Annotated in this window: 41 protein-coding genes; 22 read left to right on the top strand and 19 right to left on the bottom strand. The window is 73.0% G+C overall.

The features are described 5' to 3' along the window. Positions 1 to 91 precede the first annotated feature (91 nt). From ABTZ03_RS35655 to ABTZ03_RS35645, 3 genes are all read right to left on the bottom strand, one after another. A complete protein-coding gene (locus ABTZ03_RS35655) occupies positions 92 to 391 on the bottom strand; it encodes a hypothetical protein (RefSeq protein WP_350517327.1) in 300 nt (99 codons plus the stop codon). A gap of 239 nt (positions 392 to 630) precedes the next feature. Further along, entirely contained in the window at positions 631 to 744 is a 114-nt protein-coding gene (locus ABTZ03_RS35650; RefSeq protein WP_350517326.1) for an RICIN domain-containing protein, read from the bottom strand. A 5-nt stretch (positions 745 to 749) separates the two neighbouring features. Beyond that, on the bottom strand, positions 750 to 1,166 hold the full coding sequence (locus ABTZ03_RS35645; RefSeq protein WP_350517325.1) for a hypothetical protein: 417 nt from the start codon (positions 1,164 to 1,166) through the stop codon (positions 750 to 752). 381 nt (positions 1,167 to 1,547) lie between these two features. Between ABTZ03_RS35645 and ABTZ03_RS35640 the strand changes: the two genes are divergently transcribed. Together ABTZ03_RS35640 and ABTZ03_RS35635 are read left to right on the top strand one after the other, a co-directional pair. Then, positions 1,548 to 2,345 carry an AAA family ATPase gene (locus ABTZ03_RS35640; RefSeq protein WP_350517324.1) on the top strand — a complete coding sequence of 266 codons (798 nt, stop codon included), beginning with the start codon at positions 1,548 to 1,550 and terminating at the stop codon, positions 2,343 to 2,345. Between the two features lie 171 nt (positions 2,346 to 2,516). Then, a complete protein-coding gene (locus ABTZ03_RS35635; RefSeq protein ID WP_350517323.1) occupies positions 2,517 to 3,995 on the top strand; it encodes a hypothetical protein in 1,479 nt (492 codons plus the stop codon). Between the two features lie 206 nt (positions 3,996 to 4,201). Here ABTZ03_RS35635 and ABTZ03_RS35630 read toward each other — a convergent pair whose 3' ends face one another. After that, on the bottom strand, positions 4,202 to 5,566 hold the full coding sequence (locus ABTZ03_RS35630) for a TIM44-like domain-containing protein (RefSeq protein ID WP_350517322.1): 1,365 nt from the start codon (positions 5,564 to 5,566) through the stop codon (positions 4,202 to 4,204). 322 nt (positions 5,567 to 5,888) lie between these two features. Between ABTZ03_RS35630 and ABTZ03_RS35625 the strand changes: the two genes are divergently transcribed. The 3 genes from ABTZ03_RS35625 (at position 5,889) to ABTZ03_RS35615 (ending at position 7,384) form a co-directional block, all read left to right on the top strand. Continuing rightward, positions 5,889 to 6,347 (top strand): hypothetical protein, encoded by a 459-nt coding sequence (locus ABTZ03_RS35625; RefSeq protein WP_350517321.1) that lies wholly within the window; start codon positions 5,889 to 5,891, stop codon positions 6,345 to 6,347. 90 nt (positions 6,348 to 6,437) lie between these two features. Further along, the gene (locus tag ABTZ03_RS35620; RefSeq protein ID WP_350517320.1) at positions 6,438 to 6,854 is read left to right on the top strand and encodes an FHA domain-containing protein; all 417 of its coding nucleotides are present in this window, start codon (positions 6,438 to 6,440) and stop codon (positions 6,852 to 6,854) included. Positions 6,855 to 6,973: 119 nt separating this feature from the next. After that, positions 6,974 to 7,384, top strand: coding sequence for a hypothetical protein (locus ABTZ03_RS35615; protein ID WP_350517319.1), 411 nt, complete (start codon positions 6,974 to 6,976; stop codon positions 7,382 to 7,384). Between the two features lie 32 nt (positions 7,385 to 7,416). On the opposite strand, the gene ABTZ03_RS35610 is transcribed toward ABTZ03_RS35615, so the two are convergent. From ABTZ03_RS35610 to ABTZ03_RS35600, 3 genes are all read right to left on the bottom strand, one after another. Further along, positions 7,417 to 8,160, bottom strand: coding sequence for a carbonic anhydrase (locus ABTZ03_RS35610; protein ID WP_350517318.1), 744 nt, complete (start codon positions 8,158 to 8,160; stop codon positions 7,417 to 7,419). Positions 8,161 to 8,418: 258 nt separating this feature from the next. Continuing rightward, positions 8,419 to 12,015: a carboxylic acid reductase gene (gene car / locus ABTZ03_RS35605; protein WP_350517317.1), complete on the bottom strand. Its 3,597-nt coding sequence runs from the start codon at positions 12,013 to 12,015 to the stop codon at positions 8,419 to 8,421. Positions 12,016 to 12,127: 112 nt separating this feature from the next. Continuing rightward, positions 12,128 to 12,892 (bottom strand): FadR/GntR family transcriptional regulator, encoded by a 765-nt coding sequence (locus tag ABTZ03_RS35600; RefSeq protein WP_350517316.1) that lies wholly within the window; start codon positions 12,890 to 12,892, stop codon positions 12,128 to 12,130. A gap of 100 nt (positions 12,893 to 12,992) precedes the next feature. Here ABTZ03_RS35600 and ABTZ03_RS35595 point away from each other — a divergent pair, with 100 nt between their 5' ends. Continuing rightward, a complete protein-coding gene (locus ABTZ03_RS35595; RefSeq protein WP_350517315.1) occupies positions 12,993 to 13,748 on the top strand; it encodes an alpha/beta fold hydrolase in 756 nt (251 codons plus the stop codon). After that, positions 13,741 to 14,199: a MarR family winged helix-turn-helix transcriptional regulator gene (locus ABTZ03_RS35590; protein ID WP_350517314.1), complete on the top strand. Its 459-nt coding sequence runs from the start codon at positions 13,741 to 13,743 to the stop codon at positions 14,197 to 14,199. The genes ABTZ03_RS35595 and ABTZ03_RS35590 overlap by 8 nt, the downstream gene beginning before the upstream one ends. 48 nt (positions 14,200 to 14,247) lie before the next feature. Here the strand turns inward: ABTZ03_RS35590 and ABTZ03_RS35585 are convergent, their stop codons facing one another. Continuing rightward, complete coding sequence (locus ABTZ03_RS35585) at positions 14,248 to 15,276, bottom strand: hypothetical protein (protein ID WP_350517313.1); 1,029 nt, start codon at positions 15,274 to 15,276, stop codon at positions 14,248 to 14,250. Between the two features lie 144 nt (positions 15,277 to 15,420). After that, a complete protein-coding gene (locus ABTZ03_RS35580; protein ID WP_350517312.1) occupies positions 15,421 to 18,165 on the bottom strand; it encodes a M4 family metallopeptidase in 2,745 nt (914 codons plus the stop codon). A gap of 306 nt (positions 18,166 to 18,471) precedes the next feature. Here ABTZ03_RS35580 and ABTZ03_RS35575 point away from each other — a divergent pair, with 306 nt between their 5' ends. Further along, complete coding sequence (locus ABTZ03_RS35575) at positions 18,472 to 19,065, top strand: DUF4291 domain-containing protein (protein ID WP_350517311.1); 594 nt, start codon at positions 18,472 to 18,474, stop codon at positions 19,063 to 19,065. Positions 19,066 to 19,138: 73 nt separating this feature from the next. Here ABTZ03_RS35575 and ABTZ03_RS35570 read toward each other — a convergent pair whose 3' ends face one another. Continuing rightward, positions 19,139 to 20,119, bottom strand: a complete 981-nt coding sequence (locus tag ABTZ03_RS35570; protein ID WP_350517310.1) for a CehA/McbA family metallohydrolase — start codon at positions 20,117 to 20,119, stop codon at positions 19,139 to 19,141. 207 nt (positions 20,120 to 20,326) lie between these two features. Here ABTZ03_RS35570 and ABTZ03_RS35565 point away from each other — a divergent pair, with 207 nt between their 5' ends. Continuing rightward, a complete protein-coding gene (locus ABTZ03_RS35565; RefSeq protein WP_350517309.1) occupies positions 20,327 to 21,031 on the top strand; it encodes a hypothetical protein in 705 nt (234 codons plus the stop codon). A gap of 166 nt (positions 21,032 to 21,197) precedes the next feature. Next, positions 21,198 to 21,677: a DUF6193 family natural product biosynthesis protein gene (locus ABTZ03_RS35560; protein ID WP_350517308.1), complete on the top strand. Its 480-nt coding sequence runs from the start codon at positions 21,198 to 21,200 to the stop codon at positions 21,675 to 21,677. A gap of 76 nt (positions 21,678 to 21,753) precedes the next feature. On the opposite strand, the gene ABTZ03_RS35555 is transcribed toward ABTZ03_RS35560, so the two are convergent. Next, complete coding sequence (locus ABTZ03_RS35555) at positions 21,754 to 22,440, bottom strand: alpha/beta fold hydrolase (protein WP_350517307.1); 687 nt, start codon at positions 22,438 to 22,440, stop codon at positions 21,754 to 21,756. Positions 22,441 to 22,456: 16 nt separating this feature from the next. Between ABTZ03_RS35555 and ABTZ03_RS35550 the strand changes: the two genes are divergently transcribed. Further along, complete coding sequence (locus ABTZ03_RS35550; RefSeq protein ID WP_350517306.1) at positions 22,457 to 22,750, top strand: hypothetical protein; 294 nt, start codon at positions 22,457 to 22,459, stop codon at positions 22,748 to 22,750. Between the two features lie 72 nt (positions 22,751 to 22,822). Further along, positions 22,823 to 23,554 (top strand): hypothetical protein, encoded by a 732-nt coding sequence (locus ABTZ03_RS35545; RefSeq protein ID WP_350517305.1) that lies wholly within the window; start codon positions 22,823 to 22,825, stop codon positions 23,552 to 23,554. A gap of 135 nt (positions 23,555 to 23,689) precedes the next feature. Here ABTZ03_RS35545 and ABTZ03_RS35540 read toward each other — a convergent pair whose 3' ends face one another. Continuing rightward, positions 23,690 to 24,088, bottom strand: a complete 399-nt coding sequence (locus tag ABTZ03_RS35540) for a hypothetical protein (protein ID WP_350517304.1) — start codon at positions 24,086 to 24,088, stop codon at positions 23,690 to 23,692. Between the two features lie 319 nt (positions 24,089 to 24,407). On the opposite strand from ABTZ03_RS35540, the gene ABTZ03_RS35535 reads away from it, so the two are divergent. After that, a complete protein-coding gene (locus tag ABTZ03_RS35535; RefSeq protein WP_350517303.1) occupies positions 24,408 to 24,953 on the top strand; it encodes a DUF6882 domain-containing protein in 546 nt (181 codons plus the stop codon). Between the two features lie 210 nt (positions 24,954 to 25,163). Beyond that, positions 25,164 to 26,036 carry a phosphotransferase gene (locus ABTZ03_RS35530; protein ID WP_350517302.1) on the top strand — a complete coding sequence of 291 codons (873 nt, stop codon included), beginning with the start codon at positions 25,164 to 25,166 and terminating at the stop codon, positions 26,034 to 26,036. A 209-nt stretch (positions 26,037 to 26,245) separates the two neighbouring features. Here ABTZ03_RS35530 and ABTZ03_RS35525 read toward each other — a convergent pair whose 3' ends face one another. Beyond that, on the bottom strand, positions 26,246 to 26,911 hold the full coding sequence (locus ABTZ03_RS35525) for a LysE family translocator (RefSeq protein ID WP_350517301.1): 666 nt from the start codon (positions 26,909 to 26,911) through the stop codon (positions 26,246 to 26,248). After that, on the bottom strand, positions 26,908 to 27,651 hold the full coding sequence (locus ABTZ03_RS35520; RefSeq protein ID WP_350517300.1) for a metallophosphoesterase: 744 nt from the start codon (positions 27,649 to 27,651) through the stop codon (positions 26,908 to 26,910). Before ABTZ03_RS35520 ends, ABTZ03_RS35525 begins: the two co-directional genes overlap by 4 nt. Before the next feature lie 109 nt (positions 27,652 to 27,760). On the opposite strand from ABTZ03_RS35520, the gene ABTZ03_RS35515 reads away from it, so the two are divergent. The 4 genes from ABTZ03_RS35515 to ABTZ03_RS35500 all read left to right on the top strand — a co-directional run bounded on the left by ABTZ03_RS35515 (position 27,761) and on the right by ABTZ03_RS35500 (position 30,899). Next, positions 27,761 to 28,462 (top strand): ABATE domain-containing protein, encoded by a 702-nt coding sequence (locus tag ABTZ03_RS35515; RefSeq protein ID WP_350517299.1) that lies wholly within the window; start codon positions 27,761 to 27,763, stop codon positions 28,460 to 28,462. 446 nt (positions 28,463 to 28,908) lie between these two features. Continuing rightward, on the top strand, positions 28,909 to 29,541 hold the full coding sequence (locus tag ABTZ03_RS35510; RefSeq protein WP_350517298.1) for a TetR/AcrR family transcriptional regulator: 633 nt from the start codon (positions 28,909 to 28,911) through the stop codon (positions 29,539 to 29,541). After that, entirely contained in the window at positions 29,538 to 30,182 is a 645-nt protein-coding gene (locus ABTZ03_RS35505; RefSeq protein ID WP_350517297.1) for a VC0807 family protein, read from the top strand. Before ABTZ03_RS35510 ends, ABTZ03_RS35505 begins: the two co-directional genes overlap by 4 nt. A gap of 72 nt (positions 30,183 to 30,254) precedes the next feature. Further along, positions 30,255 to 30,899 carry an HAD-IA family hydrolase gene (locus ABTZ03_RS35500; RefSeq protein WP_350517296.1) on the top strand — a complete coding sequence of 215 codons (645 nt, stop codon included), beginning with the start codon at positions 30,255 to 30,257 and terminating at the stop codon, positions 30,897 to 30,899. A gap of 93 nt (positions 30,900 to 30,992) precedes the next feature. On the opposite strand, the gene ABTZ03_RS35495 is transcribed toward ABTZ03_RS35500, so the two are convergent. Further along, positions 30,993 to 32,330: an MFS transporter gene (locus ABTZ03_RS35495; protein WP_350517295.1), complete on the bottom strand. Its 1,338-nt coding sequence runs from the start codon at positions 32,328 to 32,330 to the stop codon at positions 30,993 to 30,995. Further along, positions 32,327 to 32,992: an ArsR/SmtB family transcription factor gene (locus tag ABTZ03_RS35490; protein ID WP_350517294.1), complete on the bottom strand. Its 666-nt coding sequence runs from the start codon at positions 32,990 to 32,992 to the stop codon at positions 32,327 to 32,329. Before ABTZ03_RS35490 ends, ABTZ03_RS35495 begins: the two co-directional genes overlap by 4 nt. A 136-nt stretch (positions 32,993 to 33,128) precedes the next feature. Between ABTZ03_RS35490 and ABTZ03_RS35485 the strand changes: the two genes are divergently transcribed. The 3 genes from ABTZ03_RS35485 (at position 33,129) to ABTZ03_RS35475 (ending at position 38,341) form a co-directional block, all read left to right on the top strand. Further along, positions 33,129 to 35,111: an SMI1/KNR4 family protein gene (locus ABTZ03_RS35485; RefSeq protein ID WP_350517293.1), complete on the top strand. Its 1,983-nt coding sequence runs from the start codon at positions 33,129 to 33,131 to the stop codon at positions 35,109 to 35,111. Between the two features lie 146 nt (positions 35,112 to 35,257). Next, positions 35,258 to 37,720, top strand: a complete 2,463-nt coding sequence (locus tag ABTZ03_RS35480; protein WP_350517292.1) for a type II toxin-antitoxin system prevent-host-death family antitoxin — start codon at positions 35,258 to 35,260, stop codon at positions 37,718 to 37,720. Then, positions 37,721 to 38,341 carry a hypothetical protein gene (locus ABTZ03_RS35475; protein WP_350517291.1) on the top strand — a complete coding sequence of 207 codons (621 nt, stop codon included), beginning with the start codon at positions 37,721 to 37,723 and terminating at the stop codon, positions 38,339 to 38,341. A 38-nt stretch (positions 38,342 to 38,379) separates the two neighbouring features. On the opposite strand, the gene ABTZ03_RS35470 is transcribed toward ABTZ03_RS35475, so the two are convergent. The 3 genes from ABTZ03_RS35470 to ABTZ03_RS35460 are packed head-to-tail and all read right to left on the bottom strand — an operon-like array spanning position 38,380 to position 41,259. After that, positions 38,380 to 39,618 carry a cytochrome P450 gene (locus ABTZ03_RS35470; RefSeq protein ID WP_350517290.1) on the bottom strand — a complete coding sequence of 413 codons (1,239 nt, stop codon included), beginning with the start codon at positions 39,616 to 39,618 and terminating at the stop codon, positions 38,380 to 38,382. Positions 39,619 to 39,665: 47 nt separating this feature from the next. Continuing rightward, entirely contained in the window at positions 39,666 to 41,069 is a 1,404-nt protein-coding gene (locus ABTZ03_RS35465; protein WP_502894692.1) for an NAD(P)/FAD-dependent oxidoreductase, read from the bottom strand. Continuing rightward, a complete protein-coding gene (locus tag ABTZ03_RS35460; RefSeq protein ID WP_350517288.1) occupies positions 41,023 to 41,259 on the bottom strand; it encodes a ferredoxin in 237 nt (78 codons plus the stop codon). Before ABTZ03_RS35460 ends, ABTZ03_RS35465 begins: the two co-directional genes overlap by 47 nt. Positions 41,260 to 41,706: 447 nt before the next feature. On the opposite strand from ABTZ03_RS35460, the gene ABTZ03_RS35455 reads away from it, so the two are divergent. Then, positions 41,707 to 42,420: a maleylpyruvate isomerase family mycothiol-dependent enzyme gene (locus ABTZ03_RS35455; RefSeq protein ID WP_350517287.1), complete on the top strand. Its 714-nt coding sequence runs from the start codon at positions 41,707 to 41,709 to the stop codon at positions 42,418 to 42,420. The last annotated feature ends 10 nt before the right edge of the window (positions 42,421 to 42,430 follow it).

Genomic DNA, 42,430 nt, shown 5'->3' with positions numbered 1-42,430 from the left:
TCGAACCGCGCGGCACCATCGAGACCGAAGCAGCACGCCGCCTCGCCGACGACCTCAACAACCAGTAGTCACCAGCTAACCCAACACTTTCTCAGGCGTTACAGGTGACCTGGGCGACGGAGCGCCAGAGGTACGTGCCGATCTTCATGGTCATCGGGCCGAAGGACAGGTGGCACTGGGCGGCGGTGTAACCCGCGTTCACGCCGTTGCGGAAGGCGCCGGCCCGCGCGGCCATGGCGGCCCCGATGTCGGAGGCACCGAAGCCGTAGGCCGTGTACGTGGCCTGCCCGGTGACCGCGCTGTGGGCGCTGGCCGGCAGGGCGCCGACCGTCAGCAGCAGGGTCCCCGAGGCGACGGCGGTCACGAGCGCACGCTTGAGCGGATTGATCATGTGTCAGATCCTTGTCTCGAAGCCGGTGGCAAAGTCCCGCACGGGCGTTGATCCGCCCGCGGCCCCGATGCTCCCACACAGGAGCCACACAGGCACCACGAATTCCAACAAACGTTCGACACTGCTTCCGCGGTGGTCGACGGGGCCAAAACCCCTACCGTGTACGACCGTTGGGCCGCGGCCAGGTGCTCGGGCAGTCAGGCGGTCGGGCGGTCAGGCGGTCGGGCCCGGCCGGTCGGTCACCAGGTCCACTTGTGGTCGGCGTTCTCACCGCAGGGCCACTGGATGACGTTCTCCCCGTTGTTCTTGCCCGCGCCCTGGACGGCCAGGCACTGGCCGGAGCGGAGGTTCACGAGCCTCAGCGGGCCAGTCGGAACGCGCGGCCCGCAGCCAGCAGCAGGGCAGCGAGGGCGAGGAGGCCGGTCGCGAACGGCCAGGCCCCCTGCGCGGCCGTCCAGGCCGAGCCCAGCAGGTGTGCCACCGCGGCGGCGGTGAACAGGTGCGCCGGGCCGGGCGTACCGCTACGGCGGCGGAAGGAGACGACGGCCGCCCACCCGCAGAACCCCGCCCACAGCACGGCCAGGGCGGGCTGGACCGCCACCCGGAGCCGGAAGAGGTCGGTGCCGTCGTCGTCCAGGTAGGACAGGTCGCGCAGCGTCCACAGCATGACGGCGCTCCACAGGCTCACGAGGAGCTCGGCGACCAAGACGACCCGGGTGGCGACGACCACTATGCGGGCGCCGGCCGTGACGGTGGTCGGGTGGGGGACTGGCACGCGCGTCGCGCCTTTCTGTCAGCTAGGTCGGTTTCGCCCCGGTGGCCGCCGTCAGGCCGACCGCCCTTCGACGCGTACGTGCTGAATACATGTTCGTCCCCCCGGACAGGGTCGGTTCGGGTAGGAACCGACGGTTCAACGGCCAGCGGGTCGATCATAAAGGAATCCCAAGTTCTGGCAAAGGAATTACCATTGCCTCGCAATCGTCAAAAAGGCGGAATATCGGATCCAATGGGACACCGAATGGCAGGACAGCGGCCGTCCCGGAGGTCGCTGCCCCAGGTGGAGATGCTGTGGACGAAGAGCGCGGGGGCGGCCGGGCTCCCCGGGGCCCGGCCGCACCACCGGGGGAGTGTCGGTGCCCGGACCTAGGATCGCCCGATGAGCATCTTCGCCCCGGGGTTCCTGCGCCAGCTCCAGGTCGAGGCGGACCCCGAGGCCCGGGGGTACCCCTTCGACCTGCCCGTGGTCACCCGCCTCATGGAGTCGGGTCGGATCGACTTCGACCCCGGGGTGACGTTCCTGGTCGGCGACAACGGCTCGGGCAAGTCCACCCTGATCGAGGCGCTCGCCACGGCCGCCGGATTCAACGCCGAGGGCGGCTCGACGTCGTTCCGCTTCGCCACCCGGTCCAGCGAGTCCAGCCTGGGGGCTCACCTGGTGCTGCGCTGGAACCGGCGCCCGCGCACCGGCTACTTCCTGCGCGCGGAGAGCTTCTACAACGTCGCCACCGAGATCGAACGCCTGGACCGTGAAGGACCGACCCCACTGCTGCCGGCCTACGGCGGCCGGTCCCCGCACGAACGCTCCCACGGCCAGTCGTTCCTGGACCTCGCGATCCACCGCTTCGGGCCGCAGGGCCTCTACGTCCTCGACGAACCGGAGGCGGCGCTCTCCGTGCAGGGCTGCCTGGCGCTGATGGTCAGGATGCGCGAACTCCTGGCCCAGGGAAGCCAGTTCGTGGTCGCGACGCACTCGCCGATCCTGCTCGCCTACCCGGGCGCCCGGATCCTGCAGCTGGAGGCCGACGGCACCATCGAGCACGTGGGGTACGACCGGGCCGAACCCGTGGCGCTGACCCGCGCGTTCGTGAACCGGCCCGACCGCTTCCTGCGTGACCTGTTCGGCGAGGAGGACCCGTTGCCGCCTCCCCCACCGGACGGCCGTCCCCCGGCCTGACAGCGAACCGATCCCCGCGAGGACGGTGCACCGGCCCCACCCCGTAACCGCGGCCCCGACCACCGCACCCGCGCACGGCGCCCACCCACCGACGGCGCCCACCCACCGGACCGGGGCCGAGCCGGGACCCCGGCCCGACGGGTGGTCATGTGTGCCTGGCATCCTGGCCGCATGGACGCCGACACCCCGACCCCGGTCCACCTCGACAACGTGCTGGACGGGCTGGCGAGGAACCCCGCACTGCCGGCCCCCCTGATCCGGCGGATGTTCGCCCGGCAGCAGGGCTGGGGACTGGTCGCCAAGCGCCCGGACCTCACCGAGTCGATGATCGACGAGATCGTCGCGACCGACGATCACTGGCTCCTGCACGCCCTGGCGCTCAACGACCGGCTGCCGGACCGGTTCCGCATCCTCCTGGCCGCCCATCCGGACGAGGGGATCCGGTCCGCGCTCGCCGGCCGCGCCGCGACCGCGCCGCGGCGGATGTTCGAGCTGCTCGTCGACGACCCCGAGTCGAAGGTCCGCGAAAGCCTGGCCCAGAACCGGGGCACGCCGCCGGACCTCCGGGCCCGCCTCGCCGCCGACCCCGACCCCGCGGTCCGCGCGGCACTGGCGAAGCACTGGACCCAGGCGCCGGAAGCGGTGCGCCGGACCCTGCTGACCGACCCCGAGGCGACCGTCCGCGCCGCGGCCTGCGCCACCCACTTCCCGCGCCACCCGCATCCGGTACCGCCCGCGGACCTGCTGCCGGCCCTGCTCGCGGACCCGGTGACCCGGGCGGGCGCGGTGATCCACGCCGCGCTCGACGCGGAGACCCTCCGGCGCCTCGCCGACGACCCGGACAGCGAGGTGCGCGCGGAGCTCGCCCGGCATCCCGACCTGCCGCCGTCGGTCCGTGAGGCCCTCGCCGTCGATCCGGCCCTGAACGTCCGGGTGAAGGTCTTCGCCCGGCCCGACACGCCGGAGCAGACGCGGGCCCGGATCCACGCCTCGGTCCACGAGCTCGCGCCAGCGGCCGACGACCCGGACCTGGACCCCGACGCCGACGAGGAAACCGTCGTGCAGTGCTTCCTGAACGCCTTCGCGCCCACGGAACTACGGAGCCTGCGCCTGCCGTGGGTGACGGCCGACCCGCTGCCGCACGTCGACTCGCCCTACGTCGGCTTCCGCGCCTCGGCGGCCGGCAGCAAGGACCTTCCCGCCGACGTGGTGGCCCGACTGCTGGACGACGAGGAGCAGATGGTCCGCCTCACCATGGCCTCCACCGCCCCGCACCTGGTGGACCACGCGACCGCCGAGTCCATCGAGCGCCGCTACCGCCGACGGGACAAGTTCACCTTCTGGTGGGACAAGGAGCAGGTCCTGACGTTCCCTCAGGAGACCCTGCGCCGCTTCGCCACCGACCCCGAGCCCCGGCTGCGCTCCCTCGCGCCCCGCGACCCGGAACTGCCCCCGGAACTCGCCGAGCAGCTGGCCGCCGACCCCGAGGACCGGGTCCGCCGCGCGGTCGCGCCCCACCCCAACCTTCCGCCGCCGTCCCTGCACCGCCTGCTCGCCGACTCCTCGGAGCACGTCGCGGAGGCCGCGGCCGCCTCGCCGTTCCTGCCCGTCGACAGCATGGAGCGGCTGCTGACCCGGGCAGGCCTGTAGCCGTCAGCCGTCAGCCGTCAGCCGTCACGACTCCCGGGCCGACCCGCCCCGGTACCGCTCAGCCGGCCGGGCCGACGGGGCCCGTGCATTCGTTGTCGAAACTGGTCCTGCGCGTCGGCCTTGTTCTGCCGGTCGTCCGCCAGCTGCCGCACCGCGTCGTCCCGCACCGCGTCGTCCCGTGCCGCAGCGGCGGGGGCTGGGCGCGGCTACTGGGTGTCGGTGGCGACCACGGTCCAGCCGGCCGAGGCGGTGTCCAGCCGCAGGTCGAAGGTGAAGGCGAGCGGCCGGCGCTTGCGCGCGTCGCCGCGCAGCACCTGTTCGGTGCGGCGGTCGACCTCGTAGTAGACGCCCTGCGCGTCGACCGCGACGCGGAAGACGATCGGCTCGCGGGAGACCAGCGAGCGCACCGTGATCGACGTGATGGCGGCCTCGCGCAGGACGGTCCGGCGGGCCGTGCGGACGGGGGTGAAGTCGAGGCTGCCGTCGTTCATCACCCACTCCTCGAGGAAGCGCTCGACGGCGACTTCGAGGACCGCCCGGTCGAAGCGGCCGTCGAGGACGCTCAGATCGCCGGCGGCGGCGTCGGCGTCGGTGCTCCACGAGATGTTGGTGAGGGAGAGGACGTCGCTGGCCCCCGTGACGGTGCTCTTCCGGGCGACTTCGAGCACCGCGTCCCGGGCGACCTCCTTCTGGTCCCAGCCGTCGGTCTCGATGTCGCTGCTCAGGCGGTGCGCTCCCTCGGCGGCCTGCTCGATCGAGGACACGATCCACTCGCCGGACGGGCTCTTGCGCAGCGTCCAGTACTCGACCGGGCGGGTCGAGCCGTCCTTGCGCACGGCCTGTCGGCCGTCGCCGCGGCGTACGTAGTCGCGCAGCGTCGCGGTGATCCGGAAGGTGACGGTGTCGTTCAGCTCGCCCGCCCGGTTGGCGACGTGGACCAGCTCGACCGCCGGCCCGTCGACGATCTCCACGACGTTGACCTCGCCGCGCGACTCGTAGTCGCGCAGCTCCTCGGCCCACTTGCCGTACAGCACCGGGGACAGGATCTGTTGCAGCGTGGTGTGGTCGTGTCCGGTCCAGGCCTGCTGGGCGGTCGTGTACAGCCACACGGCACGGCGCTCCAGCGCCGCGCGCTCGAAGGTCGCGTCGGTGTCGGCGATGGCGTCGACCCGGGCCGAGACCTGGGCGGCGCGTTCGCGGGCCTGCGCGTCGGAGCGGTGCGCGGTGCGGTCCGAGACGGTGTTGAGCTCGCCCGCCAGCGCCGCCTTGCGGCGCCGGGACCTGATCCACAGGATCAGCAGGATCACGGCCACGATCACCAGCAGGGCGACGAGCCCACCGCCACCGCCACCGGTGCCGAAACCCGTCCCGAAGCCGGTGCCGAAGCCGACTCCGCCCCCGCCGCCGCCCCCGTGGAAGCCGGCCCCGTGGCCGCCACCGCCGCCACCACCGCCGTGGCCCCCGCCGCCGCCGAACCCGTGACCGCCGCCGCCACCGCGGGCATAGGCGACCGTCGGGCTGCTCAGCACGACGGCTCCCGCGACCACACCAATCCACCGGCGGACGCGCACGGGGCCCTCCCTCCACGAACCACAGATCTTCCAGATAAGCGTACAAGCCGGGGATATGCGGACGGCTTGGAGGCCGCCGAGACCGTCCCCGCACCTCGCCGCCCCGCGCACCGGAGGCCGTCGAAGCGGCACTGCGCTCCACGACGAACGACCGAACGACGGCCGATCGAATGGCGGGCCCGGCCGTTCACTCCGATGACCGGGCCGTTCCCTCGCGCGGCGGCTGCCGCCGCCACCTGCCGCCTCCGACGATGGGAGGAGCGCGGCAGGCCGCCCGGCGTCCGGCCCGGTGTCCGAGAGAGCGTGACGGAGGAAGGGTCCGATGACACAACCGACGGGTTCCACCGATCCCCAGCCGACGCCGGGTACAGACACGTTGGAGGGGCTGGCCGGTTCGGCGCGCGGCTGGCACACCATCCAGGTCGGCGTCCTGGGCTTCGTCGGCATCTGCGGCGTTCTGCGCCCCACCGGCGGTGCGGCACCCGCCTCGGTCCAGTGGCTCTCCGCGTCACTGGCCGTGATCGCGCTCGTCATCGCGTGCCTGGCGATCCTCACCGTCGGCCGAGTCGCCTATCCGATCAGCGGTGGCGGTGCCGGCGTCAGCCCGCTCGCGCTCGCCCAAGCCCGCGGACGGCTGCACAGCGGCATCCGGCTCACGATCGTCGCCCTCATCCTGATCGTGACCGCCGCGCTGTCGGGCTGGTGGCCGCAACACGCCGCCGCCCCGGCCGCCCCGGCCCGCGCCGCAGCGGCCGCCCGCCCGCACGGCGGCTCCGCCTGACCCTCGACGGCCGTTCCGCCGCAACCGAGCGGCGGGTCGTGCGCGTCTCCGGCGGAGATCGAGCGATCGGGGCCGGGAGGGAGCACGCCGATGCGGGAGGAGAGGTGGGTCGTGGAGGTCCACGCCGACCACGCGTACTACCGCAGGAACCTCGCGTCGTACGGGGCGGAGTACCGGATTCCCGACTTTCCCGCGGACCGGTCGGTGCGGCGCATCCCGATCACGGGCGAGGGCCGGTTCTCGATCGGCAGGAGCCTGCCGGGACGCCACCGGGTGCCGCCGGAGATCGACCTCGCCCTCGATCCGGGGGTGGGCAGCCACCACGGGCACCTGCAGCAGCAGGACGACGGCAGCCTGGTGCTGATCGCGCAGGAGACGGCGAACGGCACGTTCATGAACGACTCCTGCGACGAGGTCGAGCTCAGGCGGCCGATCTGGCTCCAGGACGGCGACCGCATTCACCTGGGCGTGTGGACCACCATCACGGTGCGTACGGTGCCGCGCTGACGAGTGGGTCTCCCGGGCCCGGGTCCAGGGCTCACGGTCCAGGGCTCAGAGGCCTTTTCGTGTACATGTCCGTTTGTTAGCAGCGCGGCTCGCGCGGACGGACGGGGGACCGGGCGAGCATGACCCGCACCGAGGGGGTGCGGAGCACGACCTACCACTCGCAGTGGCACCTGTTCCCGCTCGGCGAGAGCCGGCGGCCGGAGTCCGGGTCCGTCGTCCTCGAAGCACTCTGCGGGGACTGCCGGGCGCCCGTCAGGGTCGTGCTGGAGTCCGAGCCGACCGCCCTGCAGAAGCAGCGGACCCGCGGCACGCTCGGCTGGCTGCTGCTCGCGGCGGGGATCGCCCTGGTGGTCATCGCCTGCCTGATCGGCGGTGGCGGCGCGGTGCCCGGTCTGTCGGGCGTGAGCGGCCTGATGGCCGTGCTCTACAGCTTCGGCGTGCGCAGCTCGGCGAAGGCCTATCCGGGCGTCCACGTGGAGCGCAACCAGTTCGCCGCCACGGACGCCCCGCACCGGATCTTCGTCAGCTGACGCCGCCGGACGGCGCTGCCCGCGCTTGCCCGTCAGGGCGCCCCGGACAGGACCTCCACCACGCCGGTGTCCAGCGAGTAGTAGGCGCCGACGACGGCCAGGGCGCCCTTCGCCACCAGCGGGGCCAGGTCGGAGTTGGTGCGCAGGTCGGCGGCGGTCAGGGTGACCTGGGCGCGGGACATCGTCTCGACCGGGTCGGCGCCGCCCTCCCGGACCGCCTGGTCGTACGCGGGCCGCAGGGCCTGGGCGATCGCCTCCAGGTTGCCGGGCAGCGGCTTGCCGTCACGGAAGGACCCGTACGCCGCCTTGACCGCGCCGCAGCGCTGGTGCCCGAGGACCACGATGAGGGGGGTGCCACTCGTCACGGGCCCGTACTCGACGGACCCGGTGACGACCGGGCCGACCGCCTCACCGCCCGTGCGCATCACGTACAGGTCGCCGAGGCCGGTGTCGAAGAGGAGCTCGGGCGGGACCCGCGAGTCGATGCAGGAGAGGACCGACCCGAACGGCTCCTGCTCCTGGGCCACCAGCTGACGCCGGTCCGGGTCCCGGTCGGGGTGCTGCAGGTTTCCGCTGACCCAGCGCTTGTTGCCGTCCATCAGCCTGCTGAACGCGGCGGCGGGTGTGGTCGGCCGGGCTTGCGGTGTCGACGACGGCGAAGCGGGGGAGGCGGGGGAGTCCGCCCTCGTCGTCGTGCATCCGGTGAGCGCGAACGCGGCGCTCACCAGCCCGCCCGCGAGCAGTGCCCGACGACTCGGGTGACCGGTTCCGTCCATCGCTGCGTTCCCCTCACTGCTCACTGCCGCTCGGAAGCGTCCCTGGGTGCGGACCAGGCCGATTGTTCGGCCCGGGGCGGGTGCCGTGGCGGCAGGCACGAGCGGGTGCGGGGCACATTGCTGCGGACGGCCCACAGGACCCCGGGGCCCCGTCCGGACGGCCCACCGGTGCGTTGCTCCGCCGGACGGGACGCCGGCGGAGCAACGCCCGGCCGGGGCGAGGACGGTGGCGGTGGCAGTGGCGGCCGGGGGTGCGGGTCAGATCAGGTGCTGCGCCCGGAGGTCGGTCACGTACTTCGCGATGAGGGCCGGTGACAGCCGGGGGATGTCGTCCGCCCCGTCCAGGGCGGCGGCCCGCACCGCGGCGCGGAACCGGTCCGCGGGCAGGGCGGAACCGGGCAGTGGCGTCTCCGGTCGGGCGAAGGCGTGCAGCAGCGGGAGCAGCGAGTGCTGCTTCCGGTGGTCGGGCAGGCCGCGCAGGGCGGTCTCGAAACGGGCGAGCCACTGGGTGTGGTCCTGGACCCGGGTCAGCGGGTGTCCGGCCGCCGCCAGCCAGTCGACGAAGGTGTCGAGGGAGATGCCGTCCTCGTGCGGGTTGACCACGTTGAAGGTCCGGTGGCCCGCGCGTGCGGCGTCACCGAGCGCGGTGACGGCCCGCGCGGTGAAGTCCACCGGGAGCCCGTCATAGTGCGCGCCGCGCTCCCCGGTGCCCCGGGTGTAGAAGCTGCCGGGGGCGATGCCCGTCGCCAGCAGGCTCAGCAGGAGGCGGGTGAAGACGTCCGTGGGGTTGAACTGGCCGCGGTAGCGCGGGTGCGCGAGGATCAGGTTCGAGCGGAAGACGGCGACCGGCAGCCCGAACGTGTCGTGCGCCTCGCGCAGCAGCACCTCGCCGGCCCATTTGCTGGCCGCGTACCCGTCGGCGTAGTCGCCTTCGAGGTCGCGGGTCCGGCAGGCGGTGCGGATGTCCGCCGACTCGTCGGCCGCGGCCTCGTTGCCGAAGACGACGGCGACGGTCGACAGGTAGGTGAACTGCTTGATCCGGGAGGTGACCGCGAGCCGGATCAGTTCGGCGGTTCCCCGGACGTTGGGGCCGAACAGCTGGTCGTAGGGCAGGACGTGGTTGACCAGGGCCGCCGGGTGGACGATCAGGTCGACGGTGTCGGCCAGGTGTCGCCAGGTTGCGTCGTCGAGTCCGAGGTTCGGTTCCCCGATGTCGCCGGGGATCACCCGCAGGTGCCGGGCGGCGGACGTGCGGTAGCGCGCCAGGAGTTCCGGGTCGCCGCTGTCGAAGGCGGCGTCGAGCCGGGCCCGGGCCGTCTCGGGGGAGGAGCCGCGGACCACGCACACCAGCGTGCCACCGCGCTCCGCCACGCGGTCCAGCCATTCGAGGCACAGGAAACGGCCCAGGTAGCCGTTGGCGCCGGTCAGCAGCACGGTCCGGGCCTCGGGCAGCGGACCGGCCTGCTGCTCGGCCGTGACCTTCGCGGCCGTGACCTTGGCGGCGGCGACGGTCTGCGCGTCGAGGAACGCGTCCAGCCGCAGGTCGGCCGCGTCGAGTCGGGTCGCGTCCGGGCCGTGGAGGCTGTCGGCGGTGGGGCGGCCGTGGCCCGACGCGAGTGCCCGTTCGACGTGGTCGGCCACCCGCTGCAGTGAGTTGACCGGGTTGATGACCACGTCGACGGGAACGTCGACGCGGTAGATCTCCTTCAGCAGCCGGGAGAACGACAGCGCCGTGAGGCTGTCGCCGCCGAGGTCGAGGAAGCGTGCCCGCGGCTCCACGTCACCGGTGCGCGGCCCGAGCAGCGCCTGTGCGGCACGGAGCACGGTCTCCGGGACGGGCCGGTCGGGGCCGAGCCGGCGCAGCGCCCGCAGTTCGTCGGCCTCGCGGTCGGACAGTTCGGTGTACAGCGCTTCGAGCTGCTCGCCGTAACGTTTCGTCAGGGCGGGCCGCAACGGCTTGCGCACGCCGGAGAGCAGTCCGTTCTCCTGGCTGAACGGCTCGCTCTCGATGAGGAAGTCCCGTGGGATCTCGTAGGAGTTGAGGCCCGCGCCCCCGGCGAGCTGTCGCAGGGACTCCCGCAGGAGCGGCCTGACGCGTTCCGGGTCCCCGTCGGCGCGGTCGAGGGCGTCCCGGGTCGGCACGACGACCGCGAGCAGGTGGGAGCGGGCGCTGTTGCCGTACAGGAAGATCTGCCGGACGACCGGACTGCCGCCGTACAGCGCCTCCAGGCGGGAGAGCGTGACGAACTCGCCCTGCGACAGCTTGAGGACGTTGGAGCGGCGGTCGACGTACCGCAGCGTGTCCGGGCCGACCAGGGCCATGATGTCGCCGGTGCGGTAGAAGCCGTCCTCGTCGAAGGCCTCGGCGGTGGCGTCCGGGCGCCGGAAGTAGCCGGGGACGAGGCGGTCGGACCGGATCAGCAGTTCGCCCCGGGGGTACGGCGAGTCGGTCCCGAAGTATCCCAACTCGGGTACGTCGACCAGCTTGTGGTCGGTCACCGGTGGGCGCAGCAGCCGGCCGTCGAGGGCGACCGTTCCGGCCTCCGTCGAACCGTAGCCGTCGTGCAGCCTGACCTGGAGGCAGTCCTCGACGAACGCCGTCAGTTCGGCGCTCGGCGGAGCGGAGCCGCTGACGGCCCACAGGAGGCGGCCGCCCACGACCTGCTCCCGCAACTCCGCCTTCGCGTGCTCGGCGGCGGCGGTGGCGGCGCCGTCGTCCGGCTCGGTCCGGCGGGACAACTCGGCCCGGTAGTGCTGGAGGAGCAGGTCGCAGATGCGGGGGACCATCACGAACTCGGTGGGCCGGACCAGCGCGAGGTCCGCCAGGAGCGTCGACAGGTCACCGGACGCGGTGAAGCAGGCGAGGCCGCCCCGGGCGAGCGTGTGGAACAGGACGCCCTTGCCCATCATGTGGCTCAGCGGCAGGTAGTTCAGCGCGATGGAGGGCCGAACGCCCTGGCCGGGGACGAAGTCGAGCCAGAACTGGCTGACCAGCCGCTCGGTGTAGATGGCGCCCTTGGGGGTGCCGGAGCTGCCCGAGGTGTGGATCAGGGTGCTGAGCGCGTCGGCCGCCGACCCGTCGGGGACCTCGGGGAGCTCCGGCAGCGCCCTTCCCCGGTCGATGACCGATGCCAGGGTGTCCAGGACGACGACCCGGTGCTGCGCCGTGAGCCGGCCGCGTGCGGAGTCCAGCGCCTCCTGGTGGGCGGTGACCCCGGGGCGGTGGCCGATGACGACGATCCGGCCCAGCGAGGGGGCGCTCTCCGCCAGTTCGACCGCGACCTCCAGGTGGTCGACGTCCACCACGAGCAGGCGCGGGCCGGTCTGTTCGACGACGGGGGCCAGCTGTAACGCCGGGGCTCCGGCCTGGAGGGGGACGGACACCGCGCCGGAGCGTATGCAGGCCAGCTCCACTACGGCGTACTCGGCGCTCGGGGAGCCGAGGACGGCGACGAGGTCACCGGCTCCCACCGGCTGGCCGGGGTGGTGCCGCCACTCGGCGGCCACCGCGCCCACCCGTTCATGGAGTTCGCGGTAGGTGAGCGTGTCGAACCGCTCCAGCAGGCGCGGCGCGGTCCGGCCGGTCCGCGGGTCGGTGACGAGCTCGGTGGCACGCTCGCCCAGGGCGGGCCGGTCCGCGTACCCCTTCATCACCGTGGCCACCAGGGCGGCGAGCGGCAGTCCGGGCCGCCGGATCGCCTCGGTGACGGCGTCCAGGGGTGCGGTGGCACGGAACTGCGCGTCGGTCTCGTACAGGTGGGCGCTCCGCCGGTCGGTCCGGGCGTCGAGGTCGACGGCGGAGGGTCGTTCGAAGGAAACGGGTCGTTCGGGCGCGGAGGGTCGGGCTTGGGACACGAGTGATCTCCTGTACGGCCGTGAAGGCCCCTTCGGGCGAGGGGAGTTGTCGTGGGGGCGGGGGTGTTCGTCTCCGGGGGAGGGCCGGCGGGTGGGGAGGCCGGCCCCGCGTTCACCGGTCTTCCGTGGCTCCTGGCGCGTCGGTCGCGTCTGGCGTGTCGGGCCCGTCGGGCGCGTCGGTCGCGTCGGTCGCGTCGGTCGCGTGCTCGCGGGTGAGGTGGACGATCGCCGCCGCCGTAGTGCGGGCGCCGCCCTCGTCCCGGGCCTCGATCGCGTCGACGAGCCGCCGGTGCAGCCGGGCGTGCTCCTCGACCTGGGCGGCGTCCCAGGCCAGGCCCCCGAGCGAGGAGGTGAGCGCCGTGCCGAGGTGGTCGTACACCTCGACCAGCAGGTCGTTTCCGCTCGCCCGGACCACGGCCCGGTGGAACAGTGCGTCGACGTTCAGGGCCGCGGCCGGGTCGTCACCGGCGCAGGCCGCGTCGGCGTCGGCCAGCAGTTCCCGCAGCTGCCGCAACTGGTCCTCGTCGCGGCGCAGGGCCGCGGCTCCGGAGGCGTACTCCTCCAGGACGGTCCGCAGCTCCAGCACGTTGTCCCGCCGCGCGGAACTCGCCCGTCGTACCAGGACCGACTGGAGCTCGCTCGACGAGCGGACGTAGGTGCCGTCGCCGGCCCGGGGCTCCAGCAGCCCCAGGTGCACCAGTGCGCCGATCGCCTCCCGCAGGGTGCTGCGGCCGACGCCGAGTTCCTCGACGAGGGCCTGCTCCGGCGGGATCCGCGTCCCCACCGGCCAGCCGCCCGACTCGATGTGGGAGCGGAGGCTGTCCACGAGCTGGGCGGAGAGGCTGGCGGTCCGCCGCGGTGCGCTGATGCGTTTCATGGCAGCACCCTATACAAACATCAGACATTTGAACATCATGCAGAAATTCGATTCGGGAAAAATATGTGTCACGACACATGTGTCGTGTAATGTGTCCGATATGAGCACTTCAGCGAAGAATCCCACCCTGGTCTTCATCCCCTGCTTCTCCGGCGCCCCCTGGAGCGCCGAGCAACTCGCCCCCTACGGCGACGCACCCCGGCGCACGCTGCGCCTGCCCGAGGGCGTCGACGACATGGAGCGGTACGCCGACCACGTGGCGGACGCGGTCGCGGACCTGGACGACTGGGTCCTGGTCGGCGACTCCTTCGGCGCGAACATCGCGCTGGCGCTCGCCACCCGCCGCCCGGAGGGCCTGCGCGCCCTCGTCCTGTCCGGCGGCTTCGCGGCCAACCCGGTCACCTCGAAGCCGTGGAAGGCCCTGATGCGGGTGATCGGCAAGGCCCGCGGCCCGCTCTACCGGCAGCTCACGCTGCGGGCCCACGCCCACCGGCTCGCCTCCCCGTTCGACGGCGAGGGACAGGAGCCCTGGAACGAGGCGCGCAGCCGCGAGCTGTTCCTCGTCAACACCCCGGCCGCGTCCTTCGGTGCGCGCGTGCGGGCCAGCCTCACCGCCGACTACGTCGACGCGCTCGGCCGGGTCCAGGTCCCGACCCTCATCCTGTCCCCCGCGCACGACGTGCTGATCGGCGAGGACGCCTCCCGGACCATGCTCGCCGGCATCCCCGACGCCCGCGAGGTCGTCCTGCCGCGCACCGGCCACATGTTCCGCTTCTCCCACCCGGTCAGCTACGCCGCCGCGGTCGACGACTTCCTCGCCGCCCTGCCGGGAACCCGGGCAGGCGCCGGTGCGTAGGGCCGAACACCTGCGGTTCGCGATCCTGGCGGCCCAGCGCGAGGGCAACCGGCTGCTGATCCAGGCCCTCAAACCCCACGGCATCACCCCCTCCCAGGCCGAGGTGCTGCGCCTGCTCCAGCAGCACGGCACCCTCAGCCTGAGCGGGCTCGGCCAGCTCCTGGTCTGCGAGAGCGGCACCAACCCCAGCCGGCTGGTCGAGCGCGTCGTCGCGGCCGGACTGGTCGAGCGCCGCACCGACGCCGAGGACCGCCGCTACCTCCACCTCAGCCTCACCCCCGCGGGCGAACGCCTGGCCACCGAGGTGGCCGGCATCGAGGAATTCCTCTACGCCGGGATGGACGCCGCCTGCGAGGGCCTGGACACCGACGCGATGCTCACGTTCCTGCACCGGTTCATCGACCCCCTGCCCTCGGGCAAGGCCCTCACCAAGCGCCTCGACCTCGACTGACGCCCCGGCCCCGGCCGTTGCGAGCCTCAGGCCCGGCCGTTGCGAGCGTCAGGCCCGGGGCGTCTGCAGCCAGTCCGCCTCGACGGTCCAGAACAGCTGGCGCGCACCGAGGTAGTCGCGGGCGAAGTCCGTGAACCGTCCGCGGGTGTACGGCCTCCCGGTCCGGGGGTCCTTGGCGTTGATGTCCGGTTCCTGGACGGCCATCGCGACGAGGGGGAGCGAACCCTTGTAATCGTGGAGGAACTTGTAGGAGTTCTCCATCTGGTACGGCCGGTCCGGCAGGGTGTCCGGTCCTCCGACGCCGATCCGGTCCTTCCGGGCGAGGTCGAACATCTCCCTCATGCGGGTGTGGTCGTCGTCGTCCGGCAGGAAGTTGATGTACTGGATGAACTGCGTCCTGGTGAAGACGCTCTTGCCGAAGCGCATGTTGTCGATCTCGGCGTCGATGTAGGAACCGGAGGTGTACGCGGTCCGGTCGTTCGCGGTGTCCACCTCGACCGCGGTCTCCGGCAGGTTCACCCCGGCGAGCCTGCCGTCGAACCGCTGGGCCATCGCCTTCAGCATGGCCTGGAAGTCCGCCCGCACCCCGGTGTTCCACTGCGCGACCATGGCCCCGTGGGTGGTGGGGTTGTCGGGGTTCTCGTCGACCGTCGGCGCGACCCCGCCCTCGTCCTTCACGTACTGGGGGACGTTGGCGTCCGCGAGGGACACGTCGAAGAACCGGTCCTGGACCTGCACGTACAGCTTCTTGTGGCGCTCCTGGAGGTACGTCAGGGCGTCGTCCAGGCGCGACCACCGGTACTCCCCCTTCTTCCCCTCCAGGGCCTTCCAGGGGGCCACCACCTGGACGCCGCCGATGTCCGGCCGGTCGATCATGGCCTTGACCTTGGGGTCCGCGCCGGAGGTGGCGTCCTCGAACGCGCCGAGCGACATGTACAGGTTGTCCGTCACCTTGCCGTGGGCCGCCGAGGCGGTGGTCCGGTGGGGGAGGGGATCCGCGGCGGCCACCCCGACGGTGGTGGTCAGGGCGAGGGCCGCGAGGGCGACGGAGCCGACGGCTCCACGATGCATCATCATGCGCGGGACGCTAGAAGGATGTTCTAAGCCGAACATAAGAACATCGGGGGACGTCCGCCCCGGTGCGGGCGGGTGCCGGCACCGGGGCGGACGGGGAGTACGAGCGGGGCCGGACTTCGGTGGCGTCCGGTCAGCAGAGCCCGGTCAGCACGACCCGGCCGGCTTGTCGCGGACCACGAGGTCGTTGCGCCCGACGGTGCCGTCCAGCCAGAGCACCCGGGTGCCCTGGTCGGCCACGGGGTGGTACTGGCCGCCCCGGTTGCAGGAGACCCGTACCGGCGTGCCGCCGGTGAGCGGCAGCTGGTACAGCTTGGGCAGCGCGGCGTTGGACCAGCCGGTGGTGGGCTCCGGGCTGCGGTGGACGTAGCTGACGGCCTGGTCGCTGGCGGTGAACTCCCGCTCGGTCAGGCTGTACCGGGAGTCGGCGGGCAGCAGGTCGGTCACGCCGGAGCCGTCCAGTGCGCCGGAGCGCAGGGCGGTGGGGAGGGTGCGGTCGGCCGGGGCCGCCAGCCAGAGCAGCCGGTCGCCGGCCAGGACCGGGGAGCCGAGGTAGGGCTTGGCGCCGTCCTGGGGGGTGCTGACCGGGTACTGGGCGGTGGCCTTGCCGGTGGCGGTCGAGTAGACCGTGGGCGCCTGGACGGTGGCGCCGTCGGCGCTCCAGGTCTCGATCCAGCCGAGCCGGCCGTCCCGGAAGGCGAGGGAGGAGGAGACGTTGTGGCCCTCGGGCAGCGGCAGTTGCGTCGGCGCGGCGCCGTCGTGGGACAGGTACACCCGGGTCTGGTCGGTGGCGTTGTCGGTCAGTGTGAAGGCGATGTCGCCCCCGGACATCCGCAGGTTGGCGAGCGACCCGTGCAGGCCCTGGAAGAGGGTGCGGAGCGGGCCGCCGGTGAGCGGGGCGGTGACCACCGCTATCCCCCAGGTGCCGGTGGAGTCGGGCCCGACGGCCAGCCAGACGGCGGACTTGCCGTCGGTGGCGGCCCAGCCGTGGGTGCGTCCGTCGTCCGGGCTGAGCCGCACCGGGGTGCCGGTGCCGGTGGTGGAGCCGGTGTACAGGGCGATGCCCTTGTCGTTCGGGAGGACGCTGCCCATCACCCAGTGGCCGCCGCCGGTGACCGGACCGAGGGGGGCGGTTCCGCCGGGCATCAGCGTGCGGCTGTCCGTCCCGACCCGGCTCTGCCAGCCGGCCTTGATGCCGTGCGCGTCGAACGCGGCCGCCACCTTGCGCAGGTCGGCCGCGCTGAGCTTGAGCGACTTCCCGGCGGCCAGCACCGCGTTGCGCCCGGCCACGAAGTCGTCCAGCGGGGTGAGGTACTCGGCCAGCGCGCGGTAGACCAGCCGGTCCGCGGTCAGCGGGTCGAGGGTGCGCCGGATGTCCCACAGCGCGCCGCTGAAGATGGTGGAATTGGCGTGGACGCCGCCGTTGTCGAACTCCTTGCCGGCACCGAGGTAGTCGTTCACGGTGGTGTGGCGGTTGTCCAGGTTGCGGGTCGCGCACTCCTGCGGGGTGCCGGTGCGGCACAGGCTCTCGCCCATCAGCGGGGCGGTCGGGTCGTCCATCTTGACGCCGTGCGCGGTGACCTCGACGGCGTTGCCGAAGTAGTCGGCGATGCCCTCGTTCATCGCGCCGGACTGGCCGATGTTGACCAGGTTGGCGGTGTGCTCGACGACGCCGTGGGTCATCTCGTGGCCGGCCACGTCCATCGCCGCGGAGAACGGCAGGTGCAGGTCGTCGCCGGCGCCGTAGACCATCGTCCGCCCGCCCCAGGCGGCGTTGACGAACGGCCGGCCGTGGTCGGTGACGTTCACCACGGACAGGATCGGACTGCCCTTGCCGTCCAGGCCGTCGCGGCCGAGCCGGTTGCGGTAGAAGTCGTACACGGCGGCGGCGTTGACGTGGGCGTCGGTGGCGCCGCTGCTGCCCGCCGAGGCCGGGAAGTCCGGGCCCGGGGAGGAGACGGGCAGGATGCCGTCCGGGATGCCGCCACCGAACTCGGTGAAGTCCCGCCCGCCGCCGTCGTAGGTGAGGATCCCGGCGGAACGGGTGGTGTCGACGAGCTGGTAGCTGCCGTCCGGCTGGCGGGAGACGTTCACCGGGACGGTGCGGCCGTGCAGGTCGGGGGCGCTGCCGACAGCGGGCACGGCGGCGGGCCCGGTCGCGGCCGGGGTGTCCGTGCCGCCGACCCGGTACGGGGTCGAGGACTCCTGGGCGAGCGCGACCACCCCGGTGGTCGCGTCCACGTACACGTCGTGCACCAGCGGGCCTCCGCCCGCCGCGTCGTCGGCGCGCACGCTGAAGTGCTGGGCGAGCCGGCCGGCGCCGCCCGGCAGGACGACCGGGCCGCGGTCCTCGACGGCGGCCCCGGCCCTGGCCCGCGGGTCCTGCACCGCGTCGAGCGCCTGGCGGCGCAGCTCCGCGGCCGGGGCGACCGGCTTGGTCGGGGCGGTCAGGCCGGTGAAGTACCTGCCGCCGACCGACTCCACCCGCTGGTCGGCGCCCTCCCCGACCAGCCGCACCAGGTACTGGCCGCCGAGCACCGGCACGCCGCCGTGGTCCTGCTGGAACCTGACGGTGTGCCGGTCCTGCCCGGTCCGCTCGACCGCGACCTCGGTCAGGCGCGCCGGGTCGACCCGGAAACGGTCCGCGTGGGCCGCCAGAAAGGCCCGGGCCGCCTCCGCCGGGCCGCCGGGAGCCGCCTCGGACAGCCCGGTCACCAACTGCGGAGCCTCGGTGCCCTCACCGGCCACCAGCGCGGGAACCGGATCGGGCTCGGCTGACGGGCCCGGTGGCGCGGCCAGGGCGGGCGACACGGTCACGGTGAGTGCCAGCGCCAGACTCAGCGCGGCGCCGGTGCCGAGCAATCCGGCCGTCGGACGGGAACGGTGATGCACTGCGGCCCTCCACAGGGGTCGGTGGCGGGGCGGCGCCGTTGCGCCACCCCTTCGCCGGACCCAACGGGTTGGCCTACGAACCAGGTTCAGCGGGGTGGTGCGCTCGTGGTTCTGATGAATCGTCACATCACGGGCGGTGAAAGGCATTTGACGAGATAATTGAACCTACAACTACACCGCCCAGGCCCGCGCCGGCCCCGTCCGGCGCATGGTGAGTCGCTGCGATTCGCTGCGATTCGCTGCGATGCGCTGCGATGCGCTGTAATTCGCTGGCGCGACGCACACCGACCCCCGACCCTGGTCACCGTGCACGAGCCCAAGCATCAGATCCGCGCCCTCCACACGGCCTCCACGGTGACCGTCTACCAGGCCTACGCCCCGCACATCGGCCTGCCCGCCGCCCGGGACGGTCGCTTCCCGCAGGACTGGCAGCGGGACCGCATGACGTGGATCAAACCGTCGTTCCGCTGGATGATGTACCGCTGCGGATGGGCGGGCAAGGAGGGCCAGGAGACCGTCCTCGCGATCGAGATCACCCGCGAGGGCTTCGAATGGGCCCTGGCCAACGCCTGCCCGACCCACTACGAACACGGGCTGCACACCGACCGCGCCGCCTGGAAGCGCCAGCTGAAGCGGGCCCCGGCCCGGGTGCAGTGGGACCCCGAACGCGATCTGCACCTGCGGCCGCTGCCCCACCGTTCCCTGCAACTCGGCCTCGCGGGCGAGGCCGCCGAGCGCTACGCGGACGACTGGATCGTCTCGATCGACGACGTCACCGCCCTCGCGCACACGATCCACGCCCACGTACGGGACGGGGACCTGGACGCCGCCCGCCGGCTGCTGCCCGCCGAGCGCCCCTACCCGTCGGGCGACACGCTGCTGACCCACCTGCACGCCTGAGCCCGCCCCGCCCGCCCCGGCGACCGGGCCGACACGATGGAGCGAGTGATCAAGCGAATGATCAAGCGAATGATCAGTCGAGGACGATCGGATTGGTGAGAGCGGCTGCCTGCCCGTCGGGACGGCGGACCTCGATGCGGACGAACGCCGACTCCTCCGCCGTCGTGTCCCAGCACACCGCTCCCGCCCCGTCGCCGGGGAGAGGGGCCCGGTGGACCTTCCCCCGGTCGGTGTGGAAGCTCACGGTCCCCGCCGGCACACCGCGTACCGCCGCCCGGACCTCCACCGGCCCGCCCCGCGTCGCGAGCCGCTCGCCGACCCCGGCGACGCGTCCGTCGGCCCGGGCGGTGAACGACACGTCCACCTCCGCCGACTCGGCGATCCAGCTCCGGCCGGCGCGGATCCCGGCCAGCACCGCCGCGGTGCTCAGCTCCTCGGCGAAGACCACGGTGTGCGGGGTTCCCAGCTGCCCTTCCAGGTGGGCGTCGCTGTTGCCCATCGCCGGCCGCCACGAGCCCGTACGGAGGTCCGCCGCGAGGCTCCGCCCCCACTCGGCCAGCGCCGCCTCGTTGTCGGCGTTCCAGGGCCGGTCCGACGTCCACAGCCCGTTCCACACCTCCACCACGTCGAAGCCGCGGAAGGAGAACATGAAGTCGCCCGACGGGTAGGGCGCATGCGGGTGCGCGGCGACGCACAGGCCCCCCACCCGGTGGACCTGATCCAGGCACTCGTCCACCAGCCCGTCCCTGACCTGGTGGTTCCAGTCGACGACCTGGCCGGGCCCGAGGCCGAGCGCCAGCCAGTGCCCGGTCCTCGTGGTCACTTCCTCGCCGAGCAGGATCAGGAGGTCGTCGGCGGCCACCTGCCCCCAGACCCCTGGAGCCGCGGCCGAGTTGTGCTCCGTCGTCGCGATGAAGTCGAGCCCGGCCGCCCGCGCCCGCACGGCCAGCTCCTCGGGGGTGAGTTCCCCGTCCGAATGGACGGAGTGGACATGGCAGTCCCCGCGGTACCAGGCCGCCCCGCGTCCGACCGCCCGCGCCGGCGGGAAGCTCACACCCGACAAGGCTCCCCCTCGAAGTCCTTCCGGGTCAACTCCCGCCCGGAGAAGCCTCCATGGTGACACGGGCCGCCGTCGACGAGGGTGACGCCGATGGCGAGCGCCGACCCCGTGGAACAATCCCATGGGAAGGTCAATTCCTGTCCTGATCGCCGGCGCACCCGCCGGTCAGGCACACGCACGCGCACACTTCCGGGGGGAACGATGACGACACGCGCCCACGCACTCTCCGCTGCCACGGCCCTGGCCGCGGCGGCGGCACTCCTGCTCGCCGGATGCGGCACGGAGGTGCCCGCCCTGAAGTTCGGCTCCGCGCAGCCGTCCGGGGACCGGCTCGCCGCGCAGCCGCCGTCGGGTCGCTCGCTGAAGCTGGCCCAATGGCCGCACGGCTGCGAGGTGTTGAGCGACGCCGAGATCAAGGCGATCCTGCCGCAGGCCGACAGCATCAAGCGACAGCCGGTCAAGGTCACCATCCTCAACTTCAACCCGCTGATCGAGGCCGACCCCGGCACGACGGGCGATGCGCCCGACGCCGGCTGCAAGTTCAGCTTCGGCCTGCCCGACAAGTACGAGAGCAAGAGCAACAGCAGCATCACGCTCACCTTCACCGCCGTCGCCGATCCCGCGCTCGTCACGAAGAGCTACGCCAAGGACCTGGCCCGCGCCCGCGAGGACGCGACCAAGTACCACAAGGAGTTCGACGACCTCGGCACCTCTCTCGGCCCGCAGGGCTGCTACTCCGACGACCTCGCCAGGGGCAACCTCGCCTGCCACCAGGGACCGTACGAGTTCGAGCTGAGCGGCATGTCGACGGCCAGCGGCGTGGGGCAGTACCCGGCAGCGGACCGCAACTGGGGCGACAAGGTGCTGCGCCAGGTCGCCCGCACCCTCGGCGCGCGCATGCAGTGACGGCGGCGGACCGTCGGTACGGCGGTCAAGACGCCGGACTCGGCGAGGGGTCCTGATCCACCGTCGGTGCATCAGGACCCCGTGGTCGGCGGCGACATCGAAGCCGGCACGATCAGGTCCCGCATTCAGGCCTCGACATTCGGCCCCCGATCGCGACACTGGGGTAGTGGACACGAGCGACGAGACCCTCGATCAACAGCCGGCCCTGCTCCCGGGACCAGTCGTGCCGGACATCGCCGCAGTACACGGTCGCGGGCCGGCGGACGCTGTCGAAGCCCGCTGGCAGGCCCTGCGACTCCGCTGGCAGCGGAGTGAGGCGGCACACCGGATCCGCTCACCCCGGCGTCCGTACCCGGGCGTCGTTCCCCTGCTGGAGGCCGCTGCCGCGCAACCGGGACTCCGGCGGTTGTCCCCGTTCACCAGTCACTACACGCTGCGCTTCGGGTGCTCCGGAACCACCGATGGCTTCGGGACCGTGCTGGCCGGATCGATCGAGCCCTTGCATGACGGACGCTTCAGGGTTCGCCACCGCTCCACCGTGGTCGGCGAAGTGGACACCGCTGACGAAGCCGTGGTTCTCGTGCTCGAACATCTGCCCACCGGTCCCGACCCCGTTGTCACTGTCACCGCCGACGAGCACCTGTGACGATGCACGGCCGGCCTCGTTGACGCCGACCTTCGCCGACGCCGACCTTCGCCGACTCCGTCGTCGGGCCCGTTCGTCACCGGATCGTCCCGGTCGACCCGGTGGCCCCGGCGGCAGGGCCGGACCGGTCGAGCAGCAGGCGCACGTGTTCGGCGACGACGGTCGGCTGCTCGGCCTGGATGAAGTGGCCCGAGTCGGCTCGCTCGAACCGGCCGTCGGGCAGCGCCTCGACCCACCGGCGCTGGTGCTCGGCCATGGCGGCGTGGTGCCGCGCCCGGCCCGGCTGCGGACGGGTGGCCGAGAGCAGGACGGTCGGACACGTCGGTGCGGCGGGCGGTTCGGCGCGGAGTCGGGCGATGGCCTCGGCCACCGCCTTGATCTCCATCCTCGTCTGCGCGACGCCCGCCGGCACGAAGTCCTCGGCCAGCATGGCCGCGTAGGTGTCCGCGGGGAACACCCGGCGGATGTTCCCACTGGTCAGACGGGCCAGTGACGGGAACCGGACGAGCGCCTGCAGCACGGCCAGGGTGCGGTCGACCTGGGTGACGGTCCGGTCGAAGGTGTCGTAGGCGGGCGCGCTCTCCGCCGTCGGGTCGAGCAGCAGCAACTCGCGCAGCCGTGGGCCCAGCGCTTCCGCGGCGCGGCGCGCGACCAGGCCGCCCATGCTGTGCGCGACGAGCACGAGACGGCCGGGCACGACCGCCTCGACCAGCGCGACGAGGTCGGCGGCCAGGTCGTCGAGGCTCAGCCCGGCCGACGTCACCGACGACGCCGCCGCGATGACGCCCGACGACCACCGCCGGGGCTTCGCCGCCGCCATGGCCGTCCTGATCGCCGAGTTCAACGCCTACCTCGACCGCGAGGGCGCCGACCCGGTGGCCGACGGGGTCTCCTACCGGCAGGGCACCCTGTGGCTGAGCCCGGAGGAATTCGGGCGGATGACGGGCGACCTGCTCGCGGTCCTGGGCCCCTACCTGGCGAACGAACCGACACCGGGGCGCAGGCCCTGCCTGCTCAGCCCGATCCGCTTCCCCACCGGCCCGACGGCGGACGACGACGACACTCGGCCCTGAAGCAGGGCCATCGCACCCGCCGCCGGCCGGAGGTCCGGCCGGGACGACGGGAGGGCCCACTACCCTGGGGCGATGCTGCTCCCCACCGTTCCGCGCGTCCGCCTGCGGTCCACCGTCCGGCCGGCCATCGACACGCCGTTCGGTCCGCTGACCTTCACCACGGCCATCGGCAGCACGGCCCTTCCACTGCTGCCCGATGCGCTCTTCGAGCTGCCGGGTGGTCGTACGGTCGCCCGCTGGGGCACCCCCGTGGCCCGCGTCGAGCTGCTGCTGTCCCCGTACGACCCCGGGCTCGATCCCGAGAACTGGGGTCCGCTGACCGACTGCCGCGCGGCGGTGTGGCGGATCGACGTCCTCGCGCCGATCGGGCGGGTGCAGTTCGGGGCGGGGCTGCCGGTTCGGCTGCCGGAGGGTGCCGACGCGGGGTGGGACGGTGGACAGTCGCTGGCCGCGATCACGGTCGACGACGACAGCACCAGGCTCACCGTCGGAGGCAACGACGAGGAGGCGATCTGCCACGCCGCCGGCGCGGAGGTCCCGCGTCGGTGGGCCGAGCTGATCGACGAGGTCCACGACCACTCGCACAGCACCTGGGGCGTGGACGCCGACCACCGGCACGGCATGACCTGGACGCTGCCCCCGCTGGAGACCGGCGACCACTGCGAACTCCCCGTGGTGGCCGCCTGGGCCCCGGCCGCGGACGAGACCGCGAACACCTGGTACGCCGCCCTGGCCTCGTCGACGGACGTGCTGCGGCAGGTCACCGCCGAGCCGGCCAGCGCTGAGGCGGTGCGAAAGTGCTGACGGGACACATCAGGGAACTACCTCGACGACAGCGACCCGCTGCCACTGACCGGCCAGCAGATACCGTCACACCTGGTCCGGATACCAGGACAGTCGTTCTCTGGCCGTCGTGAGCGTGCCGATGCGGTCGGCAGGTCAGATCACCGTGCCGTAGCCCGACCTGTCGGCCAGGAGTCGGTCGAAGAGATCGGGCATCGCTTCGGCGACGGTCCGGGCCTGGTGCAGCAGTTGATCGTGACCGGGCGGGTAGTGGGCCGCGTCCAGAGGGAAGGCGCTCTGGAGGCGCTGACGCAGCTCGTTGTCCTGACAGCGGACGAACGCGTCGGCCGCGGCCGCCCACAGGCTCGGCCAGAGGTCACTGACATGGTCACTGTTGCGCCAGTACGGATGGTGCGCGTCCTGTTGCAGGAGTGTGCGGGCCTGTTCCCGGGTGAGCGTGCCTTGGCGGGTGGCGGCGATGATCTCGACCCCGAGTGGGCGAAGCGGTGGCGGGCAGAGCTGGTCGAGACCCTCGGGCCCGAGGGCGAGCACCATCTCGTCCCCACCCTGCCCCCGCCACCACTGGTCCTCGATATCCCCGAGCCGCCCGCTGAGCCTGTGCCACTGCCGACGCGCCGACGCCGCTGGTGGCACCTGCTGGTCGATTGAGGACCCCGGCATGACCTGCGGAAGCCCCTTCTTGCGGCGAGACCCGACGCAACCCTCTGAATCGCACGCCGATCCGAACGATCGAATGGCCTCGCGTCGCAAGATGCAGCGACAGAGCCCGGAACTCCCCGCCCGGTCGCTGCTGAGGCGACAGACGTGCGGGGGCGTCGTCGGCCGGTCGGAGGCGTCTGGCAGACTCCGCGGCATGGGAATGTTCAAGCAGGGGACCACGGCGGACAGTGCAGGTCAGGCCGGGGAGCGAGCCGACCTGAGCGCACTCCTGCTGCAGGGTGAGGACATGATCGAGCAGGTCGGTCGGGCTCACACGTCCTGGGGCCTGGGCTCGGCGGACCGCTGGGATCTGGACCAGACGACCGGCATCATCACCTGGACGTTCCCCGACAAGACCGCGACCGCGCCCGCGCAGATCTTGGGCAGCTTCGCTCCGCGGGCCGGCTCCTGGATGTGGGCCTGGGCCAACCAGAGCCTCCTCCCCGACCTGAGCCGCGACTCCCGCAGCTTCTGCGATTGGGCGGAGGCCAACGGACATCCCGAGCTGGCCCAGCCCGAGATCGACGCCGACGAACGGACTGCTTCGACACTTGCCGCTCTGGCGTTCCGGGTCACCGGGGCGACCGGGTACTACAGGGGCCCAGGGGGCAACTCCTCATACGTGGTCATCACGTTCGGGCCGGTCACCCTGACGAAGGCGGATGGCAGTGTCTCCACCTTCGACCTCAACGTCGGTTAGCGCCGGGGCGGTGTCCTACGTTTTCGTTCCATGAGGCAGTCGGTCCGCTCTTCTCGGCGGGATTCCCGGGGCGCAGCCACGGGGGCGCCGGGCACCCGGCGGTGCGCGCGGGCGTTCTCCCGTACGCACAGGGCGGGGACACCACCCCGCTGCCGCGCGGAACCGGCCGACGACCCCCGGCCGTCCGCGCTCCGAACACCGAGGAGCCCCGTGCCCGACGAACTCACCGGCGCCGCCGCACCGGCCATCCGGCTGCGCCCGGACTTCCGCCCCGCCGCGGTCCTCTCCCGTACCGACAAGTCGCTGCTCATCGCCGGGAACTGCGAGGACGGGCCGGCCGTCGCGAAGCTGCTGACCACCCGGGAACCGCTCTGGGTGGAGAAGTTCGAGGTGGAGATCGAGGCCTACCGGTGCTTCGCCGACACGCCCCCGCCGGTGCGGGTACCCGCGCTCATCGCCGCTGACCGGCAGCACCACGTGCTGCTGGTCGAGCACGTCCGTGGCCGTCCTCCGGTCCGGGGCCGCGACCGGTTCCCGCCGGAGGCGCTGGACCCGGCACACGTCTCCGCGATGCTGACGGCCATGACCGACCTCGGCGGATGGCGTCCCCCCGCAGGGGTGTTCACCCGGACCCTCGACTACCTCGCGCGTCTGGACCGTGACCGCTGCCAAGGCCTGGTCACCCAGCACGAGTTCCAGGCCCTGACCGACCTGTTCCACCTGGCCGACACCGGCCTGGTCCCGGGCCACGGAGACCCGCTGCCGACCAACTTCGTGATCGGGCCCGACGGAGGGGCCACCGTGATCGACTGGGAGCACGCGGGACACTACCTCCCGGGACACGACCTGGCGGTGCTCTGGATCGTCCTGGCCGCCACCCCGGAAGCCCGTACGCGGATCGAGGAGCTGGTGGCGGCCGAACCCCCGTCCGTCCGTGCCGCGTTCACCGTGAACCGGGCCGTCCTGCTCGTCCGCCAACTCCGCAACCACCGTGCGCTCGCCCCTTCCTCCTGGCGGGACGAGCGGGTGGCGGTGATCGACCGTGACTGGCAGGACGTGCGCGAGCCGCTGCGGGCCGGGTGACGCGGGACCGGCCCGGCAGCACCGGGGGCAACCGCCGCGGTGGTCGGCCGGCGAACGGGGTGGCTGATCTCTGCGCGATCCCGGCCGGTTCGGCGGGGGAGCGCTGTCGTGAGAGGCCGGGCATGACGGTGGGGGCCCATGGGGCGGGACGGGAGACGGTCTCGTCGACCTCTCGCACCTACCTCCTGGGCTCCGATGGCCGGGCAGGGTCAGGTGGCCGCGGCCCGTAGTCCTAGGGCGACCAGGAGGGCGCCGGTGATTCGCCTGAGTGGTGCGCGCAGCGTGGCCGAGTCGAGGGTGGCCGCCGCGCTGCTGATCACCACCGTCCAGAGCAGCAGCCAGGCTGCGACCAGCAGCACCTGCGCGGTGGCGAGCAGCAGGATCTGCGGTAGTACGGGCTGGCGGGGCGTGAGGAACTGCGGTGTCAGGGTCAGGAAGATCGAGGCAGCCTTCGGGTTGAGGACGTTGCCCAGCAGTGCTTGCCGGTAGGCGGAGTGTCCGGTCCAGGGCGGTTGTCGCCGGCGTCGGGACCGGGTGTCCCGGTCGGTGCGGCGGGTGGCGGCGGCTGTCCGCCAGGTCCAGAGGCCGAGCCCGACCAGGTAGATCGCGCCGGCCAGCCGGACCGCGGTGAAGGCCTGGCTCGAGCGCATGACCAGTGCGGAGAGCCCCAGCCCGGCCAGCGTCGCGTGGACGTAGAGGCCGGTTGCGGTCCCGAGGATGACGGGCGGGCTCGCGCGCCGTCCGCTGCCGCCGACCCGTTGCGCGAGGAGGGCGAGGCTGGTGCCCGGGGTGGCGATCAGCGGGAACACTGCCACGAGGTAGCCGATGACGGCCTTGAGCGGCAACGGGCCCAGCTGGTTGGCGAGTTGTGTCACGGCAGGACCGCGCGGAAGTGTGTGGTCAGTCGGTGCCGTTCGTCGAGTACGTGAAAGGCGATCCCCGGCGGCTGGTCGCGGTCCGCCGGTTCATCGCCCTCCCAGGGAAGGCGCAGGGTCCAGGTGACCGCGGGGCCGACCAGCAGCGGCCGTCCGGCGAAGCTGGAGACCGCGGCGGTGTGGGCGTGCCCGGTGATGACGGCGACCACTTCGGGGTGTCCGGCCAGCAGGGTGGCGAGGTCCTGGCCGTTCTGCAAGGTGTAGGAGTCGGGAAGCGGGTGGTGCAGTGTCACCGGCGGGTGGTGAAAGGCGATCAGCGCGGGGGTGTCGGCGGGCAGCCCGCCCAGCGAATCGGCCAGCCAGCTCATGGTCTCCGGGTCCAACAGGCCCTCGTCTTCGCCGGGGACGCTGGAGTCGCACATCAGGATCGCGGTGCCGCCGATCCGGTGCAGGCGGTTCACCGGGCCGTCCTCCCTCGCTTCGCCGAGCAGCCCGGCACGCATCGGCCCACGGGCGTCGTGGTTGCCCGGACAGGTCAGCACCGGGAAGGGCGCGGCCAGGAGGTGCGCTGCTTCCCGGTACTCGGCCGACGCCCCGTGGTCGGCGATGTCGCCGGTGACCAGGAGGGCGTCGACCGGTGTCGGCAGTGCCCGCAGGTAGTCCATGACCCGGGCGGCGCGTTCGCGCGCGCGCTCGGTGCCGTCCAGGTGGAGATCACTGATCTGTGCGAGCAGGACCATGGCGTGGCACACCCCTCCGAGTTGCTAACGGTAAATGCGGCTCAATCCGTTAGGGACGGTAGACTATCGTCGACGCGGTGATCAAGAGCGCGTGAGAGGAAGAAGGACCGTGGCGACGAGTCGGTACCTGGCCCTGGAGCTGGCGGGCACCATCCGCCATGACGGCAACGGCGGGGTGGCGGACGAACTCACCTCGGTCGACGGCCTGGCCTCCTGGGTCGCGGCCCAGGAGGAGCTACTGGCGGCGGAGGGGTTCGCGGCAGCCGGAATCGGCGCTGCGGCGACGGCTGCCGGATCCGCTGCCCGCTTCGACGTGGACGCCGACGTCGACATGGACGCCGACGTCGACGTCCGCTTCGACGTCGACGAGGCGAGCTGGACCCAGGTGCTGGCCGTACGAGCCGCGCTACGCGCCCTGTTGGCGCGGGCGGTCAGTCCGGCGCCGCCGAGCCGAGCCGATGCGGACCGCCTGCCCCCGGCCGACCAGGCGCTGGCCCGACTGAACACAGTCGCCGCCCACTGCCCGGTGGTCCCCCGGCTCCACTGGCCCGCGGACACCGAACCCGTCGCGCGCCTGCACCCCGCCTCCCCCAGCTCGCCGGCCGGCCTGCCCGCCGCGCTCGCCCGCGCGGCGATCGCCTTCCTGAGCAGCCCCGACCTTCCCCGGCTGCGCGCCTGCACCGCCCCCCGCTGCGTCCGCTACTTCCTCAAGGAGCATGGGCGGCAGGAGTTCTGCAAGGCCTCCTGCAGCAACCGTGCCCGCGCTGCCCGCCACTACCAGCGCCACCACGCGGCGCCCGCCGCCGACTGACGCCGACCGGCGCCGACTGGCGCCGGCCGAGCCCGCGCAATCCGATCGGCCGGGGGTGTCCGACGGTGCTCGGCACTGCGGAGTTCCTCCGGGCCTGGATCAGCCAGCCCGGCTTCCGGCTGGTCAAGTAGCCCAGGGGCGGGGCGTTCCGGTCCTTGGGCGGCGGTCGAGGACGACGAGTACTGGCGTCTCGCCGAACTCCGCGCCCACATCGAGGCCTGGGAGTTGCTCGGTCGGCTGGTAGCCCGTGCGCTGGCCGGCGACGACCCTGACACGCGCGAAGTGGCCGAGTACTTCACGGAGTCGTACGGCCGTACCGCACGGACAGGCGTACCGCGTGGATCAAGGACTGTCGGCACCACCGGGCGAGCCCGCGCACCCGTACGGAGCCCCGGTCGTGTGTTCCGCACGCCCCATTCCTTGCCGACCCATGTTAGTTTTTACTCATGCGAGTAAACAGTGCCGGTCCGGACACCGGATGGAGCTTCACCAACGACGCGCGGCGCGTCCAGATCGTCGCCGCAGCCATCGAGACCGTCGCCGAACTCGGCTACGCCAAGGCCTCGTTCGCGCAGATCGCCAAGCGGGCGAAGATCTCCAGCGTGCGGCTGATCTCCTACCACTTCGCAGACAAGGCGGACCTCTTCCAGGCCCTGGTCGACACCGTCCAGGAGCAGGCCCGGACCGCCATCCAGCCCCAGGTGCGCGCCCACCACGAACCGGCCGCGATGCTGGCCGCCTACATCGAGGCCAACCTCGCCTTCCTCGCCGAACACCCCGTCGAGGTCCGGGCCCTGGTGGACGTCCTGGCCAACGCCCGCCGGGAGGACGGCGGCCCGCTGGTCGGTACGGCCGGCTTCGACACCCCTGTCGCCCTGCTCGTGCAGCACCTGCGCGACGGCCAGCGCAGCGGCGCCTTCCGCCCCTTCGACGCCGAGGCGATGGCCACCGCGATCCGCGCCTCGATCGACGCGGCCGCCAACCGGCTCGCCGCCGGGGACGACTTCGACCCGCTCGCCTACGGACGCGAACTGGTCACCCTGTTCGACCTCGCCACCCGCAACGGAGGCGCGGCATGACCCTCCACACCGTCCCCCGCCGCACCGGCGCCGCCGCCCTGTTACCGCTGCTGCTCGACCTCGCCCTGCCGCTCGGCGTCTACTACGGGCTGCGCCTGGCGGGCGTGGACCAGTGGTGGTCCCTGCTCTGGTCGGCCGCGGTACCGGCGGTCACCGTGCTCCTCCGGCTGGCCCGCACCCGCCGGGTCGACTTCGTGGCCCTCCTCGTCCTCAGCATGATCGCCCTCGGTCTCGTCCTCTCCGCCCTGACCGGCGACCCCCGCACCCTGCTGGTCCGCGAAGCCTGGACCGGGATGCTCGGCGGACTGCTCGGCGTCTGGCTGCTCGTCTCCGTCGGCTACGGACGCCCGGCCCTGATGGTCCTCTTCCGCTCGTTCGTGCAGGTCAAGGCGGGCGAGGACGGACTGCGCGCCTGGGAGGCGCGCTGGCACCAGGACGCCGGCTTCCGGCACGGCCTCCGCGTGCTCACCGCGGTCTGGGGCGCGGCCAGCGTGCTCAACGCCCTCGCCCAACTGACCATCGCCTACCTGCTGCCGCTCGACGCCGCACCCGCCGCCATGCACGCCTGCTGGCCGGTCATCGCCGTACCGCTGTTCCTGTTCCACCTCGCCTACACCAAGCGCCACGGCCTGCGGGCCTGACCGGCGCGGTGCCGGGGCCTGGCATGATCGCACCCCATGGACCCCACAGATCCCATGGACTCCATCGATCCCATGGACCCCGGAACGCCCGGCGCTCTGCTCTGCGACATCGACGGTGTGATCCGTTCCTTCGACTACACCGAGGTGGCGCGGCTGGAGCAGGCGGCCGGGCTGGCCGCGGGCACCGCTGCGGACATCGCCTTCGCCCCCGAGCAGGACCTTCCGCTGCTGCTCGGCCGGATCACCCGGGCCGAATGGGCCGCTGCCATCGCGGCCGTGCTGGCCCGACAGGTCTCCGCAGTGCGGGCCCGTGAGCTGGCCGACGCGTTCGCCCAGGTGCCCTCACGGGTCGACGCGGAGGTGGTGGCCCTGGTCCGGCAGGTCCGTGGCCGGGTGCCGGTGGTGCTGGTCAGCAACGCCACGCCGTGGTTGGACCAGGACCTCGATCGGCTGGGGCTGGCCGATCTGGCCGCCCATGTGGTCAACAGTTCCCGGGTCGGTCTGGTGAAGCCGGACCCCGCGATCTACCACCTCGCCGCCGCCCGCGCGGGAGTCGTGCCCGGGCGCTGTCTGTTCGTCGACGACCTCGCGGTCAACGTCGAGGCGGCCCGCGCGGTGGGTATGACCGCGGTCCACTACCGCGACCCGGACACGCTGCGCGACGCGCTGGCCCCGCTGCTGGGACGTGTCGCGACAGCGGATCAAGGCCATGGCTGACCGTGGTTCGCGGGGCGGGTGACCCGGCGGACCCGCGCACGGTACGGGGACGGGCGGCCCTCTCGTACACCGGGAATTGAACCCCCGTAGGCGTCAACTCGCCGTGTTCGCACGGTCCTGGGAGAACGCTTCGCCGGGATGCGGCTCCGGGGCGCCCCGCCCGCGCGTGCGGTCCATCTCGCGCCATTCCGGCCGCAGTCCGGCCAGGTTCGTGGTGAGGAAGTACGCGGTGGCGCAGACGAGTAGCACCGGGGCGAGGCCGACAGCGGTCACCGCCGCCCCGGCGATCAGCCCGCCGAGGGGGATGCCGGCCCAGGCCAGCGAGTCGCCGAGGGCGTTGACCCGGCCCAGCATCCGGCGTGGCACCCGTTCGACGAGCACGGCACCCAGCACGGGGTTGACGAAGCCGGCGCCGAACCCGCTGACCGCGAGGACGGCCAGGACCACCCCCAGCGGGGCGTCGAGGGCGAGGACCAGGAATCTCGGTGCGCCGGCCAGCAGGAAGCCGGTGAGAACCGTCACCCGGCGGCGCAGCCGGTGCGCGACCACCGCGGCGATCAGGCTCCCGCCGACCGCCGCGGCCCCCATGACGCCGCCCATCAGGCCGATCACGGCCGGTCCGTTGCCGGACTCCCTGGCCCAGACGGGTACGAGCACCGGGGTGAACGCCGCGTCCAGCAGGTTGGTGATGCCGACCATCACGATGACGGTGAGCAGCAGCGGTTCGCCGCGCAGGAAGGTGAGGCCCTCGCCGAACCGCTGCCAGTAGCCCGGTCCCGTCTGCCCGGCCCGCGTGGGGGCCTCCTCGACCGGGTGACCCATGCCGCGGGGCAGCGCGAGCCTGACGATCACCGATCCGAGGGCGAAGCAGCCCGCGTTGACGGCGAGTCCGCTCAGGGGGCCGAGCAGTGCCACCAGGGATCCGCCGACCGCCAGGCCGACGGTGGAGGCGAGCCGTTCGGTCACACCGGCCAGACCGGTGGCCCGCTCCAGTGGCACCCGGCTGCGCTCGGCCGCCTCCGGGACCATCACCTCCTTGGCCAGGTCGCCGGGCCCCCGGGCCGCGCCGATCAGCGCGACGAGGGCCAGGAGGAGGGGGAAGGACAGCAGGTCCAGGGTGTGGAGCAGGGGGACCGTGGCGGCGGCGGTCGCGCTGGCCAGATCGGTGGTCCAGGAGACGGCCCGCGGGCCGATCCGGTCGACCAGCGGGCCGGTGAAGGCCTTGACCACCACGTAGGGGGCCATCTCGCAGAACGCGACCAGTCCGGTCCGGGTGGCGCTGCCGGTGGTGACGAGGACGAACCAGGGCAGCGCCACGACGGAGATCCGGGTGCCGGTCAGTGACACGGCTATGGCGGCCAGTACCCCGCCCAGCGGCCGTAAGGACCGCCTGCCGGGTGTTGCGTCGACGCCCGGGGCTTCCTCCGTCACGGCGTCTCCGGTCCTGTCGCCGTCCCGGGACCGGTGCGCACCTGCGCCGGGGCGGGTGTCTCCACCTCGGGCAGGAGGTGGGTGATGACATCGACCCGCTCGGCTCCCTCGGGCGCACTCGCCGCCGCCTCGGGCGTGTCCTGCCGGTAGCGGCCGATCACGTCCCTCAACTCCTGGCGCAGGGCCACGGTTTCCTCGGGCGTGAGCCGCAGGGCCCAGTCGCTCATGTCGAAGGTCCCCCGCCATGTGCGGGGCACCGTCTGCAGTTCGTTCAAGGCCTGCTGGATGCGAAGGGTGTAGGTGCCGGCGACGGACTGCAGGTACGCCAGCGCGGCCGCGAGTTCCTGATCGGCCACGTCCCGGCCCCTGAGATCCGTCCGCCGGTGGACCGAACGCCACCAGCGCTCCCGCGCGTTGCCGCGTTCCACGTCCTCCTCGACGAAGCCGGCCACACCGAGCTGGCGCAGGTGGTAGCTGGCCGTCCCGGAGTTCACTCCCAGCCGCTCCGCGAGGCGGGTGGCCGTCGACGGGCCGTACTTCCGCAGCAGCCCGACCAGTTGCACGCGTACCGGATGGGCCAGGGCGCGCAGTCCCCTGGCATCCAGGACGACCGTGTCCTCTTCAACAGCCGTGCCGTCCGGCCTCTTTGACGCATCTGTCATAGGGCACACCCTAGACCGCGAAGAGTTCTTCGCAAAGATGTCTTCGCAAAGAACTCTTCGCAATCCGGCATCCCGGCCGGGGCGGAACCGCGGAGAGCACGGAGCAATGTCAGTGGTGCGTGCAAGGATCACCGGCATGACCGAGGAGACCTTCGACTGGCGCTCGTTCCTGACACGGTGGAGCGACGAGTGGGCCGGCACGTACGGGGGCCCGGACGAGCTTCCGGCCGCCGCTGACGAGCCTGCGTGGCACGCGCGGTGGCTCGGGGCCGAGCCAGCGGCCGGGGAGCGGATCGCGGCGGTCGAGGAGCGGCTGGGGCATCGGCTCCCGCCGTCCTACCGGGCGTTCCTGGAGGTCAGCGACGGCTGGCGGCACGCCGGCGGCTTCGTCTACCGGCTGGCCGGCAGCGGTGAGGCCCGCTGGCACGAGGACGAGCGCGGGCTCAGCGAGTACTACAACAAGGGCGAACTCGAGGGCATGTGGGCGCGCGCCCTCCAACTGGACGTCGAGTCGGACATGACGACCGTCCTGCTGGACCCGTTCGCTGTCGGCGAGGACGGCGAGTGGGCGGTCTATTGCCACCAGTCGTGGGCGGCCTGCGAACCCGCCAGGTACGGCTCCTTCCGGGAGTTCATGCTCGACATGTACCGGGAGTTCCACAGTCTCACCGCTCATTCCCGAGGCCCGGCGTTCGTCAACGAGACCACCCGCCGACTGGACGCCCAGGTGGAGCGGGCCCGGCTGGACGCGCTGCGCGGCGAGCACGAGCGGGCAGCCGCCGCACTCGCCGAGGCCGCCGGATTCGGCCGGCCCCGGGCCCTCGGCATGGGAGACCAGCTGCGCCGACTCCACGGGCAGACGTCCACCGTGCACTACGGCGGGCTGGCCCAGGACCCGCTCTACTCCGGCGAGTTCATCCCCCTCCTGGCGGTCGAGCACGTGGCGCAGCGCCGGGGCGCGGACTCCTGGGCCCGGCAGCTGAGCTCGCCGTCCGACGAGCACCGGGAGGCGGCCGAGGAGGTCCTGCGCGAGGTGACGGAGCGGACGTTCCGCTACACCGCGCGGGGTCCCTTCGGCGAGGCCGTCGAGCGGGCCCGCGAACAGGCCCGCTGGGGGAGGACGGAGGCGGCCTGGCGGACACTGCTCTCCGCGATGCCCCGGTGGAGCCCGCTCGGGCCCGACCACCTCGCGCCGGTCGGCCTGCTCGCCGACTCGCTCCTCGGTCCGCTGATCACACCGGAGCGGGGCCGGGAGCTGCTGGGCATCCCTCGGGGCCCGGAGGCGGCGGAGCACAGCGGTGAAGCTGGCGAGGCCGGTGAGGACGGCGAGGCCGGTGAGGTCAGTGAGGCGGACGGGGCCTGGGCGGCCGAACCTGCGGACGGTCTCGTCTGGTTGGCCGATCCGCCGTCGCGCAACCGCCTCCCCGAGCCGTACCGCTTCGTCCTGGTGGAAGGGGCCGGGCCGGCCGAGCTGCCCGTGCGGCTGGGTGGTCAGGACGCGGTGCTGGACGCACCGGTGACGCACTGGGAACTCGACCGGCGAAGGTTCCGGGGAAGGACGAGTTCGAACTACGAGGACTGCGCCGTCGTCACCGTCGGCCACGCGGGCGGCCCGGGTTGGAGCTTTGCCCTGGACCGGTTCCCGGCGGGCCACCTCGCCGCCCGTTTCGTGTCCCCCGCCGTCGCCGCCTCCCAGGGCGCAGCCCAGCCGGAAGGCGCTGTGCCGCCCGGCGCCCGGGCCGTGGTGGTGTGGTGCGAGCCGGAGCGCGGACTGTTCCACCTCTCCGTCGCCGAGCGGGGCATCGAGCAGTACGCCTTCACCGTCGACGGCCCCGAGGTCCGTAGCAGCGGCGGCCCGATACCCTCCGGGCTCGACCCGGCCGTCCTGTTCGCCACGCCGGCCGTCCCCGTCCCCGCCCCGGTCCCCGGCGAGGGCGTGCCCGACCGTACCGGTGAGCGTCGGGCGTTGACGGCGATCGCGGCCGAGTTCGGTGTGGACCTGCCCCGGTTCGCGATCACCGAGGGTCGGCTGCACACCTTCACCACCCGCTCCTGGACCCGCCCGCCGGGGCCGGGGGAGACCTACATGGTCGTCACCTTCGGGGGGCCGCCCGAGTAGGCCCGGGACACCGCGTTCGTCGGCTTCACCGCCGGGTTCGAGCCGTTACGCTTCTCGTTACAAACCCCTGGACGTGTACCCGTCCTCGGGGAGATCGTCCCGTACCCGTGCCTTTGGTCATGTCCTGGCTCCTGGAAGGTGTCCCGGTGTCCGCCGAGTCTGCTCCGCCCGTCCCGGCCCCGGCCACGGCCGCCCCCTCGCCCACCACTGCGGGGTCCGTGCCGGCGACGCTGCACGAGGCCCGCGGCCAGCTGCCCCAGCTGATCAGGTCGGCCGCGGAGGGTCAGGACGCCGAACTCGCCCGTGGCAGCCACCGCGCACGCCTCACCTCACCCGAGCGGGCCGCCGCCGCCGGCCACGACCTCCGCACGGCCCCCACCCACGGGATCGCGGACGCACGCAAGAAGCTCGGCGACCTGATCCAGGCCGCCGCCGAAGGCACGCCCCAGGTCCTGCGCCGCCACACCACACCGGTGGCCGTTCTGGTCCCCGCGACCGACCAGCCCGCCGCCCCCGGCCCTACGGCCGTTCCCGTCGCAACCCCCGCCCCGGCCAGTTCCGAAGCCGAAGCCGAAGCCGAAGCCGAAGCCGAAGGCGAAGGCGAAGCCCCCGCCCCACCCCGCCGCCCGCTCGCCCCCCTCGGCCAGGCCCTGGCCGCCGTCCTGACCCCCACCCCCGGCACCCCGCCCCACCCCGCCCAGCCCGCGACACCTCCCGGCCTGCCCACCGGGATCGCCACCCTCGACCACGCCCTCGGCGGCCTCCAGCCCGGCCGCTTCTACCTGGCCGCCGGCGCTCCCGGCGCCGGATCCAGCCTCATCGCCACCACGGCCGCCCGCACCACGGCCCTCACCCACCACCGCACCGTCCTCTACGCCGCCTCCGGCCTGACCCGCCAGGACATCGCCGCCCGGGTCATCGCGGCCCACACCCCCGTCGACTACCGCCGCCTGCGCGCCGGCACCCTCACCGACGACGAACGCCGGGAGGTCGCCAGCACCGCCGAACTCCTCACCGCGGCACCGCTGTTCATCGACGACGGCACCGGCCTCGACGCCGACGCCATCACCTCCACCGCCATCGACATCCCCGACCTGGCCCTGCTCGTCGTCGACCGCCTCCAGGCCGCCCACGACCCCCGCCTGCCGCTGTCCGGTCCCACCGCCCTCACCGACGCCGTCCAGGCCCTGGCGCACCTCGCCCGCACCCACCACCTCCCCGTCCTCGCCGCCATCGACAGCGACGACCCGGCCCTCCTGCAGACCCTGGCCGCCGACGTCACCCTCACCCTCACTCGCGACCCCCAGGACCCCACCCGCACCGAACTCACCGTCACTGAACGGGACTTGGGTACCCTCACCACCCTCACCCTGACCGCCGACCTCACCCACGCCCGCCTCACCGATCCCGCACCGGCACCCGCACCCGCACCCGCAGCCGCCGCCGACGCTGCACCCGCACCCACCACCGAGCCTGCGCCCGTCCCCGCCCCGGTTCCAACCCCCACCCCGACCGCCGAGCCCCGTCCGGCGACGCCGCCGCCCACCGCCCCGACCCCTGCCCCGCCCGCCGCCCCCACCCGCAACCGCGAGTACGCCGGCACCGGCCGGGACCTGGGCTACTACCTCGACATGATCACCTCCGCCGTCGATCAGGCCCTGGAAGAACACGACGGCGACGCCGAGGCCGCCTCCGAGGCCCTGGAGAAGAAGGCCATCCCGAACGGCATGGCCCTGTTCGACGCGACCCGCGTCGGTGCCGCCTACGAGCACACCGCCTACCCGGAGCGCCTCGAATTCCTCTCCAAGAAGGCCCGGAACGGCGCCGACGACATCTGGGAAGGCCGCCACAAGTGGGAGAACGCCCCGCTGATGGCCGCCCTCAGAGCCGGCACCGCCGACCCCGTCGAGGTGGACGTCCTGGACACCAACGCCGCCTACTGCAGCGCGTTGAAGACCCACCTGCCGATCGGCGCGCTCCAGCAGCGCCCCGACGGCGGCTTCGACCCCAAGCGCTCCGGCATCTACCTGCTCCCCGCCCGCCCCGCCTGGGACCACCCCCACCTGCCCGACCCGATCGGCAACCGCCACGAGACGGGCCCGCTGCTCCTGGACGACGCCACCGTGCGCCTCCTCATCCGCTGCCACAAGCTGGGCCTCGCCGAGGCCCCGCACATCACCCAGGCCTGGACCTCCGGCGCGTCCGAGGGGCTGCTGGAGAAGTTCCGCCGGGTCCTCACCCAGGCCCGCGAGGATGCCATCACCGCTGGTGACTCCATCACCGAGAAGTACGTCAAGGCCATCTACGCGAAGTTCGCGTCCACCATCGGGGAGTCCACCTACAACCGCGACATCCGCCGACCCGACTGGATGCACATCATCCGCTCCCAGGCCTTCGCGAACCTCTGGCACAAGTCACAGCGCGCCCACCAGGCCGGACTCACGATCGTCGCCCTGCGCGGGACCGACGAACTCCACGTCACCGGCGGCGAATGGCGAAAGGCCGGCGGCGGACCCTTCGAAGAAGGCCGTCTGACCACCCAGCTGAAGCTGAAGAACCAGTACACCCTGCCGCACACCGGCAGCCGCACCCGCACCCGGAGCGTCTAGATGTCGACCGACGGCTGGAAGAACTTCGGCCGCTACGGAGCCGACCGCGACCGCGGCAACGTGCACGGCTCCGTCGCCCTGGGCCGCGCCCTCGAAGACGCGGTGGAACGCATGATCGTCGAGGGCGGCATCAAGTCCCCGGCCACCACCCGCCGCGGCCTCATCGCCCGGATGCGCTACCTGACGACCCACAAGGGCGGCCCCGCCGCCCTCGCCCAGGCGGGCATCACCGCGGCCGCCGCCACCATCCGCGCCTGGACCAAGGGCAGCCAGCGCCCCCGCACCGCGAACCTGGACGCGATCGACACCGCGTACTGGAACCTGCGGGCCGCCAACGTCCTGGCCAACCCCGCCATCCTCAAGGCCCACCTCAACCGCGACGGCCGCGGCACCCGGATCGAGATCCACCCCGTCAACCAGGACGTCGTCGACGAACCCCGGCGCCGCGACAACCTGCGCGTCCGCTCCTTCCAGGCCCGCTACATCTGGGACGACAGCGTCGACGCCCTCACCACCGGCGACCTCACCAAGCTCGAAGAGATCTGGGACGACGTCATCAGCGAACTCGACTCCGACTACGGCGCCTACCAGTACGTCTCCTCCGTGGGCCTCGGCGCCTGACCACCAACCACCCACCCACCACCCACCCAGCCCCCTGCTCAGTCCGTGATGCCGGAGACGCCCAGTGGCAGGTGGCGGGGCCCGCGCAGGATCGGGCTGCGGCGGTACACGGGCGGGTCCTGGAGGAGCCGGGGGCCGTCGAGGCGGCGGATCAGCGCGGTGAGCGCGATCTGCCCCTCGATCCTGGCGAGCGGCGCGCCGAAGCAGCTGTGCACGCCGCTGCCGAAGCCGAGGTGCTGGTTGTCCTGCCGGGTGGGGTCGAAGCGGTCCGGGTCGCGGAACCGCAGCGGGTCCCGGTTGCCGGCGGCGAGGACCAGGACCAGCGGCTGGCCCTTGGGGACGGTGACCCCGGCGACCTCGACGTCGGTCAGTGCGGTGCGCTGCGGCAGCAGCTGGACCGGGGGCTCGTAGCGCAGCACCTCCTCCACCATGCCCGGCATCAACTCGGGCCGCTCGCGCATCAGTTGGAGGGCGTCGGGGTGGCGCAGCAGGGTGAGCGCGCTGTTGGTGATCAGGTTGACGGTGGTCTCGTGCCCGGCGATGAGCAGCAGCACGGCGGTGGCCATCAGCTCCGTCGGGGTGAAGCCGCCGTCCGGGCCCGGGTCGTTGACGAAGGCGGAGAGCATGTCGCCGGAGGGCTTGCCGCGGCGGGCCTCGGCGAGCTCGCCGAGGTACAGCCCCATCTCCGTGCGGGCCTGGAGGGCCGCGCGCTGGCGCTCGGCCGGGTCGGTGCCGGGCGTGGGGTCGAAGCCCTCGATCAGCGTCTCGGACCAGGTGTGGAAGCGGGGTTCGTCCTCGCGCGGCACCCCGAGCAGTCGGCAGATGACGGTGACGGGGAGCGGGTAGGCGAAGTCCTCGACGAGGTCGATCCGGTCGCGGCCGCGCAGCCCGTCGATCAGCTCGTCGGCGATCGCGGTGATCTCGTCGTGCATGGCATCGACCCGGCCGGGCGCGTGGGGCGGGCCGAAGGGCCGCATGGCGATGGCGCGCAGCCGTTCGTGCTCGGGGTCGTCCCGGCCGATGAAGGCGACCGGGACGCCCTGCATCTCGTCCGGGACGGTGCGGTTGCGCCGGTCGGAGCTGATCCGCGGGTCGTGGAGCAGCGCGGCGATCTCGCGGTGGGTGCCGACCAGGTAGCTGCCGTCGTCCTGGCGGGCCACGCCGTGCTCGCGCAGTTCGGCGTAGAGGGGGTAGGGGTCGGGGCGGTTGGCGTAGTCGGTGATCCGGCTGTACAGGGTGCCGGGGGTGCCGGTGGAAGCGGTGTCGGCGGCGGTCATGGCGGGCTCCTCGGGGTGGCGGCGGTGGTCCTCGGGGCGGTCGGCGGTCAGCCGCCCCAGCGCCGCAGGACCAGCCGGCGGTCGGGCAGGTGGCCGGTGAGCGCGACGGTGGGACCGTGCGAGAGCACCTTCGGATCGGGTACGTCGGACGGCACGGGGGTGCGGGAGGCCGGCGGTTCCACGCCGTCCCAGTCGGGCGGGAACGGGGCGGCCGTCTCGATCAGCCCCTGGTAGTGCTCCAGCCACTTGCCCCGGTTCACGCTCACGGCGGCCGTGATCCGGCCCCGGTAGCCGTAGACCGCGACGAAACGCCGCTCCTGCGGCGAGCCCTGGGCGACCATCACGTGGTCGGAGAAGGTCGGCACGCCGACGGACTTGATGTTGAGGCCGAACTGGCTGGACCAGAAGGCGGGCACGCTCAGGTGCGGCAGCCGTCGCGGTCCCGGGTTGACCATGTTGTGCGCGGCCACCTCGGCCTGGGCGACCGCGTTGCCCCAGTGTTCGAGGGAGAGCAGCTGGTACTCGAAGAGGGGGTGCGGGAAGCGGGCGACGTCGCCCGCGACGAAGACGTCGTCGGTGACGATCCCGTACATGTCGAAGGCGCGGCAGCCCGCGTCGCAGGCGACGCCGCGCGGACCGGCGGCGAGCCCGGAGTCGGCCAGCCACTCGGTGTTGCGCACGGCCCCCAGGGCGACCACGGCGACGTCCGCCTCGATCCGGCTGCCGTCGGAGAGCACGGCGCCGGTGAGCCGGCCCGCCCGGCCGTCGAGCGCGGTGACGGTCACGCCGCAGCGCAGGTCGACCCCGTGGGCGCGCTGGACACCGGCCGCGAAGGCCCCGAAGGCTCCGCCGAGGGCGCCGACCAGCGGAGCGGGACCGCGCTCCGCCACCGTCACCGGCAGGCCGCGTTCCCGGCAGGCGGAGGCGATCTCGGAGCCGGTGAACCCGGCGCCGATCACCAGCACCCGTCGCGGGCCGGCCGCCAGGCGTTCGGCCAGGCCGGCCGCGTCCTCGACGGTGCGCAGGGTGACCACCCCGTCCAGGGCGGCCTCCGCGGGGTTCGGCCAGGGCCGGGCCCGGGTGCCCGTCGCGATGAGCAGCCGGTCGAAGGGCAGCCGCTCGCCGTCCGCGAGCAGCACTTCCCGGGCGGCCCCGTCCAGGCCGGTCGCGCGGACGCCGAGGCGCCAGTGCGCGTCCACCTCGCGACGGCGCGGCAGCGCGGTCTCCTCGGCGCGCACCCGCCCGAGCAGCACCTGCTTGGACAGCGGCGGGCGGTCGTACGGGGGGAGGTGCTCCTCGCCGACGACGGTCAGCCGCCCTTCGAAGCCCTTGTCACGCAGCGTCTCCGCGGCGCGCAGACCGGCGAGCGAGGCGCCGACCACGACGATCCGGCCGCCGCGCAGGTCAACGGACACCGGAGCGGCCCTCCTCGCCCGAGGCCGGGCCCGCATCGCGGCCCTCGACCAGGATGGCCTGCACGGGGCACGCCACGGCGGCCCGCAGGACGCGTTCCCGCTGCTCACCGGGGGGCTGGGGGGTGTACATCAGGGCCTCCTCGCCGTGCAGCTCGAACACTCCGGGCGCGAGGAACACGCACTGCGCGTAACCCTGGCAGCGGTTGAGGTCGACGACGATCTTCATGCTCGCTCCTCCCGGTCGGTCCGTATCCGTCCTACCGTCGCCGCCCCGGCCGCGCGCCCGGGGGTACTCCGGCGGAGGGGTCGCGGCGCGGTCCCGCGGCGACGCGGGGCGGTCCCGCAACGGCGCGGGGCGGGGTCGGACTCGCGGTCGAGCGCCTCCTGATCGATGCGCTCGACCGGCTCAGCGCCGCATCCGCGGTCCTGGTGGCGGCAGGAGGCGGGACACTGCTCCTCGCCCGTAGGCGCCGCCGTGAGCGCTGACCGCACCACCTGCTCGACCCCCTGAGCCCCCACCCGGCACGTCCGCCGGACCGAGGGGCCAGGACCTGAACGGCGGTTCCCGCCATCCACGACGGATGGCGGGAACCGCCGTTTGTCGGCCGTGTTCACCACTGGTTTCGAAGGAAATTCGCTTTCGGCCGCCGGAGCCCGGTGATAGACAGCCGTAGTGCAGAAGAATCTTGAACTCCCCGACCTGCTGCGGCTGATCGACGAGCGGGCGACGGCCTTCCGAGCCGCGATCGCCGCCGCGCCCAGCCTGGACGCCCAGGTGCCGACCTGTCCCGAGTGGACGCTGTTCGACCTGGCGCGGCACGTGGGCTCGGGCCGCCCGTTCTGGGCCGCCGTCGTCGAGGCCGGTCCGGCCGACGCCCCGCCGGCCGAGGCCGTGACGGCGCGCGCCGAGGCGCAGGCGCCCCGGGAGCGCGAGGCGTTGGTGGCCTGGCTGGCCGCGTCGACGCAGGAGCTGCTGGACACCCTGCGGGAGGTCGGCCCGGACGCCGAGTGCTGGACGTGGTGGGGTGCCTCGCAGTCGCCGCGGACCAGCGGTGCCGTCGCCCGGCACCAGCTCCAGGAGATCGCGATGCACACCTATGACGCCCAGCTCACCGTGGGCGCCGCGCAGCCGCTGCCGGCGGAGGTGGCGCTGGACGGCGTCGAGGACTTCCTGTTCACCTGCTGCGCGTGGTCGGGAGTCTGGCCGCACGAGCCGGCCGTCGTCGACTACCACGCCACCGAGGGCCGCTCCTGGCGCTTCACGGTCGAGGCGGACGGCGCCCGCGCCGGGCGCCGCCCCGCGGCCGGCGGGGGGGTTTGGGGGGGCCAGGCCCCGGCCCGCCCCCCCCCCCCGGGGCCCCCCGGGGTTCAGGGGCGGTGGGTATAACGTCGCACCC

Origin of the sequence: Kitasatospora sp. NPDC096077, from assembly GCF_040303245.1 — a bacterium.
In the GTDB taxonomy this organism is placed as follows: domain Bacteria; phylum Actinomycetota; class Actinomycetes; order Streptomycetales; family Streptomycetaceae; genus Kitasatospora.
Note: the sequence above shows the minus strand (reverse complement) of the source record. Positions and strands in the feature narration are given on the sequence as shown.

What these genes read in the sequence shown, in the direction of transcription:
- ABTZ03_RS35550 (WP_350517306.1), top strand. Translation starts at nt 22,457, where the DNA reads ATGACGCCCGACGACCACCGCCGGGGCTTCGCCGCCGCCATGGCCGTC.
- ABTZ03_RS35475 (WP_350517291.1), top strand. Translation starts at nt 37,721, where the DNA reads ATGTCGACCGACGGCTGGAAGAACTTCGGCCGCTACGGAGCCGACCGC.
- ABTZ03_RS35615 (WP_350517319.1), top strand. Translation starts at nt 6,974, where the DNA reads ATGACCCGCACCGAGGGGGTGCGGAGCACGACCTACCACTCGCAGTGG.
- ABTZ03_RS35520 (WP_350517300.1), bottom strand. Translation starts at nt 27,651, where the DNA reads ATGGTCCTGCTCGCACAGATCAGTGATCTCCACCTGGACGGCACCGAG.
- ABTZ03_RS35490 (WP_350517294.1), bottom strand. Translation starts at nt 32,992, where the DNA reads ATGACAGATGCGTCAAAGAGGCCGGACGGCACGGCTGTTGAAGAGGAC.
- ABTZ03_RS35485 (WP_350517293.1), top strand. Translation starts at nt 33,129, where the DNA reads ATGACCGAGGAGACCTTCGACTGGCGCTCGTTCCTGACACGGTGGAGC.
- ABTZ03_RS35505 (WP_350517297.1), top strand. Translation starts at nt 29,538, where the DNA reads ATGACCCTCCACACCGTCCCCCGCCGCACCGGCGCCGCCGCCCTGTTA.
- ABTZ03_RS35545 (WP_350517305.1), top strand. Translation starts at nt 22,823, where the DNA reads ATGCTGCTCCCCACCGTTCCGCGCGTCCGCCTGCGGTCCACCGTCCGG.
- ABTZ03_RS35595 (WP_350517315.1), top strand. Translation starts at nt 12,993, where the DNA reads ATGAGCACTTCAGCGAAGAATCCCACCCTGGTCTTCATCCCCTGCTTC.
- ABTZ03_RS35540 (WP_350517304.1), bottom strand. Translation starts at nt 24,088, where the DNA reads ATGGTGCTCGCCCTCGGGCCCGAGGGTCTCGACCAGCTCTGCCCGCCA.
- ABTZ03_RS35510 (WP_350517298.1), top strand. Translation starts at nt 28,909, where the DNA reads ATGCGAGTAAACAGTGCCGGTCCGGACACCGGATGGAGCTTCACCAAC.
- ABTZ03_RS35600 (WP_350517316.1), bottom strand. Translation starts at nt 12,892, where the DNA reads ATGAAACGCATCAGCGCACCGCGGCGGACCGCCAGCCTCTCCGCCCAG.
- ABTZ03_RS35500 (WP_350517296.1), top strand. Translation starts at nt 30,255, where the DNA reads ATGGACCCCGGAACGCCCGGCGCTCTGCTCTGCGACATCGACGGTGTG.
- ABTZ03_RS35565 (WP_350517309.1), top strand. Translation starts at nt 20,327, where the DNA reads ATGACGACACGCGCCCACGCACTCTCCGCTGCCACGGCCCTGGCCGCG.
- ABTZ03_RS35535 (WP_350517303.1), top strand. Translation starts at nt 24,408, where the DNA reads ATGGGAATGTTCAAGCAGGGGACCACGGCGGACAGTGCAGGTCAGGCC.
- ABTZ03_RS35470 (WP_350517290.1), bottom strand. Translation starts at nt 39,618, where the DNA reads ATGACCGCCGCCGACACCGCTTCCACCGGCACCCCCGGCACCCTGTAC.
- ABTZ03_RS35460 (WP_350517288.1), bottom strand. Translation starts at nt 41,259, where the DNA reads ATGAAGATCGTCGTCGACCTCAACCGCTGCCAGGGTTACGCGCAGTGC.
- ABTZ03_RS35655 (WP_350517327.1), bottom strand. Translation starts at nt 391, where the DNA reads ATGATCAATCCGCTCAAGCGTGCGCTCGTGACCGCCGTCGCCTCGGGG.
- ABTZ03_RS35610 (WP_350517318.1), bottom strand. Translation starts at nt 8,160, where the DNA reads ATGGACGGAACCGGTCACCCGAGTCGTCGGGCACTGCTCGCGGGCGGG.
- ABTZ03_RS35625 (WP_350517321.1), top strand. Translation starts at nt 5,889, where the DNA reads ATGACACAACCGACGGGTTCCACCGATCCCCAGCCGACGCCGGGTACA.
- ABTZ03_RS35620 (WP_350517320.1), top strand. Translation starts at nt 6,438, where the DNA reads ATGCGGGAGGAGAGGTGGGTCGTGGAGGTCCACGCCGACCACGCGTAC.
- ABTZ03_RS35465 (WP_502894692.1), bottom strand. Translation starts at nt 41,069, where the DNA reads ATGCGGGCCCGGCCTCGGGCGAGGAGGGCCGCTCCGGTGTCCGTTGAC.
- ABTZ03_RS35635 (WP_350517323.1), top strand. Translation starts at nt 2,517, where the DNA reads ATGGACGCCGACACCCCGACCCCGGTCCACCTCGACAACGTGCTGGAC.
- ABTZ03_RS35640 (WP_350517324.1), top strand. Translation starts at nt 1,548, where the DNA reads ATGAGCATCTTCGCCCCGGGGTTCCTGCGCCAGCTCCAGGTCGAGGCG.
- ABTZ03_RS35585 (WP_350517313.1), bottom strand. Translation starts at nt 15,276, where the DNA reads ATGATGATGCATCGTGGAGCCGTCGGCTCCGTCGCCCTCGCGGCCCTC.